At 69.5% G+C, this 55,492-nt stretch carries 52 protein-coding genes (1 of these 52 cut by a window edge); 30 read left to right on the top strand and 22 right to left on the bottom strand.

What is annotated here, in order from left to right; all coding sequences use genetic code 11:
* From CEK66_RS08020 to salA, 4 genes are all read left to right on the top strand, one after another.
* Positions 1–48 carry the end of an NAD(P)-dependent alcohol dehydrogenase gene (locus CEK66_RS08020; RefSeq protein WP_017913080.1) on the top strand. Its footprint begins 1,080 nt before the window's first position, so only the last 48 of its 1,128 coding nucleotides appear in the window; its start codon lies off the left edge, out of view; the stop codon is at positions 46–48.
* Between the two features lie 859 nt (positions 49–907).
* The gene (locus CEK66_RS08015) at positions 908–2,101 is read left to right on the top strand and encodes an outer membrane protein transport protein (RefSeq protein WP_017913079.1); all 1,194 of its coding nucleotides are present in this window, start codon (positions 908–910) and stop codon (positions 2,099–2,101) included.
* A 19-nt stretch (positions 2,102–2,120) separates the two neighbouring features.
* Positions 2,121–2,840 carry an alpha/beta hydrolase gene (locus CEK66_RS08010; RefSeq protein ID WP_017915018.1) on the top strand — a complete coding sequence of 240 codons (720 nt, stop codon included), beginning with the start codon at positions 2,121–2,123 and terminating at the stop codon, positions 2,838–2,840.
* A gap of 22 nt (positions 2,841–2,862) precedes the next feature.
* On the top strand, positions 2,863–4,149 hold the full coding sequence (gene salA, locus CEK66_RS08005; RefSeq protein ID WP_152236510.1) for a salicylate 1-monooxygenase: 1,287 nt from the start codon (positions 2,863–2,865) through the stop codon (positions 4,147–4,149).
* Between the two features lie 365 nt (positions 4,150–4,514).
* Here salA and CEK66_RS08000 read toward each other — a convergent pair whose 3' ends face one another.
* Positions 4,515–4,997, bottom strand: a complete 483-nt coding sequence (locus CEK66_RS08000; RefSeq protein WP_152236509.1) for a YajQ family cyclic di-GMP-binding protein — start codon at positions 4,995–4,997, stop codon at positions 4,515–4,517.
* Positions 4,998–5,390: 393 nt separating this feature from the next.
* Here CEK66_RS08000 and CEK66_RS07995 point away from each other — a divergent pair, with 393 nt between their 5' ends.
* The 5 genes from CEK66_RS07995 to CEK66_RS07975 all read left to right on the top strand — a co-directional run bounded on the left by CEK66_RS07995 (position 5,391) and on the right by CEK66_RS07975 (position 9,636).
* On the top strand, positions 5,391–6,284 hold the full coding sequence (locus CEK66_RS07995) for a DMT family transporter (RefSeq protein WP_152236508.1): 894 nt from the start codon (positions 5,391–5,393) through the stop codon (positions 6,282–6,284).
* Between the two features lie 97 nt (positions 6,285–6,381).
* Positions 6,382–7,389, top strand: a complete 1,008-nt coding sequence (locus tag CEK66_RS07990) for a methionine ABC transporter ATP-binding protein (protein WP_152236507.1) — start codon at positions 6,382–6,384, stop codon at positions 7,387–7,389.
* Entirely contained in the window at positions 7,386–8,081 is a 696-nt protein-coding gene (locus CEK66_RS07985; protein ID WP_152236506.1) for a methionine ABC transporter permease, read from the top strand. Before CEK66_RS07990 ends, CEK66_RS07985 begins: the two co-directional genes overlap by 4 nt.
* A gap of 174 nt (positions 8,082–8,255) precedes the next feature.
* Positions 8,256–9,059 (top strand): MetQ/NlpA family ABC transporter substrate-binding protein, encoded by an 804-nt coding sequence (locus tag CEK66_RS07980; RefSeq protein ID WP_017907484.1) that lies wholly within the window; start codon positions 8,256–8,258, stop codon positions 9,057–9,059.
* Between the two features lie 13 nt (positions 9,060–9,072).
* Positions 9,073–9,636 carry a DUF1453 domain-containing protein gene (locus tag CEK66_RS07975; RefSeq protein ID WP_150411059.1) on the top strand — a complete coding sequence of 188 codons (564 nt, stop codon included), beginning with the start codon at positions 9,073–9,075 and terminating at the stop codon, positions 9,634–9,636.
* Positions 9,637–9,753: 117 nt separating this feature from the next.
* Here CEK66_RS07975 and CEK66_RS07970 read toward each other — a convergent pair whose 3' ends face one another.
* Complete coding sequence (locus tag CEK66_RS07970; protein WP_017907486.1) at positions 9,754–10,383, bottom strand: OmpW family outer membrane protein; 630 nt, start codon at positions 10,381–10,383, stop codon at positions 9,754–9,756.
* Positions 10,384–10,566: 183 nt separating this feature from the next.
* Here CEK66_RS07970 and CEK66_RS07965 point away from each other — a divergent pair, with 183 nt between their 5' ends.
* A complete protein-coding gene (locus tag CEK66_RS07965) occupies positions 10,567–11,106 on the top strand; it encodes a DNA-deoxyinosine glycosylase (RefSeq protein WP_152236505.1) in 540 nt (179 codons plus the stop codon).
* 157 nt (positions 11,107–11,263) lie between these two features.
* On the opposite strand, the gene CEK66_RS07960 is transcribed toward CEK66_RS07965, so the two are convergent.
* The gene (locus CEK66_RS07960; RefSeq protein ID WP_017916291.1) at positions 11,264–12,007 is read right to left on the bottom strand and encodes a hypothetical protein; all 744 of its coding nucleotides are present in this window, start codon (positions 12,005–12,007) and stop codon (positions 11,264–11,266) included.
* Between the two features lie 211 nt (positions 12,008–12,218).
* Between CEK66_RS07960 and aceF the strand changes: the two genes are divergently transcribed.
* The 3 genes from aceF to CEK66_RS07945 all read left to right on the top strand — a co-directional run bounded on the left by aceF (position 12,219) and on the right by CEK66_RS07945 (position 16,251).
* Positions 12,219–13,970: a dihydrolipoyllysine-residue acetyltransferase gene (gene aceF / locus CEK66_RS07955; RefSeq protein ID WP_152236503.1), complete on the top strand. Its 1,752-nt coding sequence runs from the start codon at positions 12,219–12,221 to the stop codon at positions 13,968–13,970.
* Between the two features lie 132 nt (positions 13,971–14,102).
* Complete coding sequence (gene lpdA, locus CEK66_RS07950) at positions 14,103–15,902, top strand: dihydrolipoyl dehydrogenase (RefSeq protein ID WP_152236502.1); 1,800 nt, start codon at positions 14,103–14,105, stop codon at positions 15,900–15,902.
* 61 nt (positions 15,903–15,963) lie between these two features.
* Positions 15,964–16,251, top strand: coding sequence for a hypothetical protein (locus CEK66_RS07945; protein ID WP_150411109.1), 288 nt, complete (start codon positions 15,964–15,966; stop codon positions 16,249–16,251).
* Between the two features lie 135 nt (positions 16,252–16,386).
* Here the strand turns inward: CEK66_RS07945 and CEK66_RS07940 are convergent, their stop codons facing one another.
* On the bottom strand, positions 16,387–17,199 hold the full coding sequence (locus tag CEK66_RS07940) for a hypothetical protein (protein ID WP_017911696.1): 813 nt from the start codon (positions 17,197–17,199) through the stop codon (positions 16,387–16,389).
* A 448-nt stretch (positions 17,200–17,647) separates the two neighbouring features.
* On the opposite strand from CEK66_RS07940, the gene CEK66_RS07935 reads away from it, so the two are divergent.
* From CEK66_RS07935 to CEK66_RS07890, 10 genes are all read left to right on the top strand, one after another.
* Positions 17,648–18,013 carry an ATP synthase subunit I gene (locus CEK66_RS07935; protein WP_152236500.1) on the top strand — a complete coding sequence of 122 codons (366 nt, stop codon included), beginning with the start codon at positions 17,648–17,650 and terminating at the stop codon, positions 18,011–18,013.
* A gap of 26 nt (positions 18,014–18,039) precedes the next feature.
* On the top strand, positions 18,040–18,834 hold the full coding sequence (gene atpB / locus CEK66_RS07930; RefSeq protein ID WP_017910289.1) for a F0F1 ATP synthase subunit A: 795 nt from the start codon (positions 18,040–18,042) through the stop codon (positions 18,832–18,834).
* A gap of 77 nt (positions 18,835–18,911) precedes the next feature.
* Entirely contained in the window at positions 18,912–19,211 is a 300-nt protein-coding gene (gene atpE, locus CEK66_RS07925) for a F0F1 ATP synthase subunit C (RefSeq protein WP_010340497.1), read from the top strand.
* A 114-nt stretch (positions 19,212–19,325) separates the two neighbouring features.
* On the top strand, positions 19,326–19,796 hold the full coding sequence (locus CEK66_RS07920; RefSeq protein WP_017910291.1) for a F0F1 ATP synthase subunit B: 471 nt from the start codon (positions 19,326–19,328) through the stop codon (positions 19,794–19,796).
* A 1-nt stretch (position 19,797) separates the two neighbouring features.
* Positions 19,798–20,325: a F0F1 ATP synthase subunit delta gene (locus tag CEK66_RS07915; RefSeq protein ID WP_017910292.1), complete on the top strand. Its 528-nt coding sequence runs from the start codon at positions 19,798–19,800 to the stop codon at positions 20,323–20,325.
* Between the two features lie 147 nt (positions 20,326–20,472).
* Positions 20,473–22,020 carry a F0F1 ATP synthase subunit alpha gene (gene atpA / locus CEK66_RS07910; RefSeq protein ID WP_026143773.1) on the top strand — a complete coding sequence of 516 codons (1,548 nt, stop codon included), beginning with the start codon at positions 20,473–20,475 and terminating at the stop codon, positions 22,018–22,020.
* Positions 22,021–22,136: 116 nt separating this feature from the next.
* A complete protein-coding gene (gene atpG / locus CEK66_RS07905; RefSeq protein WP_152236499.1) occupies positions 22,137–23,000 on the top strand; it encodes a F0F1 ATP synthase subunit gamma in 864 nt (287 codons plus the stop codon).
* 122 nt (positions 23,001–23,122) lie between these two features.
* Positions 23,123–24,529 (top strand): F0F1 ATP synthase subunit beta, encoded by a 1,407-nt coding sequence (gene atpD / locus CEK66_RS07900; protein ID WP_152236498.1) that lies wholly within the window; start codon positions 23,123–23,125, stop codon positions 24,527–24,529.
* Between the two features lie 174 nt (positions 24,530–24,703).
* The gene (locus CEK66_RS07895; RefSeq protein WP_019796279.1) at positions 24,704–25,126 is read left to right on the top strand and encodes a F0F1 ATP synthase subunit epsilon; all 423 of its coding nucleotides are present in this window, start codon (positions 24,704–24,706) and stop codon (positions 25,124–25,126) included.
* A 409-nt stretch (positions 25,127–25,535) separates the two neighbouring features.
* Positions 25,536–26,081 (top strand): chorismate mutase, encoded by a 546-nt coding sequence (locus CEK66_RS07890; protein WP_152236535.1) that lies wholly within the window; start codon positions 25,536–25,538, stop codon positions 26,079–26,081.
* A gap of 365 nt (positions 26,082–26,446) precedes the next feature.
* Here the strand turns inward: CEK66_RS07890 and CEK66_RS07885 are convergent, their stop codons facing one another.
* Positions 26,447–26,830: a GtrA family protein gene (locus CEK66_RS07885; protein WP_160946287.1), complete on the bottom strand. Its 384-nt coding sequence runs from the start codon at positions 26,828–26,830 to the stop codon at positions 26,447–26,449.
* Positions 26,831–26,970: 140 nt separating this feature from the next.
* On the opposite strand from CEK66_RS07885, the gene glmU reads away from it, so the two are divergent.
* From glmU to CEK66_RS07870, 3 genes are all read left to right on the top strand, one after another.
* A complete protein-coding gene (glmU, locus tag CEK66_RS07880; RefSeq protein WP_017910299.1) occupies positions 26,971–28,338 on the top strand; it encodes a bifunctional UDP-N-acetylglucosamine diphosphorylase/glucosamine-1-phosphate N-acetyltransferase GlmU in 1,368 nt (455 codons plus the stop codon).
* Positions 28,339–28,341: 3 nt separating this feature from the next.
* Complete coding sequence (locus CEK66_RS07875; RefSeq protein ID WP_152236497.1) at positions 28,342–28,863, top strand: GNAT family N-acetyltransferase; 522 nt, start codon at positions 28,342–28,344, stop codon at positions 28,861–28,863.
* 100 nt (positions 28,864–28,963) lie between these two features.
* Positions 28,964–29,278: a hypothetical protein gene (locus CEK66_RS07870; RefSeq protein WP_226978535.1), complete on the top strand. Its 315-nt coding sequence runs from the start codon at positions 28,964–28,966 to the stop codon at positions 29,276–29,278.
* 158 nt (positions 29,279–29,436) lie between these two features.
* Here the strand turns inward: CEK66_RS07870 and CEK66_RS07865 are convergent, their stop codons facing one another.
* The 13 genes from CEK66_RS07865 to CEK66_RS07805 form a co-directional block, all read right to left on the bottom strand.
* On the bottom strand, positions 29,437–30,792 hold the full coding sequence (locus CEK66_RS07865) for a HAMP domain-containing sensor histidine kinase (RefSeq protein ID WP_017916671.1): 1,356 nt from the start codon (positions 30,790–30,792) through the stop codon (positions 29,437–29,439).
* The gene (locus tag CEK66_RS07860; protein ID WP_152236496.1) at positions 30,789–32,126 is read right to left on the bottom strand and encodes a sigma-54 dependent transcriptional regulator; all 1,338 of its coding nucleotides are present in this window, start codon (positions 32,124–32,126) and stop codon (positions 30,789–30,791) included. Before CEK66_RS07860 ends, CEK66_RS07865 begins: the two co-directional genes overlap by 4 nt.
* Positions 32,127–32,228: 102 nt before the next feature.
* Positions 32,229–33,449: an FtsX-like permease family protein gene (locus CEK66_RS07855; RefSeq protein ID WP_152236494.1), complete on the bottom strand. Its 1,221-nt coding sequence runs from the start codon at positions 33,447–33,449 to the stop codon at positions 32,229–32,231.
* Positions 33,450–33,486: 37 nt separating this feature from the next.
* The gene (locus CEK66_RS07850) at positions 33,487–34,788 is read right to left on the bottom strand and encodes an ABC transporter permease (RefSeq protein WP_152236493.1); all 1,302 of its coding nucleotides are present in this window, start codon (positions 34,786–34,788) and stop codon (positions 33,487–33,489) included.
* A 48-nt stretch (positions 34,789–34,836) separates the two neighbouring features.
* Complete coding sequence (locus tag CEK66_RS07845) at positions 34,837–36,066, bottom strand: FtsX-like permease family protein (RefSeq protein WP_152236530.1); 1,230 nt, start codon at positions 36,064–36,066, stop codon at positions 34,837–34,839.
* 170 nt (positions 36,067–36,236) lie between these two features.
* On the bottom strand, positions 36,237–37,463 hold the full coding sequence (locus tag CEK66_RS07840) for an FtsX-like permease family protein (RefSeq protein WP_152236491.1): 1,227 nt from the start codon (positions 37,461–37,463) through the stop codon (positions 36,237–36,239).
* A gap of 46 nt (positions 37,464–37,509) precedes the next feature.
* Positions 37,510–38,817 (bottom strand): ABC transporter permease, encoded by a 1,308-nt coding sequence (locus CEK66_RS07835; RefSeq protein ID WP_152236490.1) that lies wholly within the window; start codon positions 38,815–38,817, stop codon positions 37,510–37,512.
* Between the two features lie 12 nt (positions 38,818–38,829).
* Positions 38,830–40,044, bottom strand: coding sequence for an FtsX-like permease family protein (locus CEK66_RS07830; RefSeq protein WP_152236489.1), 1,215 nt, complete (start codon positions 40,042–40,044; stop codon positions 38,830–38,832).
* A gap of 15 nt (positions 40,045–40,059) precedes the next feature.
* Complete coding sequence (locus tag CEK66_RS07825; RefSeq protein ID WP_152236487.1) at positions 40,060–41,382, bottom strand: ABC transporter permease; 1,323 nt, start codon at positions 41,380–41,382, stop codon at positions 40,060–40,062.
* Between the two features lie 12 nt (positions 41,383–41,394).
* The gene (locus CEK66_RS07820; RefSeq protein ID WP_026144633.1) at positions 41,395–42,630 is read right to left on the bottom strand and encodes an FtsX-like permease family protein; all 1,236 of its coding nucleotides are present in this window, start codon (positions 42,628–42,630) and stop codon (positions 41,395–41,397) included.
* Between the two features lie 10 nt (positions 42,631–42,640).
* Entirely contained in the window at positions 42,641–43,969 is a 1,329-nt protein-coding gene (locus tag CEK66_RS07815) for an ABC transporter permease (RefSeq protein ID WP_226978534.1), read from the bottom strand.
* A 13-nt stretch (positions 43,970–43,982) separates the two neighbouring features.
* Positions 43,983–44,708: an ABC transporter ATP-binding protein gene (locus CEK66_RS07810; protein ID WP_017910317.1), complete on the bottom strand. Its 726-nt coding sequence runs from the start codon at positions 44,706–44,708 to the stop codon at positions 43,983–43,985.
* A 135-nt stretch (positions 44,709–44,843) separates the two neighbouring features.
* The gene (locus tag CEK66_RS07805; protein ID WP_017910318.1) at positions 44,844–46,112 is read right to left on the bottom strand and encodes an efflux RND transporter periplasmic adaptor subunit; all 1,269 of its coding nucleotides are present in this window, start codon (positions 46,110–46,112) and stop codon (positions 44,844–44,846) included.
* 242 nt (positions 46,113–46,354) lie between these two features.
* On the opposite strand from CEK66_RS07805, the gene glmS reads away from it, so the two are divergent.
* Entirely contained in the window at positions 46,355–48,187 is a 1,833-nt protein-coding gene (gene glmS, locus CEK66_RS07800) for a glutamine--fructose-6-phosphate transaminase (isomerizing) (RefSeq protein WP_152236529.1), read from the top strand.
* Positions 48,188–48,291: 104 nt separating this feature from the next.
* Positions 48,292–48,765, top strand: a complete 474-nt coding sequence (locus tag CEK66_RS07795) for a hypothetical protein (RefSeq protein ID WP_152236484.1) — start codon at positions 48,292–48,294, stop codon at positions 48,763–48,765.
* Positions 48,766–48,964: 199 nt separating this feature from the next.
* On the opposite strand, the gene CEK66_RS07790 is transcribed toward CEK66_RS07795, so the two are convergent.
* From CEK66_RS07790 to CEK66_RS07775, 4 genes are all read right to left on the bottom strand, one after another.
* Positions 48,965–49,402 carry a hypothetical protein gene (locus tag CEK66_RS07790; protein ID WP_152236483.1) on the bottom strand — a complete coding sequence of 146 codons (438 nt, stop codon included), beginning with the start codon at positions 49,400–49,402 and terminating at the stop codon, positions 48,965–48,967.
* A gap of 154 nt (positions 49,403–49,556) precedes the next feature.
* A complete protein-coding gene (locus tag CEK66_RS07785) occupies positions 49,557–50,750 on the bottom strand; it encodes a copper resistance protein B (RefSeq protein WP_152236481.1) in 1,194 nt (397 codons plus the stop codon).
* Entirely contained in the window at positions 50,747–52,564 is a 1,818-nt protein-coding gene (locus CEK66_RS07780) for a copper resistance system multicopper oxidase (RefSeq protein ID WP_152236480.1), read from the bottom strand. Before CEK66_RS07780 ends, CEK66_RS07785 begins: the two co-directional genes overlap by 4 nt.
* Before the next feature lie 119 nt (positions 52,565–52,683).
* Complete coding sequence (locus CEK66_RS07775; protein WP_152236478.1) at positions 52,684–53,091, bottom strand: CopL family metal-binding regulatory protein; 408 nt, start codon at positions 53,089–53,091, stop codon at positions 52,684–52,686.
* A gap of 120 nt (positions 53,092–53,211) precedes the next feature.
* Here CEK66_RS07775 and CEK66_RS07770 point away from each other — a divergent pair, with 120 nt between their 5' ends.
* Both CEK66_RS07770 and CEK66_RS07765 read left to right on the top strand, forming a co-directional pair.
* On the top strand, positions 53,212–53,652 hold the full coding sequence (locus CEK66_RS07770) for a heavy metal-responsive transcriptional regulator (protein WP_152236477.1): 441 nt from the start codon (positions 53,212–53,214) through the stop codon (positions 53,650–53,652).
* A partial coding sequence (locus CEK66_RS07765; RefSeq protein WP_152236476.1) for a heavy metal translocating P-type ATPase occupies positions 53,649–55,492 on the top strand: 1,844 nt, incomplete at its 3' end. The genes CEK66_RS07770 and CEK66_RS07765, both read left to right, overlap by 4 nt.

The following is a 55,492-nucleotide window of genomic DNA, read 5'->3' as shown; positions in this document are numbered from 1 at the left end:
AGCAGCAGCGGCATCACCCTCAAGCCGATCCTGCGCATGGCCAGCTGAGCCTTGCGCTGGCGACGGCGCTGCCGTCGCGCGTGTCCCCGCAGCAGGCGTCGCGCCTGCCTCGGCACCGACGTCCCCACACGCTGCCGTGGGCGATGCCGGTGCCGTTTTTTTTGATCGCGCCCTCGCCGTGCGCGTTCGCCGGCATCCTGCCTGCCTCGGCCGAGACGCGGGAGGCCGGCGCGCGTGCCAGGCTGCGCCGCAGTGCAGCGCCCGAGCGGTGTCTGCGTTGCCCTCCTTGCGTTGCCGGACCGCACCGCCGCCCGATGAAGCCCGTGCCGTGTAGCGCCGCGCGCCGCTGCGCTGCGCGTGCCTGGCTGTCTGTGCGCTGCGGCGCGCGGGGTGTCCAGTGGCATGCAGACACTGGCATGCGCAAGCTTGCCGAGGCGGCGCAGAGCGCGTGTGCGTGCGCGTCCAGGCGTTGGCGTTTGCGCAAGCGATGCGGGCGTGCGCCTGCGACGACGCTGCCGCTGCGTCGGCATGCACGCCATCGAACGCGCATGTTGCATCGCGGAAGATCCAGTGCTAGCGCGCATCGCGCGATGAACATACCAGCAGGGTATGAAACGAGACTGACATGGTCTTGGACGCCTGGTGTGATGCGGGGCAGTGTCGGACGCATGGATGCATCGCCGAGGTCAGTCGTCTCCTGCTTCGATCGTCGCGAGCGTCCGTACCGGTCGCGCGCACGGTCTTGCGTTCGCGTCGTACCGCGTCGCCGTGTCGGCCGACGCGTGCACAAAGGATGAGTGCCGTTTCCAACATCCCGCGCTGCCGGTCGTCACGACGGCAGTGCGGACCCCGCGTGCCGCCGGTCGGCGGCCGCACCCACGCATCGGCTCGGAGGGAGGGCTCGATCATGCAGCAGTTCGCACATCCAATGCGCCGCAGGGCGCAACGACAGGGCACGCCACGCTGGACCACGCTGCTGTGGACCGTGGCGGCGGTTTCGGGTGGTGCCGCCGCCAACAACGGCGTCGCCTTGCCCGGCTACGGCGCGCAGACCCAGGGCCTGGCCGGCACCTCGATCGCGTTGCCGCTGGACGCGGCGGCGTCCGCCAACAACCCGGCCGGCATGGGCGCGGTCGGCGACCGCATGGACGCCGACCTCACCTTGATCGCGGCGCCGGTGCGCGCGCAGGTCGGCCCCAACCGCTACGGCGACGATGCGCTGGTTCCGGTGCCCACCGCCGGCTACAACCATCAACTCAACGACGACCTGAGCCTGGGGGTGTCGGTGTTCGGCCACGGCGTCGCGCTGGACTACGGCGCTCCGGTGTATGGCAGCCACAACACCCTGTCCAAGCTGCAGCAGGTGGTGTTCGCGCCGACCCTGGCCTGGCGCGTGGGCGAGCACCAGTACCTGGGCATCTCGCCGCGGCTGGCCTACCAGCGCTTGCACGTCGCCGGCCTGGAGGGGGTCGGCTTCCAGTCGGCCGGGGCCGATGCGGCCTACGGGTACGGTGTCGCCGTGGGCTGGTACGGCCAGCTCGCGCCGCGCCTGAGCGCCGGCGTCACCTGGTCCAGCCGCATCCGCTTCGGCCAGATGCAGCGCTACCGTGCGCTGCTGCCGGAAGGCCGTCTGAACATGCCGCAGCAGGCCGGTGTCGGTCTGGCCTGGCAGGCCAGCGATGCGCTGACCGTGGCGGCCGACTGGCTGTGGATCGACTGGGCCGGCGAGCGCTCCTACGGCAATCGCGTCGATGAGGGCGGCGCGTTCGGCGATCCGAACGGTCCGGGCTTCGGCTGGCGTAGCCAGCGCGTGTTCCGCCTGGGGGCCGACTACCGCCTCAACGATGCCTGGTCGCTGCGGGCCGGCTATTCCCGCGGCAGCCGCCTGATCCCCGACAGCCAGGCGCAGTTGGCCGTGCTGGCGCCGCTGGCGCAGTACAGCCACTACGCGCTGGGCGCGACCTGGCGCCTGTCGCCGCAGCTGTCGCTGACCGGCAGCGTGACCCATGCGCCGGGCGGCTCGGTCGCCAGCGGCGGCGTGCAGGCCGGGACCCGCGACCTCACCTATCTCACTTTCGGCCTCGGCTGGACCTTCCGCTGAGCCACACGGAGACGACCCCATGCAAACCTATCTGTTGCTGCACGGTTCCTGGCACGACGGCCACGCCTGGGACGGCGTCGCCGCCCATCTGCGCGCGCACGGCGTGCAGGTGCACGCACCGACCATCGCCGGGCATGGCGTGGGCGCCGACAAGCGCGTCTCGCACGCCGACTGCGTGGCCTCGGTGGTGGACTACGTGCGCCGCCACGACCTACGCGACCTGGTCGTGCTCGGCCACAGCTGGGGCGGCAGCATCGTGCAACGCCTGGCCGAGGAGGAGCCGGAGCGCTGCAAGCGGCTGATCTTCCACAACGCCTTCGTGCTGCGCGACGGCGAGGCGCTGTTCGATCTGTTGCCGCCGCACTATCAGGCGCTGTGGAAGAACGCGGTCGATGCCGACGGCGGCATCATGCTGCCGTTTCCGATCTGGCGCGACGGCTTCATCGGCGACGCCGACCTGGCGCAGGCGCAGCAGGCGTACGCGCAGTTGAGTCCGACCCCCGCGCGCAGCCATTTCGACGCGGTACCGCTCAAGCGTTTCCACGAGCTGCAGATCCCGCGCAGCTGGCTCTATGCCACCGACGATGTGGCACTGCCGCCGGGCGAGTACGGCTGGCATCCGCGGCTGAGCGCGCGCCTGGGCGGTTACCGTCTGGTCAGCCTGCCGGGCAGCCACGAAGTGTGTTTCAGCGCGCCTGCGCTGCTGGCCGAGAAAATCCTGCTGGCTGGCCGCGACTGACATTCCCCACCGGAGACTCCAGATGAATCCTGCATCCCCCCTGCGCATCGGCATCGTCGGCGGCGGCATCGCCGGCGTCGGTCTGGCCCTGGGCCTGTGCCGGCACCGCCATCTCGACGTGCAACTGTTCGAATCGGCGCCGGCCTTCGGCGAAATCGGCGCCGGCGTCTCGTTCGGCCCCAATGCGGTACGCGCGCTGGCCGGCCTGGGCATGGGCGAGCCCTATGCCGAACTCGCCGACCGCACCCCCGCCCCATGGCAGGACGTCTGGTTCGAATGGCGCCGCGGCGAGGACGCGCGGCTGCTGGGCCAGACCCTGGCGCCCGGCGTCGGCCAGTCGTCGGTGCACCGCGCCGACTTCCTCGATGCGTTGGCCACCCGCCTGCCGTTCGGGCTGGCCAGGTTCGGCAAACGCGCAGTCGCCGTGGACCAGGACGCCGACGTGGCGCGCGTGCGCTTCGCCGACGGCAGCCAGTACGAAGGCGACGTGCTGATCGCCGCCGACGGCATCAAGTCCGCCATGCGCGGCGAAGTGCTGCGTGCGCTCGGCCATGCACCGGCCGAACCGCGTTTCACCGGCACCTGCGCCTATCGCGGCCTGATCGACGCCGCGCGGCTGCGTGCCGCTTTCGCCGCCCGCGGCGTGGACGCGCACCTGGTCGACGTGCCGCAGATGTTGCTGGGCCTGGACGCGCACATCCTGACCTTCCCGGTGAAGCAGGGAAGGCTGATCAACGTGGTTGCCTTCGTCTCCGACCGCAGCGAGCCGGCGCCGCAATGGCGCGCTGGCCAGGCCTGGGTACGCGAGGCCAGCCGCCGCGAGATGCTGGAGGCGTTCGCGCACTGGGGCGAGGCGGCGCGTACGCTGCTGGAGTGCATCGACACGCCCACGCACTGGGCGCTGCACGATCTGGCCGAGCTGCCCGGCTATGTGCATGGGCGGCTGGCGCTGATCGGCGATGCCGCGCACGCGATGTTGCCGCACCAGGGCGCCGGCGCCGGGCAGGGCCTGGAGGATGCCTATCTGCTGGCGCAACTGCTGGCCACGCCTGGCCTGACGCGCGGCGATCTGCCGGCCCTGCTGCAGGTCTACGAGCGCCTGCGCCTGCCGCGCGCCTGCCGCGTGCAGCGCACCTCGCGCGAGGCCGGCGAGCTGTACGAACTGCGCGATCCGCAGGCCGGCGCCGACGATACGCGGCTGGCGCAGACGCTGGCGCAGCGCTTCGACTGGATCTGGACGCACGACCTGGAAGCCGAAGTGGCGCAGGGGCGGAGAATGCTGGCCGCGGGCGTCACCGCGGGTGCCTAGCAAGAAATTGCGGCGCTAGGCGTCCGCGTCCCGGCGCGGAGGCGGGAGTGCCGTTGCGTGGTGTCGTCTCGTTCCGATGCGGAGTGCGTCGCTTTCGCATGGGCTGCAATGGCCGGGATGCGCTCGCGTGGTCATGCCGGCATGCCTGCTTGCGCAGGCCGGACGGCATGCGCAGGTCGCGACATGGGCGTATCGCCTGTCTGCCGTGCCGCCCTGCAAGGCGAGGCGATGCGCAGCCGTGTGCACTCACGCAGCGTGGCGACGATATCGCGCGGTCGACTGCAGAACGACCATCGCCACGCGGTGGTCGTCCTGCACCCTTGCACCGGCATGGCGATGACGCGCGAGGCGTTTGCGCGGCGGCTTCAGTCGCGGAAATTGTCGAACTGCAGCGGCAGCTCGAAATCGCTCTTCTTCAGCAGCGCGATCGCGTCCTGCAGGTCGTCGCGCTTCTTGCCGCTGACCCGCAGCTTGTCGCCGTTGATCTGGGCTTCCACCTTGAGCTTGGCTTCCTTGAGCGTGGCCACGATCTTCTTGCCCAGCTTCTGCTCGATGCCCTGCTTGACGGTGATCTTCTGCCGCGCGCCGGCGAGGTTGGTCTCCACGTCGCCGAATTCCAGGCAGCGCACGTCGATGCCGCGCGCCAGCAGGCGTGCGCGCAGGATGTCGGTCATCTGCTTGACCTGGAAGTCGCTGGGCGCCGATTGGGTGATGACCTGCTCGTCGAGCGCGAACTTGGCGTCCACGCCCTTGAAGTCGAAGCGCGTCGACAGCTCGCGGTTGGCCTGGTCGACGGCATTGGTCAGTTCGTGCTTGTCGACTTCGGACACGATATCGAAGGAAGGCATGGGCAAGTCCTCGGCAAAGATGCCTATCGTAAGACGTGCGGGCGAGGAGTGGGGCGCGGCAGGTGGGAAGTGGCAGCGCAGGTGTCGCAGGGGCTGGCAGGTGCAGCGTGGAATGGATGTCGGTTCCGGCGCGTTGCGCAATGTCGTGCGTTGGTGGGCGCCGCGCGTCGCGACTGAAGTCGCTTCCACAAGAAGCGGCATCGGCCGGTGCGCCGGCTGGAGTCATGTGGGAGGGACTTCAGTCCCGACGATCAGGAGATGTCTTGAAGTCGCTCTCACAGAAGGCTGTGTCAGCCGATGCAGCCGGGGCTGGAGCCATGTGGGAGGGACTTCAGTCCCGACGCGATGAGCCCCGGCACCACGCACATCGCCGATCGCGGCGATAATGCGCCGATGCCCAACTCCCGTTCCAATGCCGCCGCCGCGTGGATGATCGCTGCGGTCGCGTTCTTCTCGCTGATGGATGCGTCCATGAAGCAGCTCAGCACGCATTATCCGGCGCTGCAGGTCGCGGCATTGCGCGGTGGGGCTTCGCTGCCGTTCGTGCTGGTGTGGGTGCTGGCCAGCGCCGGGCCGCGCGCGATCTGGCCGGTGCGCTGGGGCTTGCACCTGCTGCGCGGCGTGCTCGGCATCGCCATGATCGGCTGTTTCGCCTGGGCCTTGCGCAGCCTGCCGCTGTCCACCGCCTACACCATCTACTTCGTCGCGCCGCTGCTGGTGGCGGCGCTGTCGGTGCCGCTGCTCGGCGAATACGTGGGTCCGCGGCGCTGGGCGGCGATCGGCGTCGGCCTGGTCGGCGTGCTGGTGGTGCTGCGCCCGGGCATGGACGGGTTCGTCTCGCTGCCGGGGCTGATGGTGCTGCTGGCGGCCATCGCGTATGCGGTGGCCTCGGTGCTGGTCAGCCTGCTGGCGCGCACCGACACGTCGCAGTCGCTGGTGGTGTGGTTCCTGCTGATCATGGCGCTGGGCGCCGGCGCGTTGGCGTTACCGGAGTGGACCCCGCTGCGCCCGGCCGACACCGGCTGGATCGCCGGCATGGGCCTGGCCGGGGCGCTGGGGCAGGTGGCGCTGACCCAGGCGTTTCGCCGCGGCGACGCCTCGCTGGTCGCGCCGCTGGAGTACAGCGGCCTGTTGTGGGTGATTCCCTGGGACTGGCTGCTGTGGCGCAAGCTGCCCGACGCCTGGACCTGGGTGGGCGGGGCGATCATCGTCGCCAGCGGCCTGTACCTGCTGCACCGCGAGCGGATCCGCGCGGTGGCGCATCCGCCGCCGCAGGCACGCCCCTAGGCCCCGCGATGCGCGCCTACGTTAGAATCGAATGGAATAACGCACGCCATCCTGGCCTGCTAGGCTTTGCGCCCCCCGTCGCTGCCGGTCCCGCGCGTTGATCCAGTTCGAGCGCCTGCACAAGTCCTATTCCGTCGCCGGCCAGCCGGTCGTGGCGCTGCATCCGCTCGACCTGCGCATCGAGGCCGGCGAGGTGTTCGGCATCATCGGCCATTCCGGCGCCGGCAAGTCGACCCTGATCCGGCTGATCAACCGGCTCGAGGAACCCAGCGGCGGTCGCCTGATCATCGACGGCGAGGACGTCACCGCGCTGGACCGCGCCGGGCTGCGCACGCTGCGCCAGCGCGTGGGCATGATCTTCCAGCACTTCAACCTGCTGTCCTCGCGCACGGTCGCAGGCAACGTCGCGTTCCCGCTGGAACTGGCCGGCACGCCGCGCGCGGAGATCGACGCGCGGGTGGCCGAGCTGCTGGAGCGGGTCGGGCTGGCCGCGCATGCCGGCAAGTACCCGGCGCAGCTGTCGGGCGGGCAGAAGCAGCGCGTCGGCATCGCCCGCGCCCTGGCCACTCGCCCGCGGATCCTGCTGTGCGACGAGGCCACCAGCGCGCTGGACCCGCAGACCACCGCCTCGGTGCTGGCGCTGCTGGCGCAGATCAACCGCGAGCTGGGCCTGACCATCGTGCTGATCACCCATGAGATGGAAGTGATCCGCCGCGTGTGCGATCGCGTGGCGGTGCTCGATGCCGGGCATCTGGTCGAGAGCGGGCCGGTCACCGAGGTGTTCCTGCACCCGCAGCATCCGACCACCAAGCGCTTCGTGTCCGAGGCCGAGCACGTCGACGAGGCCGAGCTGTACCGCGATTTCACCGCCGTGGACGGGCGCATCCTGCGGCTGACCTTCCTCGGCGCCGACACCTACGCGCCGCTGCTCGGGCGCATCGCCCGCGCCACCGCGGTGGACTACAACATCCTGTCCGGGCGCATCGACCGGATCAAGGACACCCCCTACGGCCAGCTGACCGTGGCCCTGGTCGGCGGCGACATAGATGCGGCGCAGGCCGCCTTCGTCGCGGCCGGCGTGCATGTGCAGGAGCTGCGCCGATGAGTCCGATCGCCACCGCCGCCACCGGCTTCTTCCGCAATCTCGATGCCGGCAAGTGGAGCGAGATCGGTCGCGCCACCGTCGATACGCTGCTGATGCTCGGCGGCTCGCTGCCGCTGACCCTGCTGATCGGCCTGCCGCTGGGCGTGCTGCTGTTCCTCACCGGCCCGCGCCAGACCCACCAGAAGCCGCTGCTGTACGGCGGCCTGGCGCTGGTCATCAACGTGCTGCGCTCGGTGCCCTTCATCATTTTGATGATCGCGATGATCCCGCTGACGCTGTGGGCGATGGGCACCTCGCTGGGCGTGCGCGGCGCGATCCTGCCGCTGGTGGTCGGCGCGGCGCCGTTCTACGCGCGGCTGGTGGAGACCGCGCTGCGCGAAGTGGACCGCGGCGTGGTCGAGGCCAGCCTGGCGATGGGTGCGACCACCTGGCAACTGGTGACGCGGGTGCTGCTGCCGGAAGCGCGGCCGGGCCTGATCGCCGGCGCCACGGTGACCACCATCGCCCTGATCGGCTTCACCGCGATGGGCGGCGCGATCGGGTCGGGCGGCCTCGGCGACCTGGCCTACCGCGACGGCTACCAGCGCTCGCATGCCGACGTGGCCCTGGTGACCGTGGTGATCCTGTTGCTGCTGGTGCAGGCGTTGCAGATGCTCGGCGACCGTCTGGTCGCGCACTACAGCCGGCGCTGATGTTCTGCGTGCCGCGGTAGGGCTTCAGCCGCGCCTCCGATCGGTGAGCGGTCGCGGCTGAAGCCGCTCCTGCGCGCATGGATCGCCCCGCCTGCACGGCCGTCTGCTAGCGTGCACGCATCGCGGCCGCGGGTCGCGCTCCTCCACTCCCCCCCGTTTCCCCGGATACCTGCCATGACCCGATTCCCGTTCCGCCTCCTGCTCGCCAGCGCCGTGCTCGTGCTCGGCGGCTGCGGCAAGCCCGATGCCGGCGCCGCCGGCGACCATCTCAGCGTCGCCGCCACTGCGGTGCCGCACGCCGAGATCCTGGAGGTGGTCAAGCCGATGCTGGAGCAGCAGGGCCTGACCCTGGACGTGCGCGTGTTCAACGACTACGTGCAGCCCAACGACCAGGTGGTGCAGAAGCAGATCGACGTGAACTACTTCCAGACCGAGCCCTACCTGCAGGCCTACAACCGCGACCGCAAGAGCGACCTGGTCACCGTGGTCGGCGTGCACATCGAGCCGTTCGGCGCCTACTCGCGCCGCTACAAGTCGCTGGACGCGCTGCCGCAGGGCGCCGACGTGGTGATCCCCAACGATCCCAGCAACAACAGCCGCGCGCTGATCCTGCTGGACAAGGCCGGGGTCATCAAGCTCAAGGACCCGAGCAATGCGCTGTCCACCCAGCGCGACATCGTCGCCAATCCCAAGCAGCTGAAGTTCCGCGAGCTGGATTCGGCGATGCTGCCGCGGGTGCTGGACCAGGTCGACCTGGCGCTGATCAACACCAACTACGCGCTCGACGCCGGCCTCAACCCGACCCGCGACGCGCTGGCGATCGAAAGCAAGGATTCGCCGTACGTGAACTTCCTGGTCGCGCGTCGCGACAACAAGGACGATCCGCGCGTGCAGAAGCTGGCCAAGGCGCTGACCAGCCCGGAAGTGAAGGCCTTCATCCAGCGCAAGTACCAGGGCGCGGTGCTGCCGGCGTTCTGATCGGGCCACGCGCATGCCGCTGCTGCTGGCCATTCCGCTGGCGATCGTGATCGCGCTGGCGGTGACCGCGGTGCTCTTGCCGCTGTCGCTGCTGCAGCGGTTTCGCGTGGGCACGGCGCGGCGTCAAGCGCGCGGTTGGCTGGTCGCGGTGCAACTGTGGTCGGCGCTGCTGTCCAGCGTGGTGGTGCTGGTCTTCGCCCTGATCGCCGCGCACTGGTGGCCCGGTGCGGCCACGCATGCGCTGGCCGGCTGGGGCATCGGCGCGCTGCTGGGCGCGCTCGGCATCGTCGCCACCCGCTTCGAGCCGTTGCCGCACGGGCTGCACTACACGCCGAACCTGTGGTTGGTCTTGGGTCTGACCGCGCTGGTGGCGGTACGCATCGGTGCCGGACTGTGGCAAGGCTGGCGCAGTCTGGCCGATGGTGCGGCGTGGCCGACCGAGGGCTGGATGAGTCATGCCAGTCTGCTGGCCGCCGCGGCCTTGCTGCTCGGCTATGCCTGCGCCTACGCCTGGCTGCTGCGGCGGCGCCTGCGCCGGTTCGACCGCTACCGCGGTTTCGATCGCTCGCCGCGCTGAAGGCGCCCGCGTGCACGCGCAATGCGGTTTGCGCTGGTCGCGCGCTCGATCCGGCGCACGCACAAAAACAAACGGGCCCTTGCGGGCCCGTTTGCGCAAACGCTGGAGACGGAACGCTTAGAAGCGCGCGCCGACGCCGAAGCTGAACAGCCACGGATCCAGCTTCAGGTCTTCGCCGGTGCCTTCGCCGGCCACCTTCAGCTCCGGACGCGAGTGCATGTAGCGCGCATCGGCACGGGCGAACCAGGTGGAGTTGATGTTCATGTCCACGCCGACGGTGCCGATGGCGCCCTTGGCGGTGTCCAGGCTGATGTGCTGGTCCGGGTTCAGGCCAGCCAGCTTCTCGTTGCTGAAGTTGGACTCGTAGTAACCGACGCCGACGAACGGACGGAACACGTTGTCCGCCTGGCCGAAGTGGTACTGACCGCTCAGCGCGATCGGCTGCTGCTCGACGGTACCGACCTTGCCGATGCCGTCGGCCTTGACGCGGTGGTTGAACTTGTCGGCAGCGCCCCACAGTTCGACCGCCCAGTTGTCGTCGATCAGCCAGCTGGCGCTGATGGTCGGCGCCGGGCCGCCATCGACGTCGAGGCCGGCCGCCGGCTTGGAATGCGGGTCGAGCAGGGTCGCGCTGCCGACGACGGAAAAGTGCTTGCCGGAAGCGGTATCGGCATCCTGTGCGAATGCGGCGGGCGCAAACGCAAGGGCGGACACGACAGCCAGGCTCAGGATCTGAATGGACCGCATGGGGTATCTCCTCATCTTTTTTCTTGTGGGGCCACGGGAGTGGGCGCGCACACCGTATCGATGAGAAGATGAATCGGCGCCGACCCTCGTCGGACGAATGCAGGCGACGTTCAGGCACTTGCGCCCGATGCTTGAAATAACGAGGTTTTAAGGCTTTTGGCTGTTCATCCAGATGCGCGCGACGTGACGACGCAGCCGCTGTTGCAGGGCCTGCCCGCGCGGATTCGCGACGATTGCCGCGTGCTTGTGCTCGGCTCCATGCCCGGTGCGGCGTCGTTGCAGCACGCGCGTTACTACGCGCATCCGCGCAACCGGTTCTGGCCGCTGATGGCGACGCTGTGCGGCTTCGATGCGGCACTGGACGCCGAAGCGCGGATGCAGGCGCTGCACGCGGCCGGCGTGGGCCTGTGGGATGTGATCGGCCAGTGCCGACGCCGCGGCAGCCTGGACGCGGCGATCGTGCGCGGCAGCGAAATTCCCAATGCCTTGCCCGAGCGCATCGCGCAGTTGCCGCAGCTGCGCGCCATCGCCTGCAATGGCGCGGCGGCGGCGCAGGCGTTCGCGCGCTTCGTGCAGCCGCACCTGCCGCTGCGCGATCCGCCGCTGGTGCTGCTGGCGCTGCCGTCCAGCAGCCCGGCCAATGCCGCCTTCGCCTGGCCGCGGCTGCTGCAGGCGTGGTCGCCGCTGCAGCAATGGCTGCGGGTGCCGATGGCTGGCGATTGACGGGTGCCTCCAATCACGCACGAGGCACACGCGCAGGGGCGGCTTCAGCCGCGACGCGGCTATCCCGACAGCGCTGGCGCGGCCGAAGCCACTCTTGCGAAACAGCGCGATGTGGCAAAACAGGCGATTGGCGGCGCGCTGGCATTGCGTCCATGGATCAGCGCCGCGCGCGCAGGCGCAGCCACAGCGTCTGCAGCGCCAGCACCGCGGCCAGCAGCAAGGCCACCCACGCCGCGCTCTGCGCACCGGCCAGCGTGCTGGCGGCCTGTTTGGCATAGACCGCGGCCAGCGCCCACAGCGCCGCCGCCGCGTAGGCGAGGTTGCCGCGCATGGCCCGGTTCATGCCCAGCAGCAGCACCGCCGCCAGCGCGAACAGCACCAGGCTCCACGGCAGCATCCGTTCGGTCGAGAGCCAGCGGTAGGCCACGATCACCTGCGCGGTGTTCAGGAATGCCGCCAGCGACAGCCAGCCGGCGTGCAGCGACAGCGGCAGCCAGGCCCACAGGGTCTGGCCGGATTCGGGGGCGGGATCGCGCGACAGCCGCAGCGCGGCCAGCAGCATCGCCGCCAGCGCGGTCCAGATCACCGCCAGCGCCAACAGGAAGTGCTGCTGCGAGAACACCGGCATCCACGCCGCCGTCAGCGCGAAGCCCAGCGCCGCCGGCGCCCGCACCTGCGCCAGCGCGCTGACGCGACGGCGCCGCGCGCTGGATTGCCACAGGCCGAAGGCCAGGTCGAGCAGGAAGATCACACCCCAGATCGCGAAGGCGTAGCCGGCGGCGACGATCAGGGTCGGGTAGCGGTCGGAGATGGCGCCGTTGGTCGGGCCGAACGCGCCACGTTGCGAGAACCAGGCGACCAGCGGCATCGCCAACGCCATCAACAGCACCAGGATCCGCATGCCTGCCCTCCGGAAATCTGCGGCGAGCCTAGCCGTGGCCCCGTGAAGGCGGTGCACCGGCGATGGCTGCGCAACATGCGCCGGCGTACTGTCCGCCGGCAGTGGCGCTCCCTGCAGGCGATCGGGCTTTTTTGCCCGCCAAAGGTTGGCGCTGCGGCTGCGGGCCGCCACAATAGGGGTTTCCCCCTCATTAGTTGCCGGAGTTCCCCGCATGGCCGAAATCAAGGAAGCACTTGTCCCCGATATCGGTGACTACAGCGACGTCCCGGTAATCGAAGTGCTGGTGGCCGTCGGCGACACGGTGAAGAAAGACCAGAGCCTGGTCACCCTGGAATCGGACAAGGCGACGATGGAAGTGCCGTCGCCGTTCGCCGGCGTGGTCAAGGAGATCAAGGTCAAGGTCGGCGACAGCCTGTCCGAGGGCAAGGTGGTGGCGCTGATCGAAGTGGCCGAGGGTGGCGCCAGTGCCGCGCCTGCGGCCGCCAAGGCCACGCCCGCGCCGGCCCAGCAGGCCGCCGCTCCGGCCGCCGCGCCCGCGCAGAACGCGGTCAAGCCGGCCCCGGCCGCGGCCGCGGCCGCGGCGACCGGCGTGGTCGAGGCGCGGGTGCCGGACATCGGCGACTACAGCGACGTGCCGGTGATCGAGGTGCTGGTCGCGGTCGGCGACACGGTCAAGAAGGATCAGGGCCTGGTCACCCTGGAGTCGGACAAGGCGACGATGGAAGTGCCCTCGTCGGTGGCCGGCGTGGTCAAGGAACTCAAGGTCAAGGTCGGCGACAGCCTGTCCGAGGGCAAGCTGGTGGCGCTGATCGAGGTGGCCGGCAGCGATGCCGACGCGCCGGCCGCGTCCGCGGTCCAGCCCAGCGCCGAGACCGGCGGCGGCGTGGAGCCGGTGCCGGCCTCGTCCGCGCCGGACAAGCTGGCCCAGCGCGAGATCGCCCAGGTCCAGGCCACGGCGCCGGCCAAGGCCGCCGCGCCGTCTGCCACCCAGAGCAGCCCGCCGGTGGCGTTCGACGCCGACAGCGTGCTGCCGCAGAAGGTGCCCTATGCGAGCCCGGCGGTGCGCGTGTTCGCCCGCGAACTCGGCGTGGACCTGTTCCAGGTCAGCGGCTCGGAGCAGGGTGGCCGCATCACCAAGGACGACGTGCAGCGCTACGTCAAGGCGGCGCTGTCCGGCGCCGCGCCGGCCGCCGCCGGTGCCGCGCCCGCCGCGGGCGGCAATGGCCTGAACCTGCTGCCGTGGCCGAAGGTGGACTTCGCCAAGTTCGGCGAGGTCGAGGTCAAGCCGCTGTCGCGGATCAAGAAGATTTCCGGCGCCAATCTGGCGCGCAACTGGGCGATGATCCCGCACGTCACCCAGTTCGAGCAGGCCGACATCACCGACCTGGAAGCCCTGCGTGTGGCGTTGAACAAGGAGAACGAGAAGGCCGGCATCAAGCTGACCATGCTCGCCTTCCTGCTCAAGGCCAGCGCCGCGGCGCTGAAGCAGTTCCCCGAGTTCAACGCCTCGCTCGATGCCAGCGGCGAGAACCTGACCCTGAAGAAGTACTTCCACATCGGCTTCGCCGCCGACACCCCGAACGGGCTGGTGGTGCCGGTGATCCGCGACGTGGACAAGAAGGGCGTGGTCGAGCTGGCGCGCGAGAGCGGCGAGCTGGCCAAGAAGGCGCGCGACGGCAAGCTCGGCCCGGCCGACATGAGCGGCGGCTGCTTCTCGATCAGCTCGCTCGGCGGCATCGGCGGCACCGCCTTCACCCCGATCGTCAATGCGCCGGAAGTGGCGATCCTGGGCGTGTCCAAGTCGTCGATCCAGCCGGTCTGGAATGGCAAGGAATTCGCGCCCAGGCTGATGCTGCCGCTGTCGCTGAGCTACGACCACCGGGTCATCGACGGCGCCGCCGCCGCGCGCTTCACCACCTACCTGAGCCAGGTGCTGGCGGACATGCGCCGCGTGCTGCTGTAAGCCCTGTCGTCACGGCGCCGCGTCCGTCGCGGCGCCGGTTTTCCCCCACCTGCGCGCGCCGCCTGTTTGCGCGGTCGCGCCGACGAACTGCAAACGCCCCTCGCCGCGGCGAAGGGCCACAGGAGAAGCTGCATGGCGGTCATTGAGGTCAAGGTCCCGGATATCGGCGACTACAGCGACGTTCCGGTCATCGAGGTGCTGGTCGCCGTCGGCGACACGGTGAAGAAGGACCAGGGCCTGGTGACGCTGGAGTCGGACAAGGCCACGCTGGAAGTGCCGTCCGCGGCTGCCGGCGTGATCAAGGAACTGAAGGTCAAGCTCGGCGACACCCTCTCCGAGGGCGCGGTGATCGCGCTGCTGGAGACCGCCGATGGTGCCGCCGCCGGCGCGCCCGCCGCGGCCCCGGCCGAAGTGCCGGCCAGCAAGCCGCCGGTGGCGCCGTCGCACCGCGCCCCGGCCGAGCCGCCGGCACCGAAGCCGGCGCTGGCCAGCGGCAAGCCCGCCGACATCGAATGCAAGATGGTGGTGCTCGGCGCCGGCCCCGGCGGCTACACCGCCGCGTTCCGCGCCGCCGACCTGGGCCTGGACACGGTGCTGATCGAGCGCTACGCCAGCCTCGGCGGCGTCTGCCTCAATGTCGGCTGCATCCCGTCCAAGGCGCTGCTGCATGCGGCCGCGGTGATCGACGAGGTCGCCCATGCCGGCGATTTCGGCGTGGACTTCGGCAAGCCCAAGATCACCCTGGACAAGCTGCGCGAGTACAAGGAAAAGGTGGTCGGCAAGCTCACCGGCGGCCTGGCCAGCATGGCCAAGCAGCGCAAGGTGCGCACCGTCACCGGCGTGGCGTCGTTCGTGTCGCCGAACGAGCTGGAGATCGTCGGCGCGGACGGCAAGACCCAGTTGCTGCGTTTCGAGCACTGCATCGTCGCCGCCGGCTCGCAGGCGGTGAAGCTGCCGAATTTCCCGTGGGACGACAAGCGGGTGATGGACTCCACCGACGCGCTGGAACTGCAGGAGATCCCCAAGACCCTGCTGGTGGTCGGCGGCGGCATCATCGGCCTGGAAATGGCCACCGTGTACAGCGCGCTGGGCAGCAAGGTCACCGTGGTCGAGTTCATGGACCAGCTGATGCCGGGCGCGGACAAGGACCTGGTCAAGCCGCTGGCCGACCGCTTGAAGAAGCAGGGCGTGGAGGTCCATCTCAAGACCAAGGCGGCCGAGGTCAAGGCCGATAAGAAGGGCATCACCGTGACCTTCGAAGCCGCCACCGCGGGCGAGACCCCGGCGCTGGCCGCCACCACCTACGACCGCGTGCTGGTCGCGGTGGGTCGCGCGCCCAACGGCAAGAAGATCGGCGCCGACAAGGCCGGCATCAACGTCACCGAGCGCGGTTTCATCCCGGTCGACCGGCAGATGCGCACCAACGTGCCGCATATCTTCGCCATCGGCGACATCGTCGGTAACCCGATGCTGGCGCACAAGGCCACCCACGAGGGCAAGCTGGCCGCGGAAGTGGCCGCCGGCGAGAAGAAGGAGTGGGTGGCGCGGGTGATCCCGTCGGTGGCCTACACCAACCCGGAAATCGCCTGGGTCGGCGTCACCGAGACCGAGGCCAAGGCCAAGGGGCTGAAGGTCGGCGTGGCCAAGTTCCCGTGGGCGGCCAGCGGCCGCGCGATCGGCATCGGCCGCACCGAGGGCTTCACCAAGCTGATCTTCGACGAGGAGACGCACCGCATCATCGGCGGCGCGATCGTCGGCGTGCACGCCGGCGACCTGCTGGCCGAGATCGGCCTGGCGATCGAGATGGGCGCGGAGGCCGAGGACATCGGCCACACCATCCACGCGCATCCGACCCTGAGCGAATCGGTCGGCATGAGCGCCGAGGTCTACGACGGCACCATCACCGACCTGTACATCCCGAAGAAGAAGTGACGCCGCCCGGCGCGACCGTGCCGCTGCGTGCGGTGCGGTCGCGGCCGTGGTGAATCCACGCATGGAGGTTGCCGTGGGGCAGGGCACCCTATGTCCCGAACTGCAGGCGCTGCTGCAGCGCGAACTGGCCAGCGGCAACCGCATCGCCGAGCCGCCGCGCCGGACCGACTGGCCGCATCCGGGCTCGGTCTTCGTGTCGCTGAAGCGCGATCTGCGCAGCGACGTGGCGGCGTTGCCGGCGACGGTGCAGCATGCGATCTGCACCGATCCACACTACGGCTGGCACGACGAGTGCTACTGCTCGACGCACCAGCATCTGCTGGTGGCGGGAGCGACCAAGCCGCCGTGAGCCTGTGTCGGCTGCCGCAGTCGCTGCCACCGCCTCTGCGATCTGCCGCGCACCCCGTTGAACGACAAAACCCCGCATCGCTGCGGGGTTCTGCATGGAACTGCTCGCGGGTCCCGGGTTCCGGGTCCCGAAAGATCAGAACGCGAAGGTCACGCCCGCGACCGGACCCTTGAACTCCTGCTTCAGGCCGATCGCGGCGTTGCCGCCCTTGCGGTCCACGTCGAGCTTGAACCAGTCGTAGCCGGCAAAGATGCCGAAGTTGCGGGTGAAGCGATACTCGGCGATGGCGTTGGCGCGGCTCAGGTCGCCGTCGTATTTCTTGAAATCGCCCCACTTGGTGTTGACGTACTGCCCCTGCACATTGAACAGCCAGTGTTCGTTCGGGTGCGCGGTGAAGCGCAGGCCGACCACCGGCGCGGCGCCGTCGTCGCTTTCGTCGACGAAGGTGCCGGTGTACAGCGGGCCCAGGTCGGCATAGGCCTTGCCGTTGACCTTGGCCCACTCGGCACCGAGCTGCAGGCCCATGCTGAACTGCGGCGTATCGATCACCGAGTAGTCGTACACCAGGCTGGCGACCTGATATTTCAGTTGGCCCTTGACGAAGCTGCCCGACGGCACGGTGACGCCGCCATAGCTGACGTCCTGGCCCAGCTCCTCGCGGCGGTCCTTGTCGTACTTGAAGTAGTCGAAGATCAGGCGCTGGCGGGTGCTGATGCGGAACACGCCGTCCACGCGCGGCTCCCACTCCTTGCCGCCCAGCTTGAAGTCCTGCGACCCGGAGATGGCATTGCCGTTGATGACGGTGTTGCCGCGCAGGGTGTTGTTGTTGTCGACGTTCATCGCGCCCAGGCGCAGGGTGAAGCGGTCGTCGCCGTCTTCGGCGTGGGCGGGCAGCGCATAAGCGGCGGCGAGCGCGCACGGCAGTGCCAGGGCAAGCAAGTGTTTCATGGGGGGGCAAGCTCCGTCGTCTTGGGATTTTTTTGGATGGGGCGTCGATGGCAGGGCCACCGCGTGCCGTCACTATCCTTAAATTCGCGTCCACCATTCGTGAAGGTATGGTGGCGCGGGCCGCCACGCCCGTCCCAGAACGCGCAACGAAAAGAGCCCCGGGAGGACCGGGGCTCGGTGGGTCTGCGCTGTGGGCCGACGAGGATGGGCGCAGTCCCTGTCCGATCAGACAGCGCAGTGGACAGAAAGTTCCTCCGCAAAGGCGTGCTGCAACGCCGCATTCGGCGCCGGCGGCGGGCGGTGGCCGTGTTATCGTCTACGGGCGGATGGGCATTCGGACGCGGTCAGGACCCCTGGCGGTTGTCTCGCAAATTGTCCCATTGCTATAATTCCGCGGCTCGACGGACGCGAAGACGTCCTCAATCCACCACCAATTGCAGGATTTTCTGTGCTGAACTCCGTTGATGCGGGTCGGCGGCTGATGCTGCGCGCAGCGATTTACCCGCTGGTGGCGGTGGCCGTGGTGTCCCTGCTGTTCCTGCTGCTGGGACCGAAATACGCGATGGGCGCCGCCGCAACCGGGCTGGCGACCGTGGCAGGGGGATGGGTGGCCGCACGCACCGCGCTCAATGGCGGCGTGCAGGCGGCGGGTTCGGCGCTGGCGCGGTTGATCGCGGCCATGGTGCTGAAGTGGGTGTTGGTGTTCGCGGTGCTGGCGCTGGGCTTTGCCTGGTGGCGGTTGCCTCCTCTGGCCCTGTTGGCGGGTATCGCCGTCGGGCTGATGTTCCAGGTTCTGGCTCTGGCCAGGCGTTGATCGAATCAAGAAAAGGCTCAGGACTCATGGCGGGCGAGGCAGAAACCCCTACCTCCTACATCCAGCACCATCTGCACAACCTCACCTTCCAGGTGCAGGAAGGCGGGTTCTGGCAATTGCATGTCGACACCCTGGTGATGTCGCTGCTGATGGGCCTGCTGATGGTGTTCGGCTTCTGGCTGGCCACGCGCAAGGCCACCGCGGGCGTGCCCGGCAAGTGGCAGGCGTTCGTGGAAATCATGCTGGAGTTCGTCGACCGCCAGGCCAAGGACACCTACCACGGCACCAGCAAGCTGGTGACCCCGATCGCGATCACCCTGTTCTTCTGGATCCTGTTGATGAACCTCATCAAGATGATCCCGGCGGACTTCCTCGCGATCCCGCTGGGCTGGGTCGGCGTGCACTACTGGAAGCCGGTGCCCACCGCCGACGTCAATGCCACCCTGGGCATGTCGATCAGCGTGTTCTTCCTGATGCTGTTCTTCTCGCTGCGCTCCAAGGGCGTGGGCGGGATGACCAAGGAATTCCTCACCGCGCCGTTCGGCAAGTGGATGCTGCCGTTCAACCTGATCCTCAATATCGTCGAATGGCTGAGCAAGCCGGTGTCGCTGGCGATGCGACTGTTCGGCAACATGTTCGGCGGCGAGATCGTGTTCCTGCTGATCTGGGTGCTGGGCGGTGCCGGCATCCTCGGTGCGCTGGCCGGCGGCGCGTTCGGCTTCGGCTGGATGCTGTTCCACCTGCTGGTGATTCCGCTGCAGGCGTTCATTTTCATGATGCTGTCCATCGTGTACCTGAGCCTGGCGGAAGACAGCCACTGACGTTTCTGTTTCACGCGTTCTAAGCAACCCTTCGTTCGATTCACCATCCTCAAGCAACTTTGTTCCTGGAGAAAACCATGTACTTCGCCGTCCTGACCAACCTCGCCCAAGTCCAGAGCTCCACCGTCCTCGCCGTCGGCATCATGATCGGCCTGGCCGCGCTGGGCGCCGGCCTCGGTCTGGCCATCATGGCCGGCAAGTTCCTGGAATCGGCCGCGCGCCAGCCGGAACTGATCCCGGTGCTGCAGGTCCGCATGTTCATCACCGCCGGCCTGATCGACGCCGCGTTCATCATCAGCGTCGCGGTCGGCCTGCTGTTCGCGTTCGCCAACCCGATGATCGGCGAGTTCGTCGCGCGTCTGCCGCAGGGCGGTTGATCCCGTCGTACCGGCGTGCGGTCGCCATCGGCGGCCGCCGCTACGGATGAAGGTTCGGACGCGTCGCCGTGCTGGCGGCGCGTCCACCCCGTCACCATTGGCTGAGCGTACCCCATGAATATCGGTCTCACCCTCTTTGCCCAGGCGCTGGCGTTCGCCGGTCTGATCTGGATCGTCGCGACCAAGATCTGGCCGCCGCTGATGCAGGCCATCGAAGAGCGCCAACAGAAGATCGCCGAAGGCCTGGCCGCCGCCGATCGCAGTCAGAAGGATCTGGCGCAGGCGCAGGAAAAGGTCAACGAAGCGTTGAAGGACGCCCGCATCAAGGCCAACGAGATCATCGATCAGGCCCATGCGCGCGCCAACCAGATCGTCGAGGCGGCCAAGCACGAGGCGATCGTCGAAGCCAACCGGCAGAAGGAACTGGCCCAGGCCGAGATCGACGCCGCGGCCAACCGCGCGCGCGAAGACCTGCGTCGCCAGGTGTCGCTGCTGGCGGTGAGCGGCGCCGAGAAGCTGCTCAAGCGCGAAATCGACGCCAACGCCCACAAGGCGCTGCTCGACGAGCTGGCGGCGGAGATCTGAGATGAGCCAGGCCCTCACACTGGCGCGTCCCTACGCTCGCGCCGCGTTCGCCGCGGCCAGCGACGCCGGCAAGCTCGCGCCCTGGTCGCAGGCGCTGGCGTTCTCCGCCCAGGTCGCCGCCGACCCGCGCGTGGCCGCGCTGCTGCACAACCCGCTGCTGCAGCGGGAGCAGGCGGTGTCGCTGCTGGCGCCGGAAGCGGCCGATGAGCAGTACCAGCGCTTCCTGAGCCTGCTGGCCGAAGGCCAGCGGCTGCCGCTGCTGCCGGAGATCGCCGGGCTGTACGACCAGCTGCGGGCCGAGGCCGAGCGCGTGGTGCAGGCCAACGTGACCTCCGCGACGGCGCTGAGCGATGCCGAGGTGGCCTCGCTGAAGGTGGCGCTGAAGCAGCGCTTCGGCCGCGAGGTCGAGATCACCACGGCGGTGGACGCTTCGCTGATCGGCGGCGCGGTGATCGACGCCGGCGACGTGGTCATCGACGGTTCGTTGAAAGGCAAGCTGTCGCGTCTGCAATCCGCACTGGCCCACTAAGAAACGGGAATGGCGAATAGAGAGGAGAGAACCCGGCCCGGCGGCGACGCCACCCGCGATTCCCGATTCCCCATTCCCGATTCTCAAAGAAGCTAACCACACGTCGCCATCCGCCGCTGCGCGATGGACGATCCGAAGGAAACCAAGATGGCAACCACGCTCAACCCCTCCGAAATCAGCGAACTGATCAAGAACCGCATCGAGCAGGTCAAGCTGGCCGCGGAGTCGCGCAACGAAGGCACGGTCACCAGCGTGTCCGACGGCATCGTGCGCATCTTCGGCCTGGCCGACGTGATGCAGGGCGAAATGATCGAACTGCCGAACGACACCTACGCCCTGGCGCTGAACCTGGAGCGCGACTCGGTCGGCGCCGTGGTGCTCGGCGACTACGAGAACCTGCGCGAAGGCGACGTGGCCAAGACCACCGGCCGCATCCTGGAAGTGCCGGTCGGCAAGGAATTGCTGGGCCGCGTGGTCAACGCGCTGGGCGAGCCGATCGACGGCAAGGGCCCGCTGGGCACCAGCCAGACCGCGCCGGTGGAGCGCGTGGCGCCGGGCGTGATCTGGCGCAAGTCGGTCGACCAGCCGGTGCAGACCGGCTACAAGTCGGTCGACGCCATGATCCCGATCGGCCGCGGCCAGCGCGAGCTGGTCATCGGCGACCGCCAGACCGGCAAGACCGCGCTGGCCATCGACGCGGTGATCAACCAGAAGAACACCGGCATCAAGTGCGTGTACGTGGCGATCGGGCAGAAGGCCTCGACCGTCGCCAACATCGTGCGCAAGCTGGAAGAGAACGGCGCGCTGGCGCACACCATCGTGGTCGCCGCGACCGCTTCCGAATCGGCGGCGATGCAGTACATCAGCGCCTACGCCGGCTGCACCATGGGCGAGTACTTCATGGACCGCGGCGAAGACGCGCTGATCGTGTACGACGATCTGTCCAAGCAGGCCGTGGCCTACCGCCAGATCTCGCTGCTGCTGAAGCGCCCGCCGGGCCGCGAAGCCTACCCGGGCGACGTGTTCTACCTGCACAGCCGCCTGCTGGAGCGCGCCGCGCGCGTGTCCGAGGAGTACGTGGAGCAGTTCACCAAGGGCGAGGTCAAGGGCAAGACCGGTTCGCTGACCGCGCTGCCGATCATCGAGACCCAGGCCGGCGACGTGTCCGCGTTCGTGCCGACCAACGTGATCTCGATCACCGACGGCCAGATCTTCCTGGAGACCGACCTGTTCAACGCCGGCATCCGCCCGGCGGTGAACGCCGGTATCTCGGTGTCGCGCGTCGGCGGCGCCGCGCAGACCAAGATCATCAAGAAGCTCTCCGGCGGCATCCGCATCTCGCTGGCGCAGTACCGCGAGCTGGCGGCGTTCGCGCAGTTCGCCTCGGACCTGGACGAAGCCACCCGCAAGCAGCTCGAGCGCGGCCAGCGCGTCACCGAGCTGATGAAGCAGAAGCAGTACATGCCGATGTCCATCGCCAACCAGGCGCTGTCGATCTACGCGGTCAACGAGGGCTACCTCGACGATGTGCCGGTCAACAAGCTGCTGGCGTTCGAAGAGGGCCTGCACGCCCACTTCGCCAACACCCAGGGCGAGCTGATCGCCAAGGTCAACGACACCGGCGACTGGAACGGCGACATCGAGGCCGCGTTCAAGAAGGGCATCGGCGAGTTCAAGACCACGGGCAGCTGGTAAATCAGTTGCCGGGAATCGGGAATAGAGAATAGGGAATCGTAGGAGCGGGATCCGGGCTTGCCCATTCCCGATTCTCCATTCCCCATTCCCACGAAGCGAGCAAAGCGAGCGAGAGCATGGCAGGCGGACGCGAAATCAAATCCAAGATCAAGAGCGTGCAGAACACCCGCAAGGTGACGCGCGCGCTCGAGATGGTCTCGGCTTCCAAGATCCGCAAGGCGCAGGATCGGATGAAGACCTCGCGTCCGTACGCGCAGGGGATGAAGCAGGTGATCGGGCATCTGGCGCAGGCCAGCACCGATTACACGCATCCGTTCCTGGTGCAGCGCGAGTCGGTCAAGCGCGTCGGCTACATCGTGATCTCCTCCGATCGCGGCCTGGCCGGCGGCCTGAACAACAACCTGTTCCGCAAGATGCTGGGCGAAGTGCGCCAGTGGCAGGACCAGGGCGCGGGCGTGGACGTGGTCACCATCGGCCAGAAGGCCTCGGTGTTCTTCCGCCGGATCAAGGTGGACATGGTCGGCAGCGTCAGCCACCTCGGCGACCTGCCGCAGCTGGAGCAGTTGATCGGCGTGATCAAGGTGATGCTGGACGCGTTCACCGAAGGCAAGCTGGACCGCGTGTATCTGGTCTACAACCGCTTCGTCAACACGATGACGCAGAAGGCCAGCTTCGACCAGTTGCTGCCGCTGCCGGCGGCCGAGAGCCAGGTCGCGCACCACGACTGGGACTACCTGTACGAACCCGATGCCGCGAGCGTGCTCGAGCACGTGATGACGCGCTACATCGAGTCGCTGGTGTACCAGGCGGTGCTGGAGAACGTGGCGTCCGAGCATGCGGCGCGCATGGTCGCGATGAAGGCGGCCAGCGACAACGCCAGCAAGCTGATCAGCACCTTGCAGTTGGTCTACAACAAGGCGCGTCAGGCTGCGATCACCCAGGAAATTTCCGAAATCGTCGGCGGCGCAGCCGCTGTGTAGCCGGGAATGGGGAATGGAGAAACGGGAATGGTCGAAGCAGCAGCGCTTGATCTTCCCATTCCCGATTCCCCGTTCCCCATTCCCGACACCAGATTCGCATAGACATTAGTGGAGTTATCCAAATGAGTCAGGGCAAGATCGTTCAGATCATCGGCGCGGTCGTCGACGTCGAATTCGCGCGGGCCGATGTGCCGAAGATTTACGACGCACTGAAGGTCGAAGGCACCGCCATCACGCTGGAAGTGCAGCAGCAGTTGGGCGACGGCGTCGTGCGTACGATCGCCCTCGGCTCCACCGACGGCCTCAAGCGCAACCTGGTCGCCACCAACACCGGCCGTGCGATCTCGGTGCCGGTCGGCGCCGGCACGCTGGGCCGCATCATGGACGTGCTGGGTCGTCCGATCGACGAGGCCGGCGACGTGCAGGCCACCGACCATTGGGAAATCCACCGCGCGGCGCCGACCTACGAAGACCAGTCCTCGGCCACCGAGCTGCTGGAGACCGGCATCAAGGTCATCGACCTGATGTGCCCGTTCGCCAAGGGCGGCAAGGTCGGCCTGTTCGGCGGCGCCGGCGTCGGCAAGACCGTCAACATGATGGAACTGATCAACAACATCGCCAAGGCGCACTCGGGTCTGTCCGTGTTCGCCGGCGTGGGCGAGCGTACCCGCGAGGGCAACGACTTCTACCACGAGATGAAGGACTCCAACGTCCTGGACAAGGTGGCGATGGTGTACGGCCAGATGAACGAGCCGCCGGGCAACCGCCTGCGCGTCGCGCTGACCGGCCTGACCATGGCCGAGTACTTCCGCGACGAGAAGGACGCCTCGGGCAAGGGCAAGGACGTGCTGCTGTTCGTCGACAACATCTACCGCTACACCCTGGCCGGTACCGAAGTGTCGGCGCTGCTGGGCCGCATGCCGTCGGCGGTGGGCTACCAGCCGACCCTGGCCGAGGAAATGGGCGTGCTGCAGGAGCGCATCACCTCGACCAAGTCCGGCTCGATCACCTCGATCCAGGCCGTGTACGTGCCCGCGGACGACCTGACCGATCCGTCGCCAGCGACCACCTTCGCCCACCTCGACGCCACCGTCGTGCTGTCGCGTAACATCGCTTCGCTGGGTATCTACCCAGCGGTGGATCCGCTCGATTCGACCAGCCGCCAGCTGGACCCGAACGTGATCGGCCACGAGCACTACGACACCGCCCGCCGCGTGCAGTCCACCTTGCAGAAGTACAAGGAACTGAAGGACATCATCGCGATCCTGGGCATGGACGAACTGTCGGAAGAGGACAAGCAGGCCGTGTCGCGCGCGCGCAAGATCGAGCGCTTCTTCAGCCAGCCGTTCCACGTGGCCGAGGTGTTCACCGGCTCGCCGGGCAAGTACGTGTCGCTGAAGGACACCATCCGCGGCTTCAAGGCCATCGTCGACGGCGAGTACGACCACCTGCCGGAGCAGGCCTTCTACATGGTCGGCGGCATCGAGGAAGCGGTCGAGAAGGCCAAGAAAATGGCCGAGAAGGCCTGATCTGGACGCCGGCCGCAGGCGGCCGGCATCCGGGAATGGGGAATCGGGAATAGAGAATCGTCAAGGCGGGACAACTGGAATCTGATGCATCGCGTACTGGTTGAGAGAAGGCAGACTGCTTCTCCCCATTCCCGATTCCCGATTCCCGATTCCCGCCTCACCCAGTGAGGCACCATGAGCACCATCCGTTGCGACATCGTCAGCGCCGAGCATGAGATCTACCACGGCGACGCCACCCTGGTGGTCGCGACCGGCGAGCTGGGCGAGCTGGGCATCGCGCCCAAGCACGCGCCGTTGATCACCCGGCTCAAGCCCGGCAAGGTGGTGGTGACCACCCCGAGCGGCGAGCAGCTGGATTTCGCCATTTCCGGCGGCATCCTCGAGGTGCAGCCGCAGGTGGTGACGATCCTGGCCGACACCGCGATCCGCGCGCAGGACATCGACGAGGCGTCGGTGCGCAAGGCCAAGGAAGAAGCCGAGCGCCTGCTCGCCAACCGCGGCGAAGGCATGGACGTGGCCGAGGCACAGGCCAAGCTGGCCGAGGTCACCGCGCAGTTGCAGGCGCTGGAGCGCCTGCGCAAGAACCTCAAGCACTGAGTTCACCGCCCCGCGGCCTGATGGCCGCATGCGACAACGCCGGCGTTTGCCGGCGTTGTCGTGTCTGGGAGATGGGGGTCTCCTTCGCACGCCACCTCTGCGTGCATGTGGGGGATCACCTCGCGGATCCGGCTTGCCGCTCTTTGTGACGCGCAGGCGCATTGGATCGCCGCGAAGATCGCATTCCTGCGGCGTAGCCCGAGATGGAGCTGGACTGCGACGCAGCGCACGGCGCTGGCTTGCTGGTCGCTGACTCGGCCGCGCTGGCATGCGACAAGACGCGGGTGCGGTCATCGTGCGGTCGGTGGACTGCGGCAAGATGGCCGCCCGATCTGCGGTTCATCCCCCACCCGCAGACGGTTACCGGAGAACCGAGATGAGCCTGTCCGCTGCCGTTCCTCGTCCCTGCATGCATGCGCTGACCGCCGTGCTGGCCGGCGCCCTGTTGATGGGATGCGCATTGCCCGCACGCAGTGCCACCCCACTGGAGCCGCTGCTGGATCGCATCGTCGAGCGCAATGCGATCGGCGACCAGGTGGCGCTGAGCAAGTGGGACAGCGGCAAGCCGGTGCTGGATGCCACGCGCGAGGCCGCGGTGCTGGCCAGCGTGCGCGATCAGGCGCCGGCCCACGGCGTGGATCCGGACGATGCGGCGCGTTTCTTCGGCATGCAGATCGAATCCAACAAGCTGGTGCAGTACGAACTGCTGTCGCGCTGGCACCTGCGCGGCCGCGCGCCCAACAGCCCGCGCCCGGACCTGACCGCACTGCGCGCGCGCCTGGACCAGCTGCAGGGCGAGATGCTGGACGCGTTGCAGGCCAGCGCGGCGGTGCGCCAGGCCCCGGACTGCTCGGCCACGACCGCGCGCGCGGCCGAGGCCTATGCGCTGCGCTGGCAGCTCGACCAACTGCACCGCACCGCGCTGGTGCGCAGCCTGGGCGATTTCTGCCATTGAGTCGTCAGCCGCCAGCGCCAGCGGCGCGCTGGCGGCGCCCGAAGCGGCACCGGAGCCGTTCGGGCGCTCTGCAGGCCCGAGCATGCTGGCCGTCCAGGCTGCGCTCGTCGCAACTGATCCCACAAAAGAGGACACGAGTCGCTCCCACAAGAACGTGCGGCGAACGCGCCGGATGCACTGTGGGAGGGACTTCAGTCCCGACGCATTGCGCCATCAAAAGCAGGCCACTTCGCGCGCCGCCGCCGCATGACAGGCGACCCACCCAGCATCCGCCGGACCCGTGTGGGAGCCGCTTTAAGCCGCCGTCGCGATGGGCGCCGACCGCGTAGATCGGTCATGCCCGATTGCCGCCACGCGTGCCAGCGCTAGCGATACACCAACTGCCGTCCCAGGAAGAACGACACCACCGCCAGCATGCCCTCGACCAGCGGCTTGGCCAGCCAGGCCAGGCGCAGGCCCAGGGCGTGGGCGCACAGCGCCACCAGCCAGGTGCTGAGCGCGGTGAGCACGAGCCACATGGCCATGAAGCGGCCGAAGCGGCGCCAGCCCAGCCGCGCGTCGTCGCCGTTGGCGAAGGTGATGCGGCCGTTGAGCCAGAACCCGAGCAGGGCGCCGCAGACGCGGCCCAGCACGTTGCCCGGGACCGTCGGCATGCCGGCCGCGGTGGCGGCGACGAACACGCTCCAGTCGACCAGCAATTGCAGCAGGCCGATCAGCAGGAACTGGCTGCCCTGGCGCAGGAGACCCATGAACATCCACAGGAGAAGACGATCGCGCATGCTAGCGCCTGCGGCGCGGATGTGCAGCCCGCCGCGTGTGGCGCGGTCGTGACGGCAGGCGTGGCCGGCAGCCTCTAGAATTCGTCGTCCACCCGCACCGGAACCGCCCCATGAGTCTGCCCCTGCACGTCGTGATCCTCGCCGCCGGCGCGGGCAAGCGGATGAAGTCGGTCAAGCCCAAGGTGCTGCAGCCGATCGCCGGCCGGCCGATGCTGGCGCATGTGATCGAGACCGCGCGCCAACTGCAGCCGGACGCGATTCACATCGTCCATGGCCACGGCGGCGAGGCGGTGCTGGCGGCGTTCGCCGACCAGCCGGACCTGCTATGGGCCGAGCAGGCGCAACAGCTGGGCACCGGCCACGCGGTGCAGCAGGCGATGGCGGCCGTGCCCGACGCGGCCACGGTGCTGGTGCTGTACGGCGACGTGCCGCTGATCCGCGCCGAGACCCTGACCCGCCTGCTGCATGCGCCCGGTCGCGTCGCGGTGCTGGTGGCCGAGCCGGAGGATCCCACCGGCTACGGCCGCATCGTGCGCGATGCCGCCGGCAAGGTCGCGGCGATCGTCGAGCAGAAGGACGCCGACGACGAGCAGCGGCGCATCCGCACCATCAACACCGGCATCGTCACCGCCGAGTCCACCGCGCTGAAGCGCTGGCTGGCGCAGTTGCGCAACGACAACGCGCAGGGCGAGTACTACCTGACCGACGTGTTCGCCGCCGCCGCCGCCGAGTTCACCCCGGCCGAGATGGTGCTGGTGGCCGACCCGATCGAGGCCGAGGGCGCCAACGATCCGTGGCAGCTGGCGCAACTGGAACGTGCCTGGCAGTTGCGCGCGGCGCGTGCGTTGTGCGAGCAGGGCGTGCAACTGATCGACCCGAACCGCCTGGACCAGCGCGGCCGCGTGCGCGCCGGCCACGACGTGCGCATCGACGCCAACGTGATCCTGGAAGGCGAGGTGGAACTGGGCGACGGCGTCAGCATCGGCCCGTTCGTGCGCTTGAAGGACGTGGTGCTGGGGCCGGGCACCGAGGTGCGTGCGCATTGCGACCTGGAAGGCGTGGTCGCCGAGGGTGCGGTGCAGATCGGCCCGTTCGCGCGGCTGCGCCCGGGCACGGTGCTGGCCGACGGCGTGCACATCGGCAACTTCGTCGAGACCAAGAAGGCGGTGCTCGGCGTCGGCAGCAAAGCCAATCACCTGACCTACCTCGGCGACGCGACCATCGGCAGCGGCGTCAACGTCGGTGCCGGGGTGATCACCTGCAACTACGACGGCGTCAACAAGTCGCAGACGGTGATCGGCGATGGCGTGTTCGTCGGCTCCAACAGCGCGCTGGTGGCGCCGCTGGAGATCGGCGACGGCGCCACCATCGGCGCCGGCTCGGTGATCACCCGCAGCGCGCCGGCCGGCAAGCTGAGCGTGGCACGGGTGCGGCAGGAAACCGTCGAAGGCTGGAAACGCCCGGGCAAGCGCGACTGAGGCATGGCCGGGCGCATTCGTCTGGCGCGCGCGCAGGAGTTGGCGCGATTGCCGGAGATCGAGCGGCGCGCCGGCGCCCTGCTGCAGGGACATCCGGCGCAGGCCGTGTTCGCGGCGCACGGACTGGATGCGGAGGCGCTGCGCGCCGGACTGGCGCGCAAGCAGTTGTGGGTCGCGTTGGACGAGGACGAACGTTGCGTCGGCTATCTGCTCGGCGGGCGCCTGGACGACGGCTTCCACGTGCAACAGATGGACGTGGATCCGTGCTACGGGCGCCGCGGCCACGGTCGTGCGCTGCTGCGGCATGCGCGCGCCGCCGCGGCAGCTGCTGGTTTTCAATGCATGCTGCTGACCACCTTGCGCGACGTGCCGTGGAATGCGACGTTCTACGCCAGCGAAGGCTTCGTCGAGATGCCGCCTACGCAGTGGGGTCCGCAGTTGCGCGCGACTTGGCGACAGGAAGCCGCACTCGGCTTCCCGATGCACCTGCGGGTGGCGATGCGTTGTCCGCTGCCATCGCGCTGAGCCTCGCGGCCGGGTCGTCGATGCTGCCGGGGTAGCGCTGATACTGTATACAGATTGAAGCGCGGCAATGATGCCGCGACGGTCCAATCCAGGGGGGATCATGAAGCGACTTGTCGTGGCGTCAGTGCTGACGCTGCTGAGTTTTCAGGCGCCGGCGTTTGAGCGCGTGCATGCAAAGGTCAGCAAGTTATATTCGGAATCCAATCGATTCACCCTCGTCGTCGCCGATAGCGACATTCCGCAGCAATGCGGCGGTGTGTTCTATGAGGTCTACCGCGACGAAGCGACGCCCCACTTCAAGGAACTGTATTCGCTCGCCCTGGCTGCGTTCACCAGCAAGGCCAATGTCGAGATCGTAGTCAAGGGCTGCGCCGACGTCGATCGCGCCGTGATGGACCACATGGCGATCTACTGAGCCACTGCGCCCGACGTGTCCTGGATGCGCGCCGCTGAATCGTAGCGCTTTTGCTTGAACGGAACGTAGCGCGACGGTCACGGCTTGGCTAGGTGCGCTCATGCTCTTCGGGTCCCGGGTCCCGGCGCTCAATCCCCAATCCCCAATCCCGAAAAAAATCAGCCCCGCTCCCCCTGCGGCAACTGCACCGTCACGCACAGTCCGCCTTCGTCGCGGTTGTGCAGCGACAGGCGGCCGCCGTGGGCTTCGACGATCTCGCGGGTCAGGGCCAGGCCCAGGCCGGTGCCGTTGCGCTTGGTCGAGTAGAACGGCATCAACGCGTTGTGCAGCACCGCCTCGTTCATGCCGCTGCCGCGGTCCAGTACTTCCAGGCGCAGCCAGTCCGGGCGGGTGGACACGCGCACGCGCACGCCATCGGCCGGCGTCTGCCCCTCGGGCAGGGATTCGTGGGCGTTCTTGACCAGGTTGAGCAGGGCCTGCTGCAGTTGCGCCGGATCGACCCGGCTGTGCAGGTCCGGCGATTCCAGGTCCAGCGCGAACGGAATCTGCTGCTGCAGCCCGGCCAGGAATTGCGCCCAGTGCACCGTCTGCAGTTGCGGCTGCGGCAGCTTGGCGAAGCGCGCATAGCCGCGGATGAAGCCTTCCAGGTGCCGCGCGCGTTCCTCGATGGTGCCGAACACCTCTTCCAGCCGCTCCACCTTCTGCCGCCGCACCAGCTCGGCGCCGGAGTGCGCCAGCGAGGCGATCGGCGCCAGCGAGTTGTTGAGCTCGTGGCTGATCACCCGGATCACCTTCTTCCAGGTGTGCACTTCCTGGCGGCGCAGTTCGGCGGTGAGCAGGCGGATCAACAGCAGTTCGTGCGGGCGGCCGTTGAGATGGAAGCGGCGCTGCGACAGGTGGTAGATTTGCTCCTCCTCCGGGTCCTCGTCGCTGCCTTCGATGGCGAACAGGCTGTCGCCACCGCGCGAGATCGCCTCGCGCAGCGGCGCCGGCACGCCCAGCAGCAGGTCGTCCAGGCGCTGTCCTTCCAGCTTCCAGCCGCTGTGCAGCAGCTTGCGCGCGGCCAGGTTGGAGAACACCACGCGGCGCAGGCCGTCGCCGCCCTTGGAGGTGAGCAGCATCGCCACCGGGGTGTTCTGCACCATGGTGTCGAGCATCAGCTCGCGCTGCGCCAGGCCCTGGCGCTGTTCGCGCAGGATCTCGCCCAGTTGCGCGTGCGCGGCGACCATCTCGCCCAGTTCGTCGTCGCCGCGCCAGTGCACGCCGAAGTTGTATTCGCCGTCGCGGTAGCTGCTGACGGTGCCGGCCAGGGCGCGGAACAGCGAGCGCATCGGCGCGGTGGCGCGGCGCAGCGTCCACCACATCAACAGCAGCAGGGCCAGCGCCGAGGCCGTGACCACTTCCCAGCCGCGGTCCATCCAGTAGGCCAGCAGCCACGGCAGGGCGGCGGCCAGCGCCAGCACCGGCAGCAGGCGCAGGAACAGCATGACGGTGAAGGAGCGGCGCAGTTTCATTCGCGTGGGATGCCGTAGCGGTCCATGCGCCGGTACAGCGCCTGCCGGCTCATGCCCAGTTCGGCGGCGGCCTGGGCGATGACGCCATGGGCGCGGCCCAGTTCCGCCACGATGCGTTCGCGGTCGGGTTCGGCGGCGGCGGCCGCGCGCGGGGCCGCCGGCTTGGGCAGGTTGAGGTCCGCCGCCTCGATCTGCGCGCCGCCGGCCAGCAGTTCGGCGCGCTGCACCACGTTGCGCAGTTCGCGCACGTTGCCGGGCCAGGCATGGCGCTGCAGCGCCTGGCAGGCGCCGGCCGACAGCGGCTTGTCGCCGGAAAGGAAGTGTTCGGCCAGCGGCACGATGTCGCCGGGGCGCTCGGCCAGCGCCGGCAGCGACAGTTCCACCGCGTTGAGCCGGTAGTACAGGTCCTCGCGGAAGCTGCCGTCGCGGATCATCGCGGTCAGGTCGGCATTGGTGGCGCTGATCACCCGCACCTTGACCTGCCGCTCGCGGTTGGAGCCGAGCCGTTCGAACCGGCCGGTCTCCAGCACCCGCAGCAGCTTCATCTGCCCGGCCAGCGACAGGTTGCCGATCTCGTCCAGGAACAGGGTGCCGCCGTCGGCGGCCTCGAACTTGCCCTCGCGCACCTTGTTGGCGCCGGTGTAGGCGCCGGCCTCGGCGCCGAACAGCTCGGCCTCGATCAGTTCGGCCGGGATCGCGCCGCAATTGAGCGCCACGAACGGGCCGCGCCGTACCGAGGAGTTGGCCTGGATGATCTGCGCGATCTTCTCCTTGCCGCTGCCGTTGGGGCCGGTGATCAGCACCGGCAGTTCCGAGCGCGCCACCTGGCAGGCCAGGGCGATCGCGCGCTCGCTGGCGGGATCGGCGAACACTGCGCCGCACAGGTCGTAGCGCTGCGCCAATTGCTGGCGATGGCGGCGCTCGCCGTCGCGGCGGCGTTCCAGTTCGCGGCGGGTCTCGGACAGCTCCAGCAGGTTGTTGACGGTGGTCAGCAGCTTGCGGTCGTCCCAGGGCTTGGCCAGGTAGTCGGCGGCGCCGGCCTTGACCAGCTCCACCGCGCTGCTGAGCTGGGTCCAGGCGGTCAGCAGGATCACCGGCAGATCCGGATGGCGCGTGCGGATCGCCTCGAACAGGGCCACGCCTTCCTCGCCGGAGGTGGTGTCGGCGGTGAAGTTCATGTCCTGCAGGACCAGATCGATGTCGCCCTCGCCCAGGCGCTGCAGGCCGGCCTGCGGGCTGTCGGCATGGACGGTGTCGATGTCGTGCAGGGAGAACAGCACTTCCAGCGCGGTGGCGACCGCAGGGTTGTCGTCGATGATCAGCAGGCAGGGCATCGTGCACCTTGGGCGCGGCGGGACACGCCGGCGGAGAAAAACGGATAAGGCGGCATCATCGCAGCCCGCGCGCGGCTTGTCGTGCCTGCGTGCATCGGCGGCTCAGACACTGCGCGTGGCCACCGCCGGCGGCACCGCCGCGGCGCGACGTGCGGGCGGCAGCACTGCGAGCTGGCCGAGCAGCCACAGCACCACCGCGCCGACCGGCAGGTACCACAACGGCAGCCGCGGCAGCTCGTAAGCGCTCATCAGATACAGGTTGGCGGCATAGGCCAGCAGCATGCCGAGGACGATGCCGGCGCTGGCGAGCAGGAAGTTCTCCAACTGGAAATGCCGCAGGATCTGCGTGCAGGTAGCGCCGAGCGCGCGGCGGATGCCGATCTGCTTGGTGCGCTGCTGCACCCAGAAACTGGTCAGGCCGACGATGCCCAGGGCGGTGACCAACAGCAGCAGGACGCAGACGCCGACCAGGAGCCAGGCCATCGCCTGGTCGTCGCGGTAGTAGTCCGCGCGTGCTTGTTGCAGGGTCTTGCCGCCGTTCACCATCCGCCGTGGACCGTGTTGCGACAGCGTCGCCTTGGCTTGCCGCAGCACTGCCTCGCGCTGCGCCGGATCGCGCACGCGCAGCAGGTAGGTGCCGCGATCGTAGGGAACGTTCACCGGGAACAGCATCGTGTCCTCGTACTGGCCGACGTTCCCTCCTTCGCGGGGTTGCACCAGGCGTTGCACCACGCCGACGATGCGGTGTTCGCCGTAGACGTAGATGGTGCGGCCCACCGCGTTCTGGCCGGGGAACAGGCGTTGCGCCAGCGACTGGCTGAGGATGACCGAGGGCGGGATGCGCTTGGCCACCGGATCGCGCAGTTGCGCGTCGTCGATGAATTCGTCGTCCGCGAAGCGGCGCCCTGCGACCAGATGCAGCCCCAGGGTATCGAGCAGCCGCGCGTCGCCGAAGTACTGCACCGCGTGCAAGGTGCTGCGTTCCTGGTCCGGGCGCAGCGACACGCCGCTGTAGCCGAGCGAATCGCCGAACAGCGGCTGGTTGATGATGCTGGCCTCGCGCACACCCGGAATGCGGCGCAGCGCGTCCAGGTCGGCGCGGGTCTGCGCTGCGCCATTGCCGTCGCTGACCACGCTGCGGCTGCGCAGTTGCACCAGTTCCTGCTCGGCGGCACCGCTGGGCCGCTGCATGCGCTCGAGCCGCTGATCGATCAGGAACAGCGCGTTGCAGACGACGGCGCAACTGAAGGCGATCTCCAGCACGATCAGGCCGGCGGCGACGCGGTGCTTGCGCAGACTGGAGAGGATGGGATGGAGGGACACGGTGGGAGTTCCTGGCGGAGAGGGCGCGCGCGGCGCGTCATTGCGACTTGAGTTGCAGGGCGGTGGACACACGCATCGCCTGCCAGGCCGGCAGCAGGCCGGCGAGCAGCGCGCTGCCCAGGCTCATCGCCAGGGCGAGCAGCAACATGCGGCCGTCCAGGTGCGCCAGCGCGGCGTAGTCGGCCGGCTGCTGCCGTACCAGCCAGGTGCCGATCCAGGCCAGCAGCAGGCCGCCGGCACCGCCGGCCAGGCCGATCGCCGCCGCTTCGATCAGATGCTGGGCGAAGATCGTCCGCCGCGAGGCGCCGAGCGCGCGGCGCACGCCGATCTCGCCGCTGTGGCGCAGAAACTTGGCCAGCATCAGCCCGGCGGTGTTGAGCAGGCAGATGCCCAGGAACGCCAGCGCCAGCCCCACCTGCAGACGCACGTCGGAGGGCACCGCGTGGTTGCGGTCCAACCAGGTCATCACGTCGCTGAGGCGGATGTCCGGCGGATGGCTGAAGCGGCCGGCGTCGCGCTGCTGTTGCGCATACGCTTGCAGGGCGTCCAGGTAGGCGACGCGTTTGCCGGGGCTGTCCAGTTCCACCCAGTACTGGATCCAGGCACAGGGGGCGTTTTCGCTGTTCTTGCCATCGGCCGTGTCGCCCCAGCAGGACATCGAGCCGCTGACGTCCAGGTCCAGGTCGCGTGCGGTGGAGAACGGCACGAAAACGTCCTCGCTGTTGCCGTACTCGGTATTGGTCAGGTCGTAGAAGCGCGGATTCATGTTCCAGTCGCCCATCACCCCGACCACCCGCAGCACGCTATCGCCGAGCTGCAGTTCGCGGCCGACGCTGTCCACGTCGCCGAACAGTTGCGCGTTGAGGCGTTGCGAGATGACCACCACGCGCGCGCGCCGGGCATCGTCGTCCGCGGTCCAGGCGTGGCCGTAGCGCATCGGCACCGCGAACATGGGGAAGAAATCGGCGCTGGTGTAGCGCGCTTCGGCGCCGAACGGGGTCTGCGCCGCTTGCGCAGGGATCACGGTCACGCCGCCGGCCGACATCATCGCCTGGCGGTCGCCGCGCCGGTCGCGCAGCAACGTCTCGGCATCGTGCCGGCTCAGTTGCTGCGGATCGGTGTCGTTCGGATCGTAGTGGTCGTCCGGCTGAAGATTGAGTTCGACATTGAACAGCTGCGCACTTTTGCCGGGAATGGGATCGGCCGCCAGCACGTGGAACACGGTCAGCGTGGTCATCGACGCGCCGATGCCGACCGCGATCGCCAGCACCATCAGGGCGGTCAGCAGGCGGTTGCGACCGAAGCTGTGCAGCGCCAGTTTGCAGTAGTAGCCGAACATCGTGGTGTCCTGGAGAAGGGGGCGGTGGCGGGCGATGGAAGGACGGGATCAGAGGCTGCGGGTGGCCACGGCCGGCGGCACCGCCGCCGCGCGCCGCGCCGGCGCGAGCACCGCGCACTGGCCGAGCAGCCACAGCGTCGCCGCGCCGAGCGGCAGGTAGGACAGCGGCAGCCGCGGCAGTTCGTACCGGCCCATCAGCCACTGGTTGATCGCGTACGCCAGCAGCATGCCCAGCGCGATGCCGGCGCTGGTCAGCAGGAAATTCTCGGCCTGGAAGTCGCGCAGGATCTGGCTGCGGGTGGCGCCGAGGGCACGGCGGATGCCGATCTGCCGGGTGCGCTGCTGCACCCAGAAACTGGCCAGGCCGACGATGCCCAGCGCGGTGACCACCAGCAACAACACGCACACCGCGCCGAGCAGCCACACCATGATGCGGTCGCCCTGGAAATAGGCGTCGCGGATCTCGCTGTAGGTCTGCTGATCGAGCACCAGCCGGCTGCTGTCCACCTGCATCAGCGCCGCGGTCGCCGCGGCGAGCACGGCCTGGCGTTGCGCCGGGTCGCGCACGCGCAGCACGTACAGCCCGTCGGTGTAGGGCATGCGCAGCGGAATCAGCAATGCGTAGGGCGCCTGCGCCGGGCCGACCAGGTCCGGGTTGGGGCGGGCCAGGGCGTCGACGATGCCGACCACCTGCGCCGGCACGGTGCCGCGGTAAACGGTCCTGCCCAGCGCGTTCTGTCCGGGAAACATCTTCTCCGCCGCCGCCCGGTTGAGGATGACCGCGCCGCCGGCGTTGCGCAGGCGCTCGTCGTTGCGCACGGCGTCCAGGTCCAGGTATTCGTCGGCGCGGAAATCGCGCCCGGCGATCAGGCGCAGGCCCAGCGTGCGCAGCGTGGCGTCCTCGGCCTTGTACTGCGCGGCATTGAGCGTGGGCCATTCCTGGTCGGGGGTCAGATTCAGGCCGACGTTCCAGGCGGCGTCCCCGAACGGCATCTGGTTGACGACGGTGGCGTTGCGCACGCCGGGCAGCGCGCGCAACGCGGCCAGGTCTTCGCGGGTGCGTGCCGCCGCGTCGACCTGCCGGCCGATGCCGCCGAGGGCGATCGTCACCAGTTCCGCTTCGGCGACGCCGCTGGCGCTGCGCAGGGTCGCGATGCGGTTGCCGATCAGGAACAGCGCGTTGCAGACGATCGCGCAGGCCAGCGCGATCTCCAGCACGATCAGCGTCGCCGCGGTGCGGTGCCGGGACAGCGTCGAGAGCATCGGACCCAGTGCCATGGCGGCGACGTTCAACGGCCGCGCCGCACCGGCGCCGCCAGGCCGATCGGGCATGGCTGCGGCCACGCAGGCGCGTGGCGCAGGAGACCGGAGGACGGCAGTGGGCGATGGTTGCGGGGCATGGCGCGCTCGATGAAAAAAGGCCGGCCGGAGCCGGCCAACGGGATGGATCAGGTGCTGCGGGTGGCGACGGCCGGCGGCACGTCGGCGGCGCGGCGCGCCGGCGCGAACACCGCCAGCTGGCCGAGCAACCACAGCGCCACCGCGCCGATCGGCAGGTAGGACAGCGGCAGCCGCGGCAGTTCGTACTTGCCCATCAGCCACTGGTTGATGGCGTAGGCCAGCAGCATGCCGAGCACGATGCCGGTGCTGGCCAGCAGGAAGTTCTCGGTCTGGAAGTAGCGCAGGATCTGCCCGCGGGTGGCGCCGAGCGCGCGGCGGATGCCGATCTGCTTGGTGCGCTGCTGCACCCAGAAGCTGGCCAGGCCGACGATGCCCAGCGCGGTTACCACCAGCAACGCCACGCACACCGCGCCGAGCAGCCACACCATGGCGCGGTCGCCCTGGAAGTAGGCGTCGCGGATCTCGCTGTAGGTCTGCTGCTTGAGCACCAGCCGGCTGCTGTCGACCTTCATCAGCGCCGCGGTGGCCGCGTTCAGCACTTCCTGGCGCCGCGCCGGGTCGGTGACGCGCAGCACGTACAGGCCGTCGGTGTAGCTCAGGCGAAACGGCAGCAGCATCGCGTAGTCGATCTCGGCCAGGCCGCTGGCGGCGGTGGGCCGCGCCAGGGTCTCGACGATGCCGACCACGCGGGCGCCCACCGGCCCGGTGTACACGGTCTTGCCCAGCGCGTTCTGCCCCGGGAACATCTTTTCCGCGGTGGCGCGGTTGAGGATGATCGCGGTGCCTTTCTCCTGGATCCGCTTGTCGGTCTGCGCCGCTTCCAGATCCATGTACTCGTCGGGCGCGAAATCGCGACCGGCCACCAGCTTCAGGCCCAGGGTCTTCAGCGTGCCCTCCTCGGCCATGTACTGCGCCGCGTTGAGGGTGGGCCGCTCCTGGTCCGGGGTCAGCGACAGGCTGGTGTTCCAGGAGTAGTGCACGAACGGCACCTGGTTGAGCAGGGTGGCGTTACGCACGCCGGGTACGGCGCGCAACGCGGCCAGGTCCTCGCGGGTGCGCGCGGCGGCGTTGACCTGCTGGCCGATGCCGCCCAGCGAGATCGTCACCAGTTCCGACTCGGCGATGCCGCTGGGCCGGTGCAGGGTCTCGATGCGGTTGCCGATCAGGAACAGCGCGTTGCACACGATCGCGCAGGCCAAGGCGATCTCCAGCACGATCAGCGCGGCGGCGGTCTTGTGCCGGCGCAGGGTGGACAGGATGGGGCGGATATCCATGGCGATGACCTTGTTAGAAAGCGTGGAAGGCGCAGGGCGCGCAGGATCAGGACTTGAGCTGCAGGGCGGGGGCCACCTGGATGGCGCGCCACGACGGCAACAGGCCGGCGAGCAGGCTGGCGCCCACCGCCATGGCGAAGGTCAGCGCCAGCATGCTGGGATCCAGATGCGCCAGCTTGGCGTAGCTGGCCGGCTGCTGGCGCACGGCCCACAGCCCGAGCGTGGCCAGTCCCAGGCCGGCCACGCCGCCGGCCAGGCCGATGGCGCCGGCCTCCACCAGGCATTGCGCGAAGATCGCCCCGCGCGAGGCGCCGAGCGCGCGACGCACGCCGATCTCGCCGCTGCGGCGCAGGAACTTGGCCAGCAGCAGGCCGACGGTGTTGAGCAGGCACACCAGCAGGAAGCCCATCGCCAGCCACAGCTGCAGGCGCACGTCGCCGGGCACCACTTCGTTGTGGTCCAGCCACTGCATGACGTTGCGCAGGCGCACGTTGTTGGGGCGCTGGAAGCGGCCGGCGGCGCGCTGCTGGGCCGAATAGTTCTCCAGGTAGGCCTTGTAGTCGGCGGCCTGCGCCGGGCTTTCCAGTTCCACCCAGTACTGCACCCAGGTGCATTGCGCGGCCTTGGGGTCGTGCAGGCCGGCCTCGCCATCCTTGCCCCAGCACTGCATCGGCCCGTAGCCGTAGTCCTGCGGCAGGTCCAGCCAGGTCTCGAACGGCATGTACAGTTCCTCCGGCGGCGTGTACGCGCCGGAGTTGAGATCGTAGAAGCGCGGCTGCGCGTTCCAGGCGTCGATCACTCCGATCACCCGGAACGGGCGTGTGGCGATGGTGAGGGTCTTGCCGACGCTGTCCGCGCCACCGAACAGCGCGTCGTTGAGCTTGCGGCTCAGCACCACCACCGGCGCGCGCTGGCTGTCGTCGCGCCGGCTCCAGCCGCTGCCGTACACGAAGCGCATGCCGAACATGCCGAACAGGTCGGCGGTGGCGGCGCGGGTGGTGAGCATGCGCAAGGGGCTGTTGGGCACGGTCTGGCGCACCGGCAGCCAGTTCGCGCTGGTCATGGTCTGCGCCGGCGCCGCCTGTGCCCGGTACAGCGCGGTGGCGTCCTGCCAGGTCAGCTCGTCCGGCGGCTCGGGGTCGGCGCTGGGCAGGTTGCGCGGACGCGGATCCAGCTGCGGATGGAACAGCGTGGCGCTGCGCCCGGGCAGCGGGTCGCCGGAGAGCGTGTGCAGCACGGTCAGCATGGTCATCGACGCGCCGATGCCGAGCGCCACGGCCAGCACCATCAGCCCGGTGAGGATGCGGTTGCGGCCGAAGCTGCGCAGCGCCAGGCGAAGGTAGTAAGCGAACATGCGGGCTCCGGGTCAGGCGCTGCGGGTGGCGATGGCGGGGGCGACGGCGGCGGCGCGCAGCGCCGGGCCGAGGACGGCGAGCTGGCCCAGCGCGCACAGCAGCAGCGCGCCGACCGGCAGGTAGCTGGCCGGCAACCGTTCCAGTTCGAAGACCCGCATCAGCAGCACGTTGCCGCCGTAGGCCAGCAACATGCCCAGGGCCACGCCGGCGCCGACCAGCAGCAGATTCTCGGTCTGGAAATAACGCAGGATGTCGCGGCGGGTGGCGCCGAGCGCGCGGCGGATGCCGATCTGCTTGGTGCGCTGCTGCACCCAGAAACTGGCCAGGCCGACGATTCCCAGCGCGGTCACCAGCAGCATCGCGACGATGATCGCCACCAGCAGCCCGGTCATCGCCCGGTCGCTCTGGAAATACGTCTGGCGCAGGTCGTCCAGCGGCTTGCTGTTGGCGTTGTCCAGCACCGCCTCGGGCACCGCCCGTGCCACTGCGGCGCGCGCCTGCGCCAACACCCGTGGCAAGTCGCGCGGATCGGCACGCAGCACATAGGTGCCGGACTGCGCGGCCTCGCGCACCGGGATCACCACCGACCAGTCGCTGCCGATCACGCCATCCTCGCTGCGGCCCGGATCGGGGCGCGCCAGGTGCTCCAGCGTGCCGATCACCCGGAAATGGCCGCCGGACCAGAATTCCTTGCCCAGCGGATCCTGGCCCGGCCACAGGTGCGCGGCCAGCGCCCGCGTGATCCACACACCGGCCGCGGTCGGGATGCCGTTGTCGAGCGGCTGGTAGTCCGCGTCGCCGAACGCGCGGCCGCTGTCCGGCTGCAGCGCCAGTGCCGCGACGGCGCCCGGGCTGACCATGTAGAAGTGCGGCACGCCGCCGACCCGGGTGCAGTCCTGGTCCAGGCAAAGCCCGTTGTTGAACACCGGCGGCGCGAACGGGACGGTGTTGATGGCACCTGCCGCGCGCACGCCGGGCGTGCGGCGCACCGCATCCAGCGCGCGGGCGTTGACGTCGGCGGCGTTGCAGCCGTCGCAGCCGGACAGCGACACCAGGCCCAGCGCGGTCTCGTCGATGCCGCTGCGCAGGTGCACCAGCTCCAGACGATTGCCGATCAGGAAGAAGGCGTTGCACAGCACGGCGCAGGCAAGCGCCACTTCCAGCGCGATCAGCGCGGCGGCGATGCGATGGCGCGACAGCGCGCTGAGGATGGGCGTGATCTGCATGGTCGCGGGCCCCGGTTACAGACTCTTGAGTTGCATGGCCGGCGCGATACGGCTGGCGCGCAGGGCGGGGAACAGGCCGGCGGCGAGGCTGCAGGCGATCGCCAGGGCGAAGGTGCCGGCGAACGTCGTCGGGTCCAGATGCGCCAGGTCGGCGTAGGCGGTGGGCTGCTGGCGCACGCTCCACAGGCCCAGCAGGGTCAGCAGCCAGCCGCCGGCGCCGCCGAGCAGGCCGATCACGCTGGCCTCGGTCAGGCACTGCGCGAAGATCGCGCGGCGCGAGGCCCCCAGCGCGCGGCGCACGCCGATCTCGCCACCGCGGCGCAGGAACTTGGCCAGCAGCAGGCCGACGCTGTTGAACAGGCACAGGCCCAGAAACGCCAGCGCCAGCCAACTCTGCAGGCGCACGTCGCCCGGCACCACGCGGTTATGGTCCAGCCATTGCGGCAGCGACAGCAGGCGCGCGGTGTCGGCGCGGCCGATGCGCCCGGCGGCGTGCTGCTGCGCGGCGTAGTCGGCCAGCAGCCGGCGGTAGTCGGCGACCTTCGCCGGCGTGTCCAACTGCACCCACAACTGCAGCCACACGCACGGCGCGCTGCGCAGGTCCAGGTTGGCCTCGGGCTTGCTGAAACAGGTCCACGGCTGGATGTGGCCGTCGTTGACCTCCAGGCTGCTGGACAGCGGCATGAACACGTCCTGCGGCCGTCCGTAGAAGCTGGCGGTATCGCCATGGGCGAAGCTGCCGCCGGCCAGCGTGTAGAACAGCGGCGACGGCCGCCACGGCGCCAGCACGCCGACGATGCGCACCGCCGTGCCGCGCACCAGCAGGCTGCGGCCGACGCTGTTGCGGCCCTGGAACAGCTTGGCGTTGAGGTCGGACGAGATCACCGCCACCCGCGCCCGGTCCTGGTCGTCGCGCGCGCGCCAGCCGCTGCCGTAGGCGAACGGCACCTGGAACATCGGGAAGAAATCGGCCTGGGTCATCAGCAACTGGGTCATGAACGGCGGGGTGGCGCCGTCCGCCGCGTGCACCTTGATCTCGCTCTCGGCGACCATGGCCTGGCGATCGGCGCGCCCGCGCGTCCACAGGTCCATGGCCGAGGGGTAGTCGAGCTTGTCGTACGGCGTCTGGTTGGCGCCGTTGCTGGGGCGCGGATCGAGTTGCGCGAAGAAGATCTGCTGGCTGCGCCCGGGCAAGGGATCGCCGGACAGCAACCGCATCACCGTCAGCGTGGTCATCGCCGCGCCGATGCCCACGGCGATGGACAGCACCATCAGCGCGGTGAGCACCGGGCTGCGGCGCAGGCTGCGTACTGCCAGTTGGATGTAGTAACGGAACATGGGGTCCTTGGCTCAGGCGCTGCGGGTGGCGGTGGCGGGCGGGATCGCGGCGGCGCGCCGCGCCGGCGACAACACCGCGCATTGGCCTAGCAGCAACAGGGCGAGCAAGCCGATCGGCAGGCAGGCGGCGGGCAGCCGCGGCAGCTCGTAGTGCTGCATCAACCAGAGATTGGCGATGTAGGCCAATGGCATGCCCAGGACCACGCCGCTGCCGATGACCACCAGGTTTTCCAGCAGGAAATGCCGCAGGATCTGGCCGCGGCTGGCGCCCAGGGCGCGGCGGATGCCGATCTGCCGGGTCCGCTGCTGGATCCAGAAACCGCTGAGACTGGCGATGCCGATCAGGGTGATGAGGGTGACCACCGCACTGGCGGTGCCGAACAGCCACACTGCGGCGCGGCGCGGCTGGAGCCGTTCGTTGCGCTGGGATTCGTAGTCGTTCGCACGGATCGTGATCCCGCGCAGCAGCGCGTCGCCGAACAACTGCTGCAGACGTTGCGGGATCTCGGCCATCACGGCCGCGCGCCGCTCCGGCGCGGTCCTCACCGCGTAGGTCAGGATCGGCGTCCCGGTGACTGTGCCCGCCGTCAGCATCGTGTACTCGGCCTTGCCGTCGTCCAGCGCGTCGAGCTGGTAGCGCAGCAGGTGGCGGACGATGCCGACCACGACGAAACGCTTGGTCGCGTTCGCCTGTCCGTTGGTGAGCACGCCGCCCAGCGCCGGGCGCGAGCCGAACAGCCGCTGCGCCAGCGCCTGGGTGAGGATGACCGCGGTGGTGCGGTCGGACGCGGTCGCGGCGGGCAGGTCGCCGACCCGCATTTCGTCGGCGCTGAAGTTGCGTCCGGCCACCAGGTCCAGGCCCAACGCATCGATCAGGTCGTCGCCGACCAGCAGGCTCACGCGCTCGGTCGCCGCAGGGCCGGCGACGCGGCCGACCATGACCATGGAGGAACTCATTGGCAGGCCGATCGTCGGCGAGACCGCGGTGACTCCGGGGATGCGGCGCAGCGTGTCGGTGCCGGCGCGGATCTGCGGCGCTTTCCAGCCGCCTTGGCCATTGATCACCTGGTCGACCAAAATGACCTCATCGCGGGCGATGCCGTCCGGGACCAGCATCGGCGCCAGCTTCTGCCACAGCAGGAACAGCACGTTGGTCAGGATCGCGCAGGCCAGGACGGTCTGCACGATCACCAGCAGCGGCATCAGCGGATGCCGCAACAGGGGTGAGAGATAGGGGCGCAGTGGCATCGACGGGCCCTCAGAGGCTTTTCACTTGCAGCGCCGGTTGCAGCAACGCTGCACGCCACGCCGGGAGCAGGCCGACCAGCAGGCCGGTGCCGATCGCCAGCGCCACCATCGCCAGGAACAGGCTGGGCTGGAAGCGTGCCAGGTCGCTGTAGGCCTCCGCCTGCATGCGCACGATCCACAGGCCGAACAGCGTGGCCGGCAATGCCAGCACGCCGCCCAACAGGCCGATCGCGCCGGCTTCGGTCAGGCAGCGGACGAACACCGCCGCGCGCGGGGCGCCCAGGACCCGGTGCACGCCGATTTCGGCGGAGCGGCGCAGGAAACGTGCGGCCAGCAGGCCGGCGACATTGACGATGCACAGCCCGAGCAGCGCGAGCGCCAGCCAGACGTTCAGGCGCACGCTGTCCGGGACCACGCGGTTGCGCGCAAGCCACTCGGCCACGCCGTACAAGGCGACCTGCGGCGCGCGCTGGAAAACCCCATCGGCATGGCGCGCTTGTGCGAACGCGGACAGCGCATCGCGGTAGGCGTTTACCTGCACGGGGGTGGACAACTGCGCCCAGAGCATCAGCCAGCGGCAGGCACCGAGGTCGAGTTCGTTGAAGCGCACGCCGGCGTGGCCGGTGTCGTCGCAGTCCTGGACGAATCCCGGCTTGGCGTCCGCGTCCAGGGCCGCCCGTGCCGGAACGAACACCTCCAGCGGATACTGCTGCCAGGCCGCTTCCGGCCCATTGAGGAAGTAGAAGGCCGGGCGCGGTCTCCAGTCGTCGCTGATGCCGACGACCTGGAACAGCTGCTTGCCCAGTCGGATCTGCCGGCCGACGCCGTTCTCGCTGCCCAGCAGCTTCAGGCTGAGCGCGTGGCTGATGATGGCCACCGGCGCACGGTTGCGTTCTTCTGCGTCCGTCCAGTAGCGGCCGGACCGCAGCGGCAGGCCGAACAGCGCCGGCATCGGTCCCAGCGCGCTGATCGCGTAGGCCTGCTGGTGGCGCGTGCGTGCCTGGTCGCTCACGTCGAACGTGCTCAGCGTCAGCGCCGCCTGCCGCACCTGCGGCAGCGTAGCCATGAATGCCGTGGCATCGTCCAGCTTCCACAGCGCCTGAGGCGGCTCGCCAGCGTCGGGGTCGTCCTGGCGGGCGACCTGCCGCGAGTCCACCCAGCCCAGGTACAGCTGCTGGCTGAGGCCGGGCAGTGGATCGGCGGACAGCATCGCCTGCAAGGTCAGCATCGTCATCACCGATGCCAGGCCCAGGGCGAGCGTGAGCACGGCGAGCAACACCGTGCGCGGATGCCGACGCATTCCACGCAATCCCAGTTCCACGGCATACGGCAGCGACATGGCAGGGCCTGTCTCAGCGGTGATCGTTGGCGGACGCCGCCGCCGCGCCGCCCTGCACCAGCACCGGTTCGCGCTGCAGGTCGGTGGCCTGGCCGTCGACGATGTGCACGTTGCGCTGCGCGCGCGCGGCCAGTTCCGGGTCGTGGGTGACCATGACGATGGTCGAGCCCTGCGCATTGATCTCCTCCAGCAGTTCCATCACCCCGCGCGCCATCTGCGAGTCGAGGTTGCCGGTCGGTTCGTCGGCCAGCAGCAGGCGCGGGCTGCCGGCCAGGGCGCGGGCGATCGCCGCGCGCTGCTGCTGGCCGCCGGACAGTTCGGACGGATAGTGCTTCATGCGCGAGCCCAGCCCGACCCGGCTCAGCGCCTCCTCGATGCGCTGCTTGCGCTCGGCCGCGCCCATGCCGCGGTAGCGCAGCGGCACGTCGACGTTGTCGAACAGGTTGAGGTCGGGGATCAGGTTGAAGCCCTGGAAGATGAAGCCGATCTTCTGGTTGCGCATGCGCGAGCGCGCATCGTCGTTGAGGTTGCTGACGTCCTGGCCGTCGAGCAGGTACTGGCCGCTGGTGAAGGTTTCCAGCAACCCGGCGATGTTGAGGAAGGTGGTCTTGCCCGACCCCGACGGCCCGGTGACGGCGACGAACTCGCCCTCGCGGACATGCAGGTCCAGCGAGCGCAACGCATGCGTCTCGACCTGTTCGGTGCGGAAGACCTTGGAGACGGAGCGCATTTCGAGCATGGCGTGAGTTCCTGTGGTGGTGGAGCGGGGATTGGGGATTAGGGATTAGGGATGTCGGGATTCGGAATCAGTGGCCAGGAAAGGAAAACGAGAGAGGCTTGCGAATCCCCAATCCCGACTCCCCAATCCCAGCCTTCAATGCACCGTCACCTGCGGCGCATCGCCGAACAGGTCGCTGCCGGAGACCACGACCCGGTCTCCCGGCTGCAGGCCCGAGCGCACTTCGACTTCGCCCAGGCTGGTGACGCCCAGTTCGACCGGGCGGCGCACCGCCGAGTCGCCGTCCATGACGTAGGCGTAGCGGCCGCCGGACTGCTCGACGAACGGGCCGCGCTCGAGCTTGAGCACGTTCTTGCGGGTATCCAGCAGCACCCGCGCGCTCATGCGCTGGCTCTGGCGCAGGCCCGGCGGCTGCTTGTCGGTGAAGCGGATGCGCGCGTTGACCTCGCCGTTGACCACTTCCGGCGACACCGCCGAGATCGCGCCGGCGAAGGGTTCGCCGGCACCGCTGGTCAACTGCGCCGGCATGCCGATCGCCAGGTCGCGGGCGAAGCTTTCCGGCACCTTGATCTCCAGTTCGAACTTGGAGAGGTCGACCACGCTCAACACCGGCGCGTTGGCGGCGACGTTGGTGTGCTGCGAGACCTGCACCTGGCCGACCTGGCCGTCGAACGGCGAGCGCAGGGTCAGCAGGTCGACCTGGCGCTGCACCTCGGCCACCACCGCGCGCTGGCGCTCGGCGAGCAGGCGCTTGTTGCGCGCGTCCAGCGAGGCGCCCTGCGCCTGCAGGCCCGAATCCTTCTGCGCGTGGCTCATCGCGATGTCGGCTTTCTTCAGGGTGTCCTGGGCCTTGGCCAGTTCCACTGCCGGCACCGCGCCGCCTTCATAGCCGCGCTGGTAGCGCTCCAGGTCGCGGCTGGCCGCCTGCCGTTCGATCTGCGCCTGGTCGATCAGCTTGCTGGCGTTGGCGCGGGCCAGGGTCGCGTCCAGGTCGGCACGGCCGGCCTCGGCCTGCAGGCCGGCCAGGGTGGCTTCTTCCTGGGCGAGCTTGCTGCGCAGTTCCGGGCTGTCGATCTCGGCCAGCTCCTGGCCCTGCTTGACCACGTCGCCGGCGACCACCTTCAGGGTCACCGTGCCGCCGGAGATCGCGTACAGGGTGGGGCTGTTGGCGGCGATCAGGCGGCCGTCGGCGGAGATGTCGCGGACCAGGTCGCCGCGGGTCACCGTGGCGATGCGCACCCGCTGTGCGTCGAACGAGCGGCTGCCGGCGATCCAGCCGCGTGCGGCGAAGGCGATGCCAAGCAGCACCAGCGCCGCGATCAGCCCGGGCCACAGCCAGCGGCGCCAGGCCGCGGAGCGGGGGCGGGCGAGAACCTGGTCCTGGGCGGAGGTGTCACGGATCATCGGACGGTCGCAGCGGTGAGGATGGGGACTTCACAGCACGATGCGTGCCAATTGCAAGTCATTGAATTACATGGGTGCGGACGGTGCGGACAGGTGTCCGGGTGTCCGCGGACACGTTCGCGGACACCAGGGCGGGGGCATGCTCGGGAATGGGTGACACGCCCTGTGTCCGGCAGCGGACAGCGGCGAGACATTCAGCGGACTTCGCTAGAATGATGGACTTTTCGTCTGAGGGGCTGGCTATGTGCGGTATCGTCGGTGCGATCGCGGATCGCGATGTGGTTCCGGTCCTGATCGAGGGGCTCAAGCGCCTGGAATACCGGGGCTACGACTCGGCCGGCATCGCCGCCATCGCCGACGGGCAGGTCCACCGCGTGCGCCGTACCGGCCGCGTGTCCGAGACCGAGAGCGCCGCGCTGGCCGAAGGCCTGCACGCGCCGCTGGGCATCGGCCACACCCGCTGGGCGACCCATGGCGGCGTCACCGAGGCCAATGCGCACCCGCACGTCAGTCATGGCGACCTGGCGCTGGTCCACAACGGCATCATCGAGAACCACGAGCAGCAGCGCGAGCGCCTGACCGCGCTGGGCTACGTGTTCGAATCGCAGACCGATACCGAGGTCATCGCCCACCTGATCCACCACTACATCGCCCAGGGCCGCGACCTGCTCGGCGCGCTGCAGGCGGCGGTGAAGGAGCTGACCGGCGCCTATGCCGTGGCCGCGGTGAGCAAGTCGCGCCCGGACCTACTGGTGTGCGCGCGCATGGGCTGCCCGCTGCTGATCGGCCTGGGCGAGGGCGAGAACTTCATCGCCTCGGATGTCTCGGCGGTGATCCAGGCCACGCGCCGGGTGATCTTCCTGGAAGAAGGCGACACCGCCGAACTGCGCCGCGACGGCGTGCAGGTGTACGACGCGCAGGACCAGCCGGTGCAGCGCGAGCCGCACGTGTCCGACGTGTCGCTGGCCTCGCTGGAGCTGGGCCCGTACCGCCACTTCATGCAGAAGGAGATCCACGAGCAGCCGCGCGCGCTGGCCGACACGCTGGAGGCGCTGTTCGACGCCGGCGGCTTCGACACCACGCTGTTCGGCAGCAAGGCCGAGGCGCTGCTGGCCGACGTGGACGGCGTGCAGATCCTGGCCTGCGGCACCAGCTACTACGCCGGGCTGACCGCGCGCTATTGGATCGAAGGCATCGCCGGGCTGCCGTGCAGCGTCGAGATCGCCAGCGAGTACCGCTACCGCGATGCCTGCGCCAATCCGCGGCAGCTGATCGTGACCATCTCCCAGTCCGGCGAAACCCTGGACACGATGGAGGCGCTCAAGTACGCCAAGGCGCTGGGCCATACCAAGACCCTGTCGATCTGCAACGTGCCCGAGAGCGCGATCCCGCGCGCCAGTGCGATGGTGCTGTACACCCGCGCCGGCGCAGAGGTCGGCGTGGCTTCGACCAAGGCCTTCACCACCCAGCTGGCGGCGCTGTTCCAGCTCACCTGCGTGCTGGCCAAGCGCCGCGGGCGGCTGAGCGCCGAACAGGAGGCCGAGTACCTGGAGCAACTGCGGTACCTGCCCGGCAGCGTGCAGCACGTGCTCAACCTGGAACCGCAGATCGCGGTATGGGCCGAGCGCTTCGCCGACAAGCACAACGCGCTGTTCCTCGGCCGCGGCCTGCATTACCCGATCGCCCTGGAAGGCGCGCTCAAGCTCAAGGAGATCACCTACATCCACGCCGAGGGCTATCCGGCTGGCGAGCTCAAGCACGGCCCGCTGGCGCTGGTCGACGCCAACATGCCGGTGGTGGTGATCGCGCCCAACGACACCTTGTTGGAGAAGGTGAAGTCGAACATGCAGGAAGTGCGCGCGCGCGGTGGCGAGCTGTTCGTGTTCGCCGACCAGGACAGCAACTTCAACGAATCGGACGGCGTGCACGTGATCCGCACGCCGCGCCACGCCGGCGTGCTCAGCCCGGTGCTGCACACCGTGCCGGTGCAGTTGCTGGCCTACCACACCGCGCTGGCGCGCGGCACCGACGTGGACAAGCCGCGCAACCTGGCCAAGTCGGTGACGGTGGAGTAAGTCGCCGCACCGCTGGCTTGGCAGGCGCCATGGCCGGCTGCCAGCGCATTGGCCCGGGTTATGCATAAGCTTCCTGCGAGGGTTCCCACCACGCAGGAGGACGCATGTACGAGTCTTTCAGACAGGGGGCGCCGGCCGAGCTGTGGCAGGCGCTGGTGCACGAGGCCGGGCAGCGCCTGGGCCGGCCGCTGGACGAATCACGCGAGCACTATCTGGTGTTCATGCTGCTGCGCTACCAGCGCGACGCGCAGTTGCTGGCGCGCATCCAGGCGCTGGCCTGGCTGCATGCGCAGGAGCAGGTGGGGCGTGCACGTGCCGACGCCTTGCGTGAGGTCGGCGACGGTTGCCTGCTGATCGCCGGGCTGTTCCCTGGCGTGGCGGCGCGACGTCGGGTCAGCGTGGACTACTTCATCGATCTGGGCCGCGGCGCCTATGCCGAAGTCGCCGAGAGCCGCGACAGCGATGCGGGACTGTTCGCGCAACTTGCGCGCAGCTATCGCGAATTGGTCGGCACGCTGGGGGCGCTGCGTCCGCCGCGGCACGAGGTGGTGGGGTTGCAGGCGGCGCTGCACGCCTAGCTGAAGCATTCTTGCGGGAGCCGTGTTGTAGCAGCGGCTTCGGCCGTGGCGGGCATTGCCATGACGCCTGTCGTGGCCGATCCTGGAAACCGACAGCGCCGCGTCTGCGGGAGACGGCCGCACCGGCGCGCGCGGACGCGTCCAGGCCATCCAGCGCGCTCGCCCGCAGGCGCGGGCGCCCCTGGCATCGGCCCGCTGGCTACCGCACCGACGAAGGGGGCGACGACGCGTCCTGCTGCAGTTGCTGTTGGCCATCGGGTACCGCCATCAGCACGCCCGCGATGGCGCCGACGTCGGCGATGAGGCGCTCGGCGGTCTTCCCGGTCGGGACCCCCAACACGATGGCGCCGACGCGGTCGAGCGTGTACAGCATCGGGGCATGCCAGCCCGCCGCCGCCGCGCTGATGCGGCGCTTGGTCTGCTCGACGTCGCCGCTGCGATCGAAGTAGACGATCACTGCCCTGGCCGCGTTGGCGTCCTGCGCGTCGGCAGCCGCGTGGGTGCCGTCCGGCAGCAGAAGGCGTTGCTGCATGGCGGTCGAACATGCGCAAGCGGCGAGCACGGCCAGGCAGGCGATGCCTGCCCGGCCGAGCCACCGGCGGGCCGCGGGAACGGCGGCGTTGGCGGATTCGTGCATCGAGCGGGTCTCCTGGGCGATCGACGGTGACAGCCCCGCGTGCGTGGTGCGCACAGGGCCGCCCGAACCCTCGCATGTACCGGGTGAACTGCGGCCGACCCTGGATGGGGAGAACGACTGTCGACGGACAGCGCCGCGCCGCGTTGCCGTCCGCTCAGAACCAGAACCGCAGGCCGGCGACCCAGCGCGTCTCGCGCGCCGCCTCGCCATCGGCGCGGCGCAGGTCGGTGGTGTCGCCGAAGCTGCGCACGTGCTCCACGCCGACATACGGTGCGAATCGGCGGGTGACTTCGTAGCGCAGGCGCAACCCGCCCTCCACGGTGGTCAGGCCGCTGCCGATGCGATGCGCCGGATCGTCGCGCGCGGCCAGTTCCGCTTCCAGCCGTGGCTGCAGGATCAGGCGATTGGTCAGCAGCACGTCGTACTCGCCTTCCAGGTGCAGGCTGGCATGGCCGCCCTCGCCGACGTACAGCATGGCCGACACCTCGAACTTGTACGGCGCCATGCCTTGCACGCCGAACGCCGCCGAGGTTCGCGCGCGGCCCGGCGCGAATATCTGCCTGGCGCCGATCAGCATGTCCCACCAAGGCGAGATCGCGCGGCCATAAGCCAGTTCCAGCGAGGAGGCCGTGGTGCGGCCGCCCTCGCGTTCGCCGTCGCTGCGCAGCCACAGCCGGTCGATGTCGCCGCCGTACCAGCCGCGCGCTTCCCAGGCCTGGCCGCTGCCGTGGGCGTTGTCCCAGCCCTCCAGGCGATCGACCAGCAGGTAGCCGGTGCGCGCGGCGCCGTGCGCCATGCCGTGCTCGCGCAGCACCGGGAACGCGGCCGCACGGTCGGCGGCGGTGATCGGCGGGATCGGCTCGCGCGGCAGCGATGTGTCGGCGCTCGCAGGACAGTGGCACGCTGTCGGTTCGGGTGCAGGCGGCGTCGCATGGTCCATGCGGTCGTGATGCATGCCGTCGTGTGCGTGATGCGCGCGGTGGCTGTGATCGACCTGCGACGCCGGCGCGGCCGCGTGGTCCTTCGTGGCGTGGTCCATGTGCGCGTGCGACATGGCGTCGGCGTGCTCTGCCGCAGACGTGTCTTGCATGGTCGGCGCGTGCGCGGCATGCCCCATGGCTGCGTGGTCCATGGCGCCGTGCATTGCCGTGCCGGGCTGCGATGCCTCCGCAGCGCCCGCCATGGGTGTGGTGGCAGCGGGTGCCGGGCAGGCGCAGGGCGCGGCAGTGGGTGCGTCGCCGCCGTCGGTGTCGGCCGTGTGGGCATGCTGCGCATGCACCGCAGCGTGCGCGAGCAGCAGCGCCAGGCCGGTGGCCTGGGCGAGCGGAGCAAGGTGGGGGCGGCTCATGCGTCCACCCGCACTTCGCGCATCATGCCGCCGTCCATGTGGTAGAGCAGGTGGCAGTGGTAGGCCCAGCGGCCCAGCGCATCGGCGCGCACGCGGTAGCTGCGGCGCGTGCCCGGCGGCATGTCCACGGTGTGCTTGCGCACCTGGAAGCGGCCGGTGGCGTCTTCCACGTCGCTCCACATGCCGTGCATGTGGATCGGGTGCTGCATCATCGTGTCGTTGACCAGCACGATGCGCAGGCGCTCGCCGTAGTTCAGCCGCAGCGGCTCGGCGCTGGCGAAGGGAATGCCGTCGAACGACCAGGCGAACTTCTCCATGTTGCCGGTCAGGTGCAACTGGATCTCGCGCCCCGGCTCGCGTCCGTCCGGGTCCTCGAACAGGCTGTGCAGGTCGGCGTAGCTCAGCACGCGGCGGCCGTTGTCGCGCAGGCCGATGCCAGGGTCGTCCAGCCGCGGCGCAGTGGCGGCGGACTGCATGTCCACCAGCGGATTGCCGCGTTCGCTGTGTGGATGCGCAGGTGCGGTGGCAGCGCCTGCAGCCGCGAGCGCGGCGTGCTCCATGCTCGATATGCCGGCCATGTGCATGCTCGCCCCGCAACCGCCTTCCATACCGTGCATTGCCGTGCCGGCGCCGTGCTCCATGCCGGCGTGGCCGGCCATCGCGTGGCCCATATCCTGCATGCGCAGCAGCGGGCGCGGATCGTTCGCCGGCACCGGCGCCTGCAGGCCTTCGCGCACGGCCAGGGTGCCGCGCGCGTGGCCGGTGCGGCCCATGTCCTGGGCGAACACCGTGTAGGCGTCCTGGCCGCTGGGCTCGACCAGCACATCAAAGGTCTCGGCCGCGGCGATGCGGAACTCGTCCACGCTCACCGGATGCACGTATTGGCCGTCGGCGGCGACTACGGTCATCTTCAGCCCGGGGATGCGCACGTCGAAGTAGCTCATGCTGGAGGCGTTGATGAAGCGCAGCAGCACCTTCTCGCCGGGACGGAACAGCCCGGTCCAGTTGCCGGCCGGGGTCATGCCATTGAGCAGGTAGGTGTAGGTGTTGCCGTTGACGTCGGACAGGTCGCTGGGGGTCATGCGCATGCGCCCCCACATGCCGCGGTCGGCGAGGGTGGCGCGCAGCCCGTCCTCGCGCGCGTCGCGCAGGAAATCGCCGACGGTGCGCTGGTACAGGTTGTCGTAGGACGGCATCTGCTTCAGCCGCCGGAACAGCGCCGCCGGATCCAGGTCGGTCCAGTCCGACAGCAGTAGCACGTGCTCGCGGTCGTGGCGGTACGGCGGCGGCTCGCGCGGGTCGATGACGATGGCGCCGTACAGCCCGGCCTGCTCCTGGTGCAGCGAATGGCTGTGGTACCAGTAGGTGCCGGATTGGCGCAGGGCGAAGCGGTACTGGTAGGTCTCGCCCGGGTAGATGCCGTCGAAGCTCATGCCCGGCACGCCGTCCATGTTGGCCGGCAGCAGCAGGCCGTGCCAGTGCACCGAGGTCTGGGTGTGGCCGGGCAGGCGGTTGGCCACGCGGATGGTCACGGTGTCGCCTTCGCGCCAGCGCAGCAGCGGTGCCGGCACGCTGCCGTTGACCGCGATGGCGGGGCGCTCGCGCCCGGTGAAGTTGACCCGCGTACTGCCGATGCTCAGGTCCAGGTCGGTGCCGTGCAGCACGTAGGGCGCGGCGCCGTTGCGGGCCAGTGCGCTGGCATGGGCGTGGCGCAGCGGCAGCCCGGTGAGGCCGGCGGCGGCGCCCAGCGCCAGCCCGGTCACGAAGCGGCGCCGCGACGGCAGCGCCGGCAGGCCGGAAGAAGATGGGTTCATGTGCGATGTCCGTCAGCGGATGCGATGCGCCGCGCAGCGCCGAAGGACGCTGCAGGCACGGACGCGGCAGCGCCAGTGGGCTGCCGCCAGGAGGCCGCCCAACAGGCGGCCGCGCGCGCTCAGGCGCTGGGAGGACGTTCCAGCCGCGGCAGGCCGGGTGCGCCGTGCGCGCCCTGGGGAGCGGCGGCAATCAGGGTGCGGGGCAAGCGTGGCAGCGCCAGCGGCATCGCCAGCAGGGCCGGGAGCGGCTGCGCGTGCGGGCATTGGCAGCCGGCCATGCCGCCGCAGTTGCCGTGCTTGCCGGCATGGTCGTGGCAGTGCTCGCCGTGGTCGGTCGGCGGCGGTGGCGGTGCGTCGTGACAGGGCATCGCCGCATGCACCGGCGCCGCGCTGGCGACCGCGGCAGCCGCTTCGTGCGTCGCGCTGCCGTGCGCCGGCATGCCGGGCATCGCCATGGCGGCCGCGGTGCCGTTGAGCAGCAGGCTCAGGCACAGCAGCAGGCGCAGCAGGACGGCGAAGGTCGGCACGGACAGGCAGGACGTGGCGGCAGAAGGAACAAGAGGATACCGAAGCCGGCGTGGGCGGCAAGCGACCGCCATCCGGCAAGGCTTGACTCTGGACCCGAGTCCAGGGAGTAGGGTGTGCGCATGCGATCCGACCCCGCCACCGCCCGCTTCACCATCGGCGCGCTCGCCCGCCAGGCCGACGTCGCCATCGACACCGTGCGCTACTACGAACGCCAGGGCCTGCTGCCGCTCGCCCCGCGCCGCGCCTCCGGCTACCGCGAGTACGACGCCGCGGCGGTGCAGCGGGTGCGCTTCATCCGCCGCGCCAAGGAACTCGGCTTTTCGCTGGAGGAGATCGGCGAGTTGCTGGCGTTGCAGGACGATCGCGTGCATGGCGTGGAGGGCATCAAGCAGCGCGCCAGCGCGCGCCTGCAGGCGCTGGATCGGCGCATCGCCGAGCTGACCGAGATGCGCAATACCCTGGCGGCGCTGGTCGAGGAGTGCCCCGGCCGCGGTGCGCCGGACGCCTGCCCGATCCTGGGCGACATCCGCGGCGATGCCGCCGGCGAGCCGTCGCGATGAGCACGGGTCGCACCACCGCCTCGCTGACCTTGCCGGTGCAGGGCATGACCTGCGCCGCCTGCGCGGCGGGCGTGGAAAAAGCGCTCACGCGTCTGCCCGGCGTGGCGGCGCAGGCCAGCTATGCCGGCGCGCGCGTGCAGGTGGACTACGACCCGCAGCAGGTGGATCTGCCGACGCTGCTGCAGCGCATCCAGCAGGCCGGCTACAGCGTGCCCACCGAGACCCTGACCCTGGAGCTCAGCGGCCTGCACTGCGCCTCCTGCGTGGCGACGATCGACGCGGTGCTGGCGAAAATCCCTGGTGTCCTCGCCGGCCACGCCAACCTGGCCTCGGCCAAGGCGCGGGTGGAGATCGTGCCTGGTGCGGTCGAGCCGGCGGAGCTGGTCGCACGGATCGAACGCGCCGGGTTCGGCGCGCGCGTCGCCCAGGCCATGGACCCGGCGCAGCTGGCCGAGCGCGAGCGCAGCGAGCGGTGCGCCTGGCGACGCGAGCTGGGCCTGTTCGCCGCGGCGGTGTTGCTCACCCTGCCGTTCTGGGGGCAGATGCTCGGCATGCTGGATGGCGACGCCCTGCGCGGCGCGCACGTCGAACCGCTGCCGCGCTGGCTGCAGTTGCTGCTCGCCACCCCGGTGCAGTGCTGGATCGGCGCGCGTTTCTACCGCGCCGGCTACCGCGCGCTGCGCAACGGCAGCGCCAACATGGATGTGCTGGTCGCGCTGGGCACCGGCATGGCCTATCTGTACAGCGCCGTGGTCACCGTGGCCGGCCTGCACGGCCAGCACGTGTACTTCGAGGCCAGCACCAGCGTCATCACCCTGGTGCTGCTCGGGCGCCTGCTCGAAGCGCGCGCCAAGCGCCGCACCACCGCGGCGGTGCGCGCGCTGCTCGACCTGGCGCCGACCACCGCGCGGGTCGAGCGCGACGGCGTCATCGTGGAGGTGGACGCGGCGGAACTGGCGGTCGGCGATGTGTTCGTGGTCGCTGCCGGCGAGCGCGTGCCGGTCGACGGCGAGGTGCTCGAGGGCCATTCCAGCGTGGATGAGGCCATGCTGTCCGGCGAGGCCATGCCGGTGGCCAAGGCGCCGGGCAGTCGTCTGCACGCGGCCACGGTCAACCAGCTAGGCCTGTTGCGCGCGCGCGCCACCGGTGTCGGCGCCGACACCCTGCTGGCGCAGATCGTGCGCATGGTCGACGCCGCGCAAGGCTCGCGCGCGCCGATCCAGCGCCTGGTCGACCGCATCGCCGCGGTGTTCGTGCCGGCGGTGCTGGCGATCGCCGCGATCACCCTTGGCGCGACCTGGGCGCTGGGCGGCAGCTTCGCCGAGGCGCTGGTGCACGCGGTGGCGGTGCTGGTGATCGCTTGCCCATGCGCGCTGGGCCTGGCCACGCCGACCGCGATCATGGTCGGCACCGGCGTCGGCGCCCGCGCCGGCATCCTGATCCGCGACGCCGAGGTGCTGGAACGCGCCCGCGCGCTGACCGCGCTGGTGGTCGACAAGACCGGCACGCTGACCCTGGGCCAGCCGCAGGTGACCGCGGTGCTGGTCGCCGACGCGGCCGAGACCGCGCCGCTGTTGCGCCTGGCCGCGGCGCTGGAGACCGGCTCGGCGCATCCGCTGGCGCGCGCCATCGTGCAGCGCGCCGCCGAGTTGGGCGTGCGCGCGGCCGTGCCGGCACCGTCGGCCGAGGCGGTGCAGACGTTGCCGGGGCAGGGTGTGCGCGGCCGCGTGGACGGGCGCGAGGTGGCGCTGGGCGCGTTGGCATGGCTCGACGGCCTGGTCACCGCGCCGGCCGACCCGACGCTGCGCCGCCAGGCCGAGGCGGCGCAGGCGCAGGGCCA

It is taken from the genome of Xanthomonas sp. LMG 12460 (assembly GCF_009192895.1).
In the GTDB taxonomy this organism is placed as follows: domain Bacteria; phylum Pseudomonadota; class Gammaproteobacteria; order Xanthomonadales; family Xanthomonadaceae; genus Xanthomonas_A; species Xanthomonas_A sontii.
This window is presented reverse-complemented; position numbering and strand designations above follow the sequence as displayed.

What these genes read in the sequence shown, in the direction of transcription:
- CEK66_RS08015 (WP_017913079.1), top strand. Translation starts at nt 908, where the DNA reads ATGCAGCAGTTCGCACATCCAATGCGCCGCAGGGCGCAACGACAGGGC.
- CEK66_RS08010 (WP_017915018.1), top strand. Translation starts at nt 2,121, where the DNA reads ATGCAAACCTATCTGTTGCTGCACGGTTCCTGGCACGACGGCCACGCC.
- salA (WP_152236510.1), top strand. Translation starts at nt 2,863, where the DNA reads ATGAATCCTGCATCCCCCCTGCGCATCGGCATCGTCGGCGGCGGCATC.
- CEK66_RS08000 (WP_152236509.1), bottom strand. Translation starts at nt 4,997, where the DNA reads ATGCCTTCCTTCGATATCGTGTCCGAAGTCGACAAGCACGAACTGACC.
- CEK66_RS07995 (WP_152236508.1), top strand. Translation starts at nt 5,391, where the DNA reads ATGCCCAACTCCCGTTCCAATGCCGCCGCCGCGTGGATGATCGCTGCG.
- CEK66_RS07985 (WP_152236506.1), top strand. Translation starts at nt 7,386, where the DNA reads ATGAGTCCGATCGCCACCGCCGCCACCGGCTTCTTCCGCAATCTCGAT.
- CEK66_RS07980 (WP_017907484.1), top strand. Translation starts at nt 8,256, where the DNA reads ATGACCCGATTCCCGTTCCGCCTCCTGCTCGCCAGCGCCGTGCTCGTG.
- CEK66_RS07975 (WP_150411059.1), top strand. Translation starts at nt 9,073, where the DNA reads ATGCCGCTGCTGCTGGCCATTCCGCTGGCGATCGTGATCGCGCTGGCG.
- CEK66_RS07970 (WP_017907486.1), bottom strand. Translation starts at nt 10,383, where the DNA reads ATGCGGTCCATTCAGATCCTGAGCCTGGCTGTCGTGTCCGCCCTTGCG.
- CEK66_RS07960 (WP_017916291.1), bottom strand. Translation starts at nt 12,007, where the DNA reads ATGCGGATCCTGGTGCTGTTGATGGCGTTGGCGATGCCGCTGGTCGCC.
- aceF (WP_152236503.1), top strand. Translation starts at nt 12,219, where the DNA reads ATGGCCGAAATCAAGGAAGCACTTGTCCCCGATATCGGTGACTACAGC.
- lpdA (WP_152236502.1), top strand. Translation starts at nt 14,103, where the DNA reads ATGGCGGTCATTGAGGTCAAGGTCCCGGATATCGGCGACTACAGCGAC.
- CEK66_RS07945 (WP_150411109.1), top strand. Translation starts at nt 15,964, where the DNA reads ATGGAGGTTGCCGTGGGGCAGGGCACCCTATGTCCCGAACTGCAGGCG.
- CEK66_RS07940 (WP_017911696.1), bottom strand. Translation starts at nt 17,199, where the DNA reads ATGAAACACTTGCTTGCCCTGGCACTGCCGTGCGCGCTCGCCGCCGCT.
- atpB (WP_017910289.1), top strand. Translation starts at nt 18,040, where the DNA reads ATGGCGGGCGAGGCAGAAACCCCTACCTCCTACATCCAGCACCATCTG.
- atpE (WP_010340497.1), top strand. Translation starts at nt 18,912, where the DNA reads ATGTACTTCGCCGTCCTGACCAACCTCGCCCAAGTCCAGAGCTCCACC.
- CEK66_RS07920 (WP_017910291.1), top strand. Translation starts at nt 19,326, where the DNA reads ATGAATATCGGTCTCACCCTCTTTGCCCAGGCGCTGGCGTTCGCCGGT.
- CEK66_RS07915 (WP_017910292.1), top strand. Translation starts at nt 19,798, where the DNA reads ATGAGCCAGGCCCTCACACTGGCGCGTCCCTACGCTCGCGCCGCGTTC.
- atpA (WP_026143773.1), top strand. Translation starts at nt 20,473, where the DNA reads ATGGCAACCACGCTCAACCCCTCCGAAATCAGCGAACTGATCAAGAAC.
- atpG (WP_152236499.1), top strand. Translation starts at nt 22,137, where the DNA reads ATGGCAGGCGGACGCGAAATCAAATCCAAGATCAAGAGCGTGCAGAAC.
- atpD (WP_152236498.1), top strand. Translation starts at nt 23,123, where the DNA reads ATGAGTCAGGGCAAGATCGTTCAGATCATCGGCGCGGTCGTCGACGTC.
- CEK66_RS07895 (WP_019796279.1), top strand. Translation starts at nt 24,704, where the DNA reads ATGAGCACCATCCGTTGCGACATCGTCAGCGCCGAGCATGAGATCTAC.
- CEK66_RS07890 (WP_152236535.1), top strand. Translation starts at nt 25,536, where the DNA reads ATGCATGCGCTGACCGCCGTGCTGGCCGGCGCCCTGTTGATGGGATGC.
- CEK66_RS07885 (WP_160946287.1), bottom strand. Translation starts at nt 26,830, where the DNA reads ATGGGTCTCCTGCGCCAGGGCAGCCAGTTCCTGCTGATCGGCCTGCTG.
- glmU (WP_017910299.1), top strand. Translation starts at nt 26,971, where the DNA reads ATGAGTCTGCCCCTGCACGTCGTGATCCTCGCCGCCGGCGCGGGCAAG.
- CEK66_RS07875 (WP_152236497.1), top strand. Translation starts at nt 28,342, where the DNA reads ATGGCCGGGCGCATTCGTCTGGCGCGCGCGCAGGAGTTGGCGCGATTG.
- CEK66_RS07870 (WP_226978535.1), top strand. Translation starts at nt 28,964, where the DNA reads ATGAAGCGACTTGTCGTGGCGTCAGTGCTGACGCTGCTGAGTTTTCAG.
- CEK66_RS07865 (WP_017916671.1), bottom strand. Translation starts at nt 30,792, where the DNA reads ATGAAACTGCGCCGCTCCTTCACCGTCATGCTGTTCCTGCGCCTGCTG.
- CEK66_RS07860 (WP_152236496.1), bottom strand. Translation starts at nt 32,126, where the DNA reads ATGCCCTGCCTGCTGATCATCGACGACAACCCTGCGGTCGCCACCGCG.
- CEK66_RS07850 (WP_152236493.1), bottom strand. Translation starts at nt 34,788, where the DNA reads ATGTTCGGCTACTACTGCAAACTGGCGCTGCACAGCTTCGGTCGCAAC.
- CEK66_RS07845 (WP_152236530.1), bottom strand. Translation starts at nt 36,066, where the DNA reads ATGGCACTGGGTCCGATGCTCTCGACGCTGTCCCGGCACCGCACCGCG.
- CEK66_RS07840 (WP_152236491.1), bottom strand. Translation starts at nt 37,463, where the DNA reads ATGGATATCCGCCCCATCCTGTCCACCCTGCGCCGGCACAAGACCGCC.
- CEK66_RS07835 (WP_152236490.1), bottom strand. Translation starts at nt 38,817, where the DNA reads ATGTTCGCTTACTACCTTCGCCTGGCGCTGCGCAGCTTCGGCCGCAAC.
- CEK66_RS07830 (WP_152236489.1), bottom strand. Translation starts at nt 40,044, where the DNA reads ATGCAGATCACGCCCATCCTCAGCGCGCTGTCGCGCCATCGCATCGCC.
- CEK66_RS07825 (WP_152236487.1), bottom strand. Translation starts at nt 41,382, where the DNA reads ATGTTCCGTTACTACATCCAACTGGCAGTACGCAGCCTGCGCCGCAGC.
- CEK66_RS07820 (WP_026144633.1), bottom strand. Translation starts at nt 42,630, where the DNA reads ATGCCACTGCGCCCCTATCTCTCACCCCTGTTGCGGCATCCGCTGATG.
- CEK66_RS07815 (WP_226978534.1), bottom strand. Translation starts at nt 43,969, where the DNA reads ATGTCGCTGCCGTATGCCGTGGAACTGGGATTGCGTGGAATGCGTCGG.
- CEK66_RS07810 (WP_017910317.1), bottom strand. Translation starts at nt 44,708, where the DNA reads ATGCTCGAAATGCGCTCCGTCTCCAAGGTCTTCCGCACCGAACAGGTC.
- CEK66_RS07805 (WP_017910318.1), bottom strand. Translation starts at nt 46,112, where the DNA reads ATGATCCGTGACACCTCCGCCCAGGACCAGGTTCTCGCCCGCCCCCGC.
- glmS (WP_152236529.1), top strand. Translation starts at nt 46,355, where the DNA reads ATGTGCGGTATCGTCGGTGCGATCGCGGATCGCGATGTGGTTCCGGTC.
- CEK66_RS07795 (WP_152236484.1), top strand. Translation starts at nt 48,292, where the DNA reads ATGTACGAGTCTTTCAGACAGGGGGCGCCGGCCGAGCTGTGGCAGGCG.
- CEK66_RS07790 (WP_152236483.1), bottom strand. Translation starts at nt 49,402, where the DNA reads ATGCACGAATCCGCCAACGCCGCCGTTCCCGCGGCCCGCCGGTGGCTC.
- CEK66_RS07785 (WP_152236481.1), bottom strand. Translation starts at nt 50,750, where the DNA reads ATGAGCCGCCCCCACCTTGCTCCGCTCGCCCAGGCCACCGGCCTGGCG.
- CEK66_RS07780 (WP_152236480.1), bottom strand. Translation starts at nt 52,564, where the DNA reads ATGAACCCATCTTCTTCCGGCCTGCCGGCGCTGCCGTCGCGGCGCCGC.
- CEK66_RS07770 (WP_152236477.1), top strand. Translation starts at nt 53,212, where the DNA reads ATGCGATCCGACCCCGCCACCGCCCGCTTCACCATCGGCGCGCTCGCC.